Source organism: Salmonella sp. SAL04214 (assembly GCF_046550615.1).
Classification (GTDB): Bacteria; Pseudomonadota; Gammaproteobacteria; order Enterobacterales; family Enterobacteriaceae; genus Salmonella; species Salmonella enterica.
The window spans coordinates 171,169-227,448 of sequence record NZ_JBGDXT010000001.1; the positions used below are offsets into that span (position 1 = coordinate 171,169).

General features: G+C 53.1%; 53 protein-coding genes, 1 tRNA gene, 2 pseudogenes and 1 riboswitch (2 of these 57 cut by a window edge). Of the genes and pseudogenes, 23 read left to right on the plus strand and 33 right to left on the minus strand.

Going from position 1 to position 56,280, the window contains the following annotated elements:
• The 5 genes from sstT to ACLJQD_RS00875 form a co-directional block, all read right to left on the minus strand.
• A protein-coding gene (sstT, locus tag ACLJQD_RS00855) for a serine/threonine transporter SstT (RefSeq protein ID WP_000235363.1) crosses the window boundary here: on the minus strand, positions 1–38 show its 5' end (the start). 1,207 nt of this gene lie to the left of the window's left edge; 38 of the gene's 1,245 nt are visible here — the first part of the coding sequence; it begins with the start codon at positions 36–38; its stop codon lies off the left edge, out of view.
• 254 nt (positions 39–292) lie between these two features.
• Positions 293–1,261, minus strand: coding sequence for a TerC family protein (locus tag ACLJQD_RS00860; protein WP_001098833.1), 969 nt, complete (start codon positions 1,259–1,261; stop codon positions 293–295).
• Between the two features lie 270 nt (positions 1,262–1,531).
• A complete protein-coding gene (locus tag ACLJQD_RS00865; protein WP_000617682.1) occupies positions 1,532–2,530 on the minus strand; it encodes a Gfo/Idh/MocA family protein in 999 nt (332 codons plus the stop codon).
• 87 nt (positions 2,531–2,617) lie between these two features.
• The gene (locus ACLJQD_RS00870; protein ID WP_017441488.1) at positions 2,618–3,310 is read right to left on the minus strand and encodes a vancomycin high temperature exclusion protein; all 693 of its coding nucleotides are present in this window, start codon (positions 3,308–3,310) and stop codon (positions 2,618–2,620) included.
• A 151-nt stretch (positions 3,311–3,461) separates the two neighbouring features.
• Positions 3,462–3,959 (minus strand): M48 family metallopeptidase, encoded by a 498-nt coding sequence (locus ACLJQD_RS00875; protein ID WP_000202969.1) that lies wholly within the window; start codon positions 3,957–3,959, stop codon positions 3,462–3,464.
• 85 nt (positions 3,960–4,044) lie between these two features.
• On the opposite strand from ACLJQD_RS00875, the gene rlmG reads away from it, so the two are divergent.
• The gene (rlmG, locus tag ACLJQD_RS00880; RefSeq protein WP_017441489.1) at positions 4,045–5,181 is read left to right on the plus strand and encodes a 23S rRNA (guanine(1835)-N(2))-methyltransferase RlmG; all 1,137 of its coding nucleotides are present in this window, start codon (positions 4,045–4,047) and stop codon (positions 5,179–5,181) included.
• 80 nt (positions 5,182–5,261) lie between these two features.
• Here rlmG and ACLJQD_RS00885 read toward each other — a convergent pair whose 3' ends face one another.
• Positions 5,262–7,280 (minus strand): NADPH-dependent 2,4-dienoyl-CoA reductase, encoded by a 2,019-nt coding sequence (locus ACLJQD_RS00885; RefSeq protein WP_017441490.1) that lies wholly within the window; start codon positions 7,278–7,280, stop codon positions 5,262–5,264.
• Positions 7,281–7,450: 170 nt separating this feature from the next.
• Positions 7,451–8,830 carry a putrescine aminotransferase gene (gene ygjG, locus ACLJQD_RS00890; protein ID WP_001520281.1) on the minus strand — a complete coding sequence of 460 codons (1,380 nt, stop codon included), beginning with the start codon at positions 8,828–8,830 and terminating at the stop codon, positions 7,451–7,453.
• A gap of 429 nt (positions 8,831–9,259) precedes the next feature.
• Between ygjG and ACLJQD_RS00895 the strand changes: the two genes are divergently transcribed.
• Both ACLJQD_RS00895 and ACLJQD_RS00900 read left to right on the plus strand, forming a co-directional pair.
• Positions 9,260–10,780 carry a PAS domain-containing methyl-accepting chemotaxis protein gene (locus ACLJQD_RS00895; protein WP_000094642.1) on the plus strand — a complete coding sequence of 507 codons (1,521 nt, stop codon included), beginning with the start codon at positions 9,260–9,262 and terminating at the stop codon, positions 10,778–10,780.
• Between the two features lie 387 nt (positions 10,781–11,167).
• Positions 11,168–12,736 carry a methyl-accepting chemotaxis protein gene (locus ACLJQD_RS00900; RefSeq protein WP_017441491.1) on the plus strand — a complete coding sequence of 523 codons (1,569 nt, stop codon included), beginning with the start codon at positions 11,168–11,170 and terminating at the stop codon, positions 12,734–12,736.
• Here the strand turns inward: ACLJQD_RS00900 and ACLJQD_RS00905 are convergent.
• A complete protein-coding gene (locus ACLJQD_RS00905; protein WP_086016390.1) occupies positions 12,733–13,380 on the minus strand; it encodes a PadR family transcriptional regulator in 648 nt (215 codons plus the stop codon). The genes ACLJQD_RS00900 and ACLJQD_RS00905 overlap by 4 nt on opposite strands.
• 231 nt (positions 13,381–13,611) lie before the next feature.
• Here ACLJQD_RS00905 and ACLJQD_RS00910 point away from each other — a divergent pair, with 231 nt between their 5' ends.
• Entirely contained in the window at positions 13,612–14,379 is a 768-nt protein-coding gene (locus tag ACLJQD_RS00910; protein WP_017441493.1) for a siderophore-interacting protein, read from the plus strand.
• A 79-nt stretch (positions 14,380–14,458) separates the two neighbouring features.
• Here ACLJQD_RS00910 and ACLJQD_RS00915 read toward each other — a convergent pair.
• Positions 14,459–14,534 (minus strand) — tRNA-Ile (locus ACLJQD_RS00915).
• Between the two features lie 125 nt (positions 14,535–14,659).
• Between ACLJQD_RS00915 and mug the strand changes: the two genes are divergently transcribed.
• Entirely contained in the window at positions 14,660–15,166 is a 507-nt protein-coding gene (mug, locus tag ACLJQD_RS00920; RefSeq protein WP_000237776.1) for a G/U mismatch-specific DNA glycosylase, read from the plus strand.
• Positions 15,167–15,289: 123 nt separating this feature from the next.
• On the opposite strand, the gene rpoD is transcribed toward mug, so the two are convergent.
• From rpoD to rpsU, 3 genes are all read right to left on the minus strand, one after another.
• Positions 15,290–17,272, minus strand: a complete 1,983-nt coding sequence (rpoD, locus tag ACLJQD_RS00925; RefSeq protein ID WP_001120159.1) for an RNA polymerase sigma factor RpoD — start codon at positions 17,270–17,272, stop codon at positions 15,290–15,292.
• 14 nt (positions 17,273–17,286) lie between these two features.
• Positions 17,287–19,032, minus strand: a complete 1,746-nt coding sequence (dnaG, locus tag ACLJQD_RS00930) for a DNA primase (RefSeq protein ID WP_000918865.1) — start codon at positions 19,030–19,032, stop codon at positions 17,287–17,289.
• A gap of 235 nt (positions 19,033–19,267) precedes the next feature.
• Positions 19,268–19,483, minus strand: a complete 216-nt coding sequence (gene rpsU, locus ACLJQD_RS00935; protein ID WP_001144069.1) for a 30S ribosomal protein S21 — start codon at positions 19,481–19,483, stop codon at positions 19,268–19,270.
• Between the two features lie 227 nt (positions 19,484–19,710).
• Here rpsU and tsaD point away from each other — a divergent pair, with 227 nt between their 5' ends.
• On the plus strand, positions 19,711–20,724 hold the full coding sequence (gene tsaD, locus ACLJQD_RS00940; RefSeq protein ID WP_001264391.1) for a tRNA (adenosine(37)-N6)-threonylcarbamoyltransferase complex transferase subunit TsaD: 1,014 nt from the start codon (positions 19,711–19,713) through the stop codon (positions 20,722–20,724).
• A gap of 122 nt (positions 20,725–20,846) precedes the next feature.
• Here tsaD and ACLJQD_RS00945 read toward each other — a convergent pair.
• Both ACLJQD_RS00945 and plsY read right to left on the minus strand, forming a co-directional pair.
• A pseudogene (locus ACLJQD_RS00945) lies at positions 20,847–20,975 on the minus strand (fumarate hydratase); the annotation flags it as partial.
• 4 nt (positions 20,976–20,979) lie between these two features.
• Positions 20,980–21,591 (minus strand): glycerol-3-phosphate 1-O-acyltransferase PlsY, encoded by a 612-nt coding sequence (gene plsY / locus ACLJQD_RS00950; RefSeq protein WP_001272784.1) that lies wholly within the window; start codon positions 21,589–21,591, stop codon positions 20,980–20,982.
• Between the two features lie 106 nt (positions 21,592–21,697).
• On the opposite strand from plsY, the gene folB reads away from it, so the two are divergent.
• Both folB and bacA read left to right on the plus strand, forming a co-directional pair.
• Complete coding sequence (folB, locus tag ACLJQD_RS00955) at positions 21,698–22,057, plus strand: bifunctional dihydroneopterin aldolase/7,8-dihydroneopterin epimerase (protein WP_000355776.1); 360 nt, start codon at positions 21,698–21,700, stop codon at positions 22,055–22,057.
• Between the two features lie 97 nt (positions 22,058–22,154).
• Complete coding sequence (bacA, locus tag ACLJQD_RS00960) at positions 22,155–22,976, plus strand: undecaprenyl-diphosphate phosphatase (RefSeq protein WP_001281933.1); 822 nt, start codon at positions 22,155–22,157, stop codon at positions 22,974–22,976.
• On the opposite strand, the pseudogene ACLJQD_RS00965 reads toward bacA, so the two are convergent.
• The 3 genes and pseudogenes from ACLJQD_RS00965 to ACLJQD_RS00975 all read right to left on the minus strand — a co-directional run.
• A pseudogene (locus ACLJQD_RS00965) lies at positions 22,975–23,059 on the minus strand (hypothetical protein); the annotation flags it as partial. The gene bacA and the pseudogene ACLJQD_RS00965 sit on opposite strands and share 2 nt — an antisense overlap.
• A gap of 20 nt (positions 23,060–23,079) precedes the next feature.
• Entirely contained in the window at positions 23,080–24,321 is a 1,242-nt protein-coding gene (locus ACLJQD_RS00970; protein ID WP_000708447.1) for a multifunctional CCA addition/repair protein, read from the minus strand.
• A 62-nt stretch (positions 24,322–24,383) separates the two neighbouring features.
• Positions 24,384–24,998, minus strand: coding sequence for a TIGR04211 family SH3 domain-containing protein (locus tag ACLJQD_RS00975; protein WP_001125344.1), 615 nt, complete (start codon positions 24,996–24,998; stop codon positions 24,384–24,386).
• 241 nt (positions 24,999–25,239) lie between these two features.
• On the opposite strand from ACLJQD_RS00975, the gene ACLJQD_RS00980 reads away from it, so the two are divergent.
• The 3 genes from ACLJQD_RS00980 to hldE all read left to right on the plus strand — a co-directional run bounded on the left by ACLJQD_RS00980 (position 25,240) and on the right by hldE (position 30,983).
• Complete coding sequence (locus ACLJQD_RS00980; RefSeq protein ID WP_017441050.1) at positions 25,240–26,541, plus strand: inorganic triphosphatase; 1,302 nt, start codon at positions 25,240–25,242, stop codon at positions 26,539–26,541.
• 117 nt (positions 26,542–26,658) lie between these two features.
• Complete coding sequence (gene glnE, locus ACLJQD_RS00985; protein WP_017441051.1) at positions 26,659–29,502, plus strand: bifunctional [glutamate--ammonia ligase]-adenylyl-L-tyrosine phosphorylase/[glutamate--ammonia-ligase] adenylyltransferase; 2,844 nt, start codon at positions 26,659–26,661, stop codon at positions 29,500–29,502.
• A 47-nt stretch (positions 29,503–29,549) separates the two neighbouring features.
• Entirely contained in the window at positions 29,550–30,983 is a 1,434-nt protein-coding gene (hldE, locus tag ACLJQD_RS00990) for a bifunctional D-glycero-beta-D-manno-heptose-7-phosphate kinase/D-glycero-beta-D-manno-heptose 1-phosphate adenylyltransferase HldE (protein ID WP_000867682.1), read from the plus strand.
• A 159-nt stretch (positions 30,984–31,142) separates the two neighbouring features.
• Here hldE and ACLJQD_RS00995 read toward each other — a convergent pair whose 3' ends face one another.
• The 3 genes from ACLJQD_RS00995 to ACLJQD_RS01005 all read right to left on the minus strand — a co-directional run bounded on the left by ACLJQD_RS00995 (position 31,143) and on the right by ACLJQD_RS01005 (position 33,760).
• A complete protein-coding gene (locus ACLJQD_RS00995; RefSeq protein ID WP_001804776.1) occupies positions 31,143–31,202 on the minus strand; it encodes a type I toxin-antitoxin system Ibs family toxin in 60 nt (19 codons plus the stop codon).
• A gap of 239 nt (positions 31,203–31,441) precedes the next feature.
• Entirely contained in the window at positions 31,442–33,121 is a 1,680-nt protein-coding gene (locus tag ACLJQD_RS01000) for a flotillin family protein (protein WP_000342879.1), read from the minus strand.
• An 18-nt stretch (positions 33,122–33,139) separates the two neighbouring features.
• On the minus strand, positions 33,140–33,760 hold the full coding sequence (locus tag ACLJQD_RS01005) for an OB-fold-containig protein (RefSeq protein ID WP_000171739.1): 621 nt from the start codon (positions 33,758–33,760) through the stop codon (positions 33,140–33,142).
• A gap of 257 nt (positions 33,761–34,017) precedes the next feature.
• On the opposite strand from ACLJQD_RS01005, the gene glgS reads away from it, so the two are divergent.
• Entirely contained in the window at positions 34,018–34,227 is a 210-nt protein-coding gene (gene glgS, locus ACLJQD_RS01010; protein ID WP_000928927.1) for a cell surface composition regulator GlgS, read from the plus strand.
• Between the two features lie 74 nt (positions 34,228–34,301).
• Here the strand turns inward: glgS and ubiK are convergent, their stop codons facing one another.
• A complete protein-coding gene (gene ubiK, locus ACLJQD_RS01015) occupies positions 34,302–34,598 on the minus strand; it encodes a ubiquinone biosynthesis accessory factor UbiK (RefSeq protein ID WP_000566824.1) in 297 nt (98 codons plus the stop codon).
• Between the two features lie 132 nt (positions 34,599–34,730).
• Positions 34,731–34,929: riboswitch (FMN riboswitch) on the plus strand.
• 105 nt (positions 34,930–35,034) lie between these two features.
• On the opposite strand from ubiK, the gene ribB reads away from it, so the two are divergent.
• Positions 35,035–35,688 carry a 3,4-dihydroxy-2-butanone-4-phosphate synthase gene (gene ribB, locus ACLJQD_RS01020; protein ID WP_001076978.1) on the plus strand — a complete coding sequence of 218 codons (654 nt, stop codon included), beginning with the start codon at positions 35,035–35,037 and terminating at the stop codon, positions 35,686–35,688.
• 170 nt (positions 35,689–35,858) lie between these two features.
• Here ribB and dsbI read toward each other — a convergent pair whose 3' ends face one another.
• Genes dsbI through ACLJQD_RS01035 form a run of 3 tightly spaced genes read right to left on the minus strand, consistent with a single transcriptional unit; the run spans position 35,859 to position 39,038 of the window.
• The gene (gene dsbI, locus ACLJQD_RS01025; RefSeq protein ID WP_000345576.1) at positions 35,859–36,536 is read right to left on the minus strand and encodes a protein-disulfide oxidoreductase DsbI; all 678 of its coding nucleotides are present in this window, start codon (positions 36,534–36,536) and stop codon (positions 35,859–35,861) included.
• A 14-nt stretch (positions 36,537–36,550) separates the two neighbouring features.
• Positions 36,551–37,222, minus strand: coding sequence for a thiol:disulfide interchange protein DsbA/DsbL (locus ACLJQD_RS01030; protein ID WP_000096230.1), 672 nt, complete (start codon positions 37,220–37,222; stop codon positions 36,551–36,553).
• A 19-nt stretch (positions 37,223–37,241) separates the two neighbouring features.
• A complete protein-coding gene (locus ACLJQD_RS01035) occupies positions 37,242–39,038 on the minus strand; it encodes an aryl-sulfate sulfotransferase (protein ID WP_017441052.1) in 1,797 nt (598 codons plus the stop codon).
• 399 nt (positions 39,039–39,437) lie between these two features.
• Here ACLJQD_RS01035 and ACLJQD_RS01040 point away from each other — a divergent pair, with 399 nt between their 5' ends.
• Entirely contained in the window at positions 39,438–39,614 is a 177-nt protein-coding gene (locus tag ACLJQD_RS01040) for a hypothetical protein (RefSeq protein WP_000469259.1), read from the plus strand.
• Positions 39,615–39,680: 66 nt separating this feature from the next.
• Here ACLJQD_RS01040 and zupT read toward each other — a convergent pair whose 3' ends face one another.
• A complete protein-coding gene (zupT, locus tag ACLJQD_RS01045; RefSeq protein ID WP_017441053.1) occupies positions 39,681–40,454 on the minus strand; it encodes a zinc transporter ZupT in 774 nt (257 codons plus the stop codon).
• 140 nt (positions 40,455–40,594) lie between these two features.
• Between zupT and ygiD the strand changes: the two genes are divergently transcribed.
• Entirely contained in the window at positions 40,595–41,383 is a 789-nt protein-coding gene (gene ygiD / locus ACLJQD_RS01050) for a 4,5-DOPA dioxygenase extradiol (protein ID WP_001536714.1), read from the plus strand.
• A 61-nt stretch (positions 41,384–41,444) separates the two neighbouring features.
• On the opposite strand, the gene ACLJQD_RS01055 is transcribed toward ygiD, so the two are convergent.
• The 4 genes from ACLJQD_RS01055 to tolC all read right to left on the minus strand — a co-directional run bounded on the left by ACLJQD_RS01055 (position 41,445) and on the right by tolC (position 44,973).
• Entirely contained in the window at positions 41,445–42,608 is a 1,164-nt protein-coding gene (locus ACLJQD_RS01055; RefSeq protein WP_000442833.1) for a glutathionylspermidine synthase family protein, read from the minus strand.
• A gap of 5 nt (positions 42,609–42,613) precedes the next feature.
• Positions 42,614–43,285 (minus strand): DUF1190 family protein, encoded by a 672-nt coding sequence (locus tag ACLJQD_RS01060; protein ID WP_000831528.1) that lies wholly within the window; start codon positions 43,283–43,285, stop codon positions 42,614–42,616.
• A gap of 108 nt (positions 43,286–43,393) precedes the next feature.
• Positions 43,394–43,501: an SEC-C metal-binding domain-containing protein gene (locus ACLJQD_RS01065; RefSeq protein WP_108630541.1), complete on the minus strand. Its 108-nt coding sequence runs from the start codon at positions 43,499–43,501 to the stop codon at positions 43,394–43,396.
• On the minus strand, positions 43,498–44,973 hold the full coding sequence (gene tolC, locus ACLJQD_RS01070; RefSeq protein WP_072103477.1) for an outer membrane channel protein TolC: 1,476 nt from the start codon (positions 44,971–44,973) through the stop codon (positions 43,498–43,500). Before tolC ends, ACLJQD_RS01065 begins: the two co-directional genes overlap by 4 nt.
• A 200-nt stretch (positions 44,974–45,173) precedes the next feature.
• Between tolC and nudF the strand changes: the two genes are divergently transcribed.
• Genes nudF through parE form a run of 5 tightly spaced genes read left to right on the plus strand, consistent with a single transcriptional unit; the run spans position 45,174 to position 49,578 of the window.
• Positions 45,174–45,806, plus strand: coding sequence for an ADP-ribose diphosphatase (gene nudF / locus ACLJQD_RS01075; protein WP_001231950.1), 633 nt, complete (start codon positions 45,174–45,176; stop codon positions 45,804–45,806).
• Positions 45,803–46,225 carry a DUF1249 family protein gene (locus ACLJQD_RS01080; protein ID WP_000833404.1) on the plus strand — a complete coding sequence of 141 codons (423 nt, stop codon included), beginning with the start codon at positions 45,803–45,805 and terminating at the stop codon, positions 46,223–46,225. Before nudF ends, ACLJQD_RS01080 begins: the two co-directional genes overlap by 4 nt.
• A gap of 24 nt (positions 46,226–46,249) precedes the next feature.
• The gene (cpdA, locus tag ACLJQD_RS01085) at positions 46,250–47,077 is read left to right on the plus strand and encodes a 3',5'-cyclic-AMP phosphodiesterase (protein WP_000444734.1); all 828 of its coding nucleotides are present in this window, start codon (positions 46,250–46,252) and stop codon (positions 47,075–47,077) included.
• Positions 47,077–47,658: an esterase YqiA gene (yqiA, locus tag ACLJQD_RS01090; protein ID WP_000105725.1), complete on the plus strand. Its 582-nt coding sequence runs from the start codon at positions 47,077–47,079 to the stop codon at positions 47,656–47,658. The genes cpdA and yqiA overlap by 1 nt, the downstream gene beginning before the upstream one ends.
• Before the next feature lie 27 nt (positions 47,659–47,685).
• The gene (parE, locus tag ACLJQD_RS01095) at positions 47,686–49,578 is read left to right on the plus strand and encodes a DNA topoisomerase IV subunit B (RefSeq protein ID WP_000195318.1); all 1,893 of its coding nucleotides are present in this window, start codon (positions 47,686–47,688) and stop codon (positions 49,576–49,578) included.
• Between the two features lie 124 nt (positions 49,579–49,702).
• Here the strand turns inward: parE and ACLJQD_RS01100 are convergent, their stop codons facing one another.
• From ACLJQD_RS01100 to qseB, 4 genes are all read right to left on the minus strand, one after another.
• Positions 49,703–50,017 (minus strand): putative quinol monooxygenase, encoded by a 315-nt coding sequence (locus ACLJQD_RS01100; protein WP_000958587.1) that lies wholly within the window; start codon positions 50,015–50,017, stop codon positions 49,703–49,705.
• Positions 50,018–50,048: 31 nt separating this feature from the next.
• Positions 50,049–50,630 carry an NAD(P)H-dependent oxidoreductase gene (locus tag ACLJQD_RS01105; RefSeq protein ID WP_000065416.1) on the minus strand — a complete coding sequence of 194 codons (582 nt, stop codon included), beginning with the start codon at positions 50,628–50,630 and terminating at the stop codon, positions 50,049–50,051.
• A 106-nt stretch (positions 50,631–50,736) separates the two neighbouring features.
• Positions 50,737–52,086 carry a quorum sensing histidine kinase QseC gene (gene qseC, locus ACLJQD_RS01110; protein WP_017441055.1) on the minus strand — a complete coding sequence of 450 codons (1,350 nt, stop codon included), beginning with the start codon at positions 52,084–52,086 and terminating at the stop codon, positions 50,737–50,739.
• Positions 52,083–52,742 (minus strand): quorum sensing response regulator transcription factor QseB, encoded by a 660-nt coding sequence (gene qseB, locus ACLJQD_RS01115; protein ID WP_001221574.1) that lies wholly within the window; start codon positions 52,740–52,742, stop codon positions 52,083–52,085. The genes qseC and qseB overlap by 4 nt, the downstream gene beginning before the upstream one ends.
• Positions 52,743–52,893: 151 nt before the next feature.
• Here qseB and ACLJQD_RS01120 point away from each other — a divergent pair, with 151 nt between their 5' ends.
• From ACLJQD_RS01120 to parC, 3 genes are all read left to right on the plus strand, one after another.
• Entirely contained in the window at positions 52,894–53,286 is a 393-nt protein-coding gene (locus ACLJQD_RS01120; RefSeq protein WP_000731552.1) for a YgiW/YdeI family stress tolerance OB fold protein, read from the plus strand.
• A 71-nt stretch (positions 53,287–53,357) separates the two neighbouring features.
• Positions 53,358–54,224 carry a GyrI-like domain-containing protein gene (locus ACLJQD_RS01125; RefSeq protein ID WP_017441056.1) on the plus strand — a complete coding sequence of 289 codons (867 nt, stop codon included), beginning with the start codon at positions 53,358–53,360 and terminating at the stop codon, positions 54,222–54,224.
• A gap of 110 nt (positions 54,225–54,334) precedes the next feature.
• Positions 54,335–56,280, plus strand: the 5' portion of a protein-coding gene (gene parC / locus ACLJQD_RS01130) for a DNA topoisomerase IV subunit A (RefSeq protein ID WP_001281861.1). Its footprint extends 313 nt past the window's final position; only the first 1,946 of its 2,259 coding nucleotides appear in the window; the start codon lies at positions 54,335–54,337; its stop codon lies off the right edge, out of view.

Sequence of the window (56,280 nt, forward strand, 5' to 3'; positions counted from 1 at the left end):
AAACGCTGCAGTAGCCCTGATGCTCGTTGCGTAGCCATTTCATGTTCCTTGTATTGTGTTGCTGGTCATCCCCTGCACGCTCTTACGGCGCATCTTTCAGGATGTAACAAAGTGTTTGCCTGGTTGAGTATAAGGAAAGTTGAAGGTTCGGGAAGCGAAATATCCTGGATTTTTTGCTACGATCATGTTTTATAACTTTATATTAACAGTATTGTGACATGTTAAACAAAAACGCCCGACAGGTGTGCGCTGCCGGGCGTTTTTGACGGGGCAGGTTTACCCCGATAAAAGATTATTGCGCTCGTAGTTTCTTATCGCGCTGATGGTTAACCCAGGCGTTAATCACCAGCGTAATGGTCAGAATACCAAACACTACGCCCAGCGAAATCGCGATAGGAATATGGTAGAAGTCGACGATCAGCATCTTAATGCCGATAAAGACCAGAATGACCGCCAGACCATATTTCAGCATCGAGAAGCGTTCCGCCACGCCGGACAGCAGGAAGTACATTGCGCGCAGTCCTAAGATGGCAAACAGGTTAGAGGTCAGTACGATGAACGGGTCGGTGGTGACCGCAAAGATCGCCGGAATACTGTCAACGGCGAAGATCACATCGCTGAACTCAACCATAATCAGCACCAGCAGCAGCGGCGTGGCATACAGCAGGCCGTTTTTACGTACGAAAAAGTGCTCGTTCTCGATCGTATCAGTCATGCGCAGATGCCCGCGCAGCCAACGCACCATCGGTTTTTCGCCAATGCCGGATTCGTCTTCCTTCGCCAGCGCCATTTTTACGCCGGTAAACAGCAGGAAGGCGCCGAACACATACAGCAGCCATTCGAACTGAGTGATAAGCCAGGTACCGGCGAAAATCATGATAGTACGCAACACGATCGCGCCAAGAACCCCATACACCAGCACCCGGCGTTGCAGAGCCGGAGGGACGGAGAAATAGCTAAACAGCATCAGCCAGACAAAGACGTTATCTACGGCCAGCGACTTTTCAATCAGATAGCCGGTAAGGAACGCTAATGCCTGCGGATCAGCAACTTCACGCCCTTGCGTTTCAGCCAGATACCACCAGAAAGCGGCGTTAAACAGTAGCGAGAGCGTTACCCACAGAATTGACCATCCTGCCGCTTGTTTCATCGACATAGCATGTGCGCCACGGCGTCCCTGCAACAACAGGTCGATGGATAGCATTATCACCACAACAACCGCGAATCCACCCCATAATAATGGCGTACCAACAGTATTCATTATTTCTCCCCATGCAAAAAAAAAACGGCTAACGCCGAATGGCATTAGCCGCTGCTTTTATGCATAGACCTTGCCATTCGGCAAGGTCTCACTTACAACAATAAAGGAATACGCTGACGCATTCCTTTATGGCTGCCCGGTGACCGGATGTGGTTTTGCACACATCGTAATGACGATCGACCGGCAATGAAGTTACTCCCCTTTGCGCGTAACAAAGTATGACAGGCCACGCGTAGAGTCAATGACCTGTAACATATGATTTACATAATTTTACGCAGTAAGGGGATGGGTCAGATCGTCCGCCGGGAAGATGACCCCGGTTTGACGGCGTATTTCTGTCAGCCATTTTGCCGTGGCGCGACTTAGCGACAACCCCGGATGTTCCACGGCGTGGTTTTCAATAAGCTGGGCAAACGCCCCGGCTTCATACAGCATGGTATTAATATGCTGAGGCTGGGTCAGATCCTGCATCAGCGCGCCGCGCGGCGCAAAACACACTTTCTGGCATTCCGACAGCTTTTCAATGACCAGCGATCCCCTCTCGCCCTGAATTTCACTGGCCAGTACCGAGTCGCTGACTTTGGAATGCTGTAGCGTGACGCTAAAATCGCCGTAATCCATAACCACGACGCCGTGTGCATCTACTCCGCTTTCCAATAAATTCGCCGACGCCTGAACGCTGCGCGGCTCGCCCCATAGCGCGATCGCCGACGCCAGACAGTAATACCCGATATCCATAATCGAACCATTGGAGAAGGCCGGATTAAACGTATTCGGATTTTCACCGTTCAGATAGCGCTGATAACGTGAAGAGTACTGGCAGTAATTTAGGAATGCTTTATGCATTCTGCCTATTTTCGGCAACGATTCCCGCAGCAGCAGGAAATTGGGCAGGCAGGCGGTTTTAAAGGCTTCAAACAGTACCCGCTGATTATCGCGCGCGCAGGCGATAGCGGCATCAACCTCCGCCAGGTTAGAAGCCAGCGGCTTTTCGCACATGACATGTTTTTTATGCTGCAAAAAGCGTTGCGTCTGGGAGAAATGCAGGGAATTCGGGCTGGCGATATAAACCGCCTCAATCGCGTCGCTTTGCGCCATCGCTTCCAGCGAGGTAAACAGATGCTCGACGGGATAATCATTTGCGAAAGACTGCGCCTGTTCAAGACTACGGGAGTAAACGGCGGCGAGCCTGAATTTGCCGGTTTCATGGGCGGCGTCGACAAACTGGCGCGTGATCCAGTTAGTCCCAATTACAGCGAAACGTATCATAAACGTCAGCGGACTCCAGAAAGGGATTTTCGTCAATGTAGCACGCCTTTCCGCCCTTGCCAGTGCGCTGCGACGCACTCTGGCATTTTACTGGCGAGAAGGGCACCCGTGTGCGCTATCAGCCCCAATAGTGACGCCAGCGCCCAGATATTTAGGCTGACGATGCAAAATTTTGGCATCCAGCACTGCGCTAACCCGCGCCAGCTTTTCCCGAAGTCGTGTGTAGGTTCCGTGCCTTTTATTCAGATCCGGCGCGTTAACGCCGATAGCGTCAATGCCATATTGTTGCGCTAGCCAGATCGCCCGTTGATTATGGAATGCTTGCGAGATAATCGTAATGCGGCTTTCGCCAAACACTTTCCGGGCGCGAACTACGGAGTCCAGCGTGGAGAATCCGGCATAATCACAAAAAATGGCCGCTTCCGGCACACCTTTCGCTATCAGCGCCTGCTGCATCGCCGAAGGTTCATCGTACTCTTTTTTGCCGTTATCGCCGCTGACTAACAGCCACTTCACTTTACCGGCGTGATACAACGCGGCGGCAGTATTAATCCGCCGGGTAAAATACCGATTGCCGGGTTTAGCGCCTAACACCAGCCCGACGTTGCGGGCGGGAACGGTCTGAATGTCATTCCATGTCAGATGCTGCGAGGCGTTGACGATAAGCCAGTTGGAATAGAAAAGCGCGACGCCTGCTGCGACAAGCAGAAAGCACGCCACTGTTAACGCCAGGCGTGTAAAACAGAGGCGGCGGATAAAACGGGCACATTGTGGGAGCATGGTCGTTGCGCGGTTCCGTTGGCGGTGGATAAAAAATACCCTCTACAGATCGTCATCCTTGACGTGGCGGCAGGCAATGAGCGAAATGTGAACGCGCCGATTTTATGCCCACGCCGTTAAAAAGATACGGGGGAAAGGGCATTTTCAGAATTTATTGTGCCGACAGCGCCTGATGCGTCAGCCACAGTCGCGTATCAAACTCCAGTTGATGGTACTGCGGCTCCATATGGCAGCAGAGCTGATAAAACGCTTTGTTATGATCTTTCTCTTTCAGGTGCGCCAGCTCGTGAACCACAATCATCCGTAAGAATGGCTCCGGGGCGTTACGAAACACGGTGGCGACGCGGATCTCCGCCTTTGCCTTGAGCTTGCCGCCCTGAACGCGCGAGACAGCGGTATGCAGTCCCAGCGCATTTTTCAGCACATGGATCTTGCTGTCATACATCACTTTATTAATGGGCGGCGCATTGCGCAGAAACTGACTTTTCAGTTCCTGAGTATAGTGATATAGCGCTTTGTCAGTGGCGTAATCATGCGCGCCGGGATAACGTTTTTCCAGCACTGCTCCCAGGCGCTGCTCGGCGATTAAGGTGCGCACCTGGGCAAGGAGATGTTCCGGATACCCCTGAAGGTAAGTTAGTGAGGTCATCAAAGCTCCATGTTGCTGATAAAAAGTGTATACTCACGCACCCTTTTCAGGGATAACGCTGCAATTTTACCATTCAGGAGGCCTAATGAGCCACGTAGACGACGGTTTCCGTTCACTGACGCTGAAACGTTTTCCGCAAACGGATGATGTTAACCCGCTTCTGGCGTGGGAGGCGGCCGATGAGTATCTGCTGCAACAGTTGGATGAGACGGAAATTCGCGGCCCGGTGCTGATCCTGAATGATACGTTTGGCGCGCTAAGCTGTGCGCTGGCGGAGCATTCGCCATACAGTATTGGCGATTCGTATTTAAGCGAACTGGGTACGCGAGAGAATTTACGCCATAACGGCATCGCGGAGTCCAGCGTAACGTTTCTCGACAGTACCGCTGACTACCCGCAGGCGCCGGGCGTGGTATTGATTAAGGTACCGAAAACGCTGGCGTTGCTGGAACAGCAGTTACGCGCTTTGCGTAAGGTCGTTACGGCGCAAACGCGTATTATCGCCGGCGCGAAAGCGCGAGATATTCATACCTCTACGCTGGAACTGTTTGAAAAAGTGCTGGGCCCAACCACGACGACGCTGGCGTGGAAGAAAGCGCGCCTGATTAACTGTACCTTCAGTCATCCGCAACTGGCCGACGCGCCGCAAACGCTAAGCTGGAAACTGGAAGATACAGGCTGGACGATTCACAACCACGCGAATGTGTTTTCTCGTACCGGATTGGATATCGGCGCGCGCTTCTTTATGCAGCATTTGCCGGAAAACCTCGACGGGGAGATTGTCGATCTCGGCTGCGGCAATGGGGTGATTGGCCTGAGCTTACTGGCGAAAAATCCACAGGCGAACGTGGTATTTGTCGATGAATCGCCGATGGCGGTAGGTTCCAGCCGTTTGAATGTAGAAACGAACCTGCCGGAAGCGTTCGAACGCTGCGAATTTATGATCAACAACGCGCTCTCCGGCGTGGAGCCGTTCCGTTTTAACGCTGTGTTCTGCAACCCGCCGTTCCACCAGAAACATGCGCTGACGGATAATATCGCCTGGGAGATGTTCCATCATGCCCGCCGCTGCCTGAAAATCAACGGCGAACTGTATATTGTGGCGAACCGCCATCTGGACTATTTCCACAAGCTGAAGAAGATTTTCGGTAATTGCGCGACGATAGCAACCAACAATAAATTTGTTATTTTGAAAGCGGTGAAGCAGGGACGCCGTCGATAAGGCGCTCAAGCGTCATACCGGCCTATAAAACCGGTATGACGGCGTAAGCCCGATAAGCGCAGCGCCATCAGGCAAAGTCGTTAAATCTCCAGCGCCAGTCGGGTGCCCTGGGCAATCGCCCGTCGGGCATCCAGCTCCATCGCGACATCGCATCCGCCGATAAGATGTACCGTTTTACCTGCGGCGCGTAACGGGTCCGCCAGCTCGCGGCGAGGTTCCTGTCCGGCGCAGATCACCACATGATCCACTTCCAGCAACTGCGGTTCGCCGCCGATCAAGAGATGTAATCCGTCGTCGTCGATCTTCTGGTAACTGACCGCCGGGATCATCTTCACGCCGCGCGCCAGTAACGTCGCGCGATGGATCCAGCCGGTGGTTTTTCCTAATCCTTCGCCCGGCTTGCTGGCTTTGCGTTGCAGCATGACGATTTGCCGTGGACTACGTGCCAGGCGCGGGCCTTCCGGACGCAGACCGCCTGCCTGCTGCAGGCTGGTATCAATTCCCCATTCCGTACAAAATTCAGCAATATTTTGGCTGGTGGATTCGCCGTGCTGGCTCAGATACATGGCCGTGTCAAAACCGATCCCGCCGCAGCCGATGATCGCCACTCGTTTACCAACCGGCGCCTTATCGCGCAATACCTCCAGGTAGGTCAATGCCTTTGGATGATCGATACCGTCTATCGGCGGGCGTCGCGGTACTATTCCGCAGGCGAGGATCGCTTCGTCAAACGGCTGAAGATCCTCTGCGTTCACCCGTTGGTTCAGTTTCAGCGTAACGCCAGTAACATCGATCATTCGACGGTAGTAGCGCAGCGTTTCGTAAAACTCCTCTTTACCCGGGATCTGCCTGGCGATAGTAAACTGACCGCCAATTTCACTCTGGGCGTCAAACAGCGTGACATGATGGCCGCGCGACGCGGCGTTAATCGCGAAAGCCAGCCCCGCCGGGCCTGCGCCGACAACGGCCAGGTTCTTTTTGCGTATGACCGGCGTTATCGGCATGTGAGTTTCGTGACAGGCGCGCGGGTTCACCAGACAGGAGGTCACTTTGCCGATAAAGATCCGATCCAGACAGGCCTGATTACAGCCGATACAGGTGTTGATCTCATCTGCACGTCCGGATTGCGCTTTAGTCAGGAATTCGGCATCGGCAAGGAAGGGACGCGCCATCGACACCATATCGGCATCGCCGCGCGTCAGGATCGTCTCGGCGACCTGCGGATCGTTAATGCGATTAGTCGCGATCAGCGGAACCGACACATGACCTTTGAGTTTCCGCGTCACCCAGCTAAAAGCGCCACGCGGTACTGGCGTGGCGATGGTCGGGATTCGCGCCTCATGCCAGCCAATGCCGGTATTAATTAGGCTTGCGCCTGCGGCTTCAATGGCTTGCGCCAGTTGTACCGTTTCGTCGAACGTGCCGCCATTTTCCACCAGATCGAGCATCGACAGGCGATAGATAATAATAAAGTCGTTCCCTACCCGCTGGCGTACCGCGCGTACTACCTCAACCGCGAAGCGCATACGGCTGGTATAGTCGCCGCCCCATTCGTCATCGCGATGGTTAGTTCGCCGGGTGAGAAATTCATTAATCAGATAGCCCTCTGATCCCATCACCTCTACGCCGTCGTAGCCTGCTTCCCGCGCCAGTTGCGCGCAATGCGCGAAGTCGTCGATTAACTGCAAGATTTCATCATGCGTCAGTTCGTGCGGCATAAAGCGGTTGATTGGCGCCTGAATTGCCGACGGAGCGACCAGGTGCGGCTGATAGCTGTAACGTCCGGTGTGCAGAATTTGCAGCGCGATTTTACCGCCTTGCGCATGTACGGCATCGGTCACCACGCGGTGAGGCGTTAACTGGCTGGCATCGTTCAGCATCGCGCCGCCGGTCATCACGACCCCGGAGGGAACGGGCGCAATACCGCCGGTGACGATTAACGCTACGCCGTGTCGCGCGCGCTCGGCATAAAATGCCGCCAGGCGCTCGGCGCCATCAGGATGTTCTTCCAGACCCGTGTGCATCGATCCCATCAGCACGCGGTTTCTGAGAGTAGTAAAGCCCAGATCGAGCGGGGCGAACAGCGATGGGTAGCTCATAAGCGTATCCAGTATGTAAAATTATTGTTATGTGGTCGGATGAGTTACTACTGTAGCCGTCGCGAGGTAAAAGGGAAAAGGGGAATGTGGTGATTGTGATGGGATTCAAAAAAGAGGCCGCGACCCGGGGAAAACAGGCCGGATAAGCATAGCGCCATCCGGCATCGTTTTTAAACCTCTTCAACGCTCACCTGCATCGCCGCCAGCGCATTACGCGCTGATTTCAATACCTGTTCGCACAGTTCAATGGTTAGCGTGAGCGGTGGCTCGATACGAATTGTTTTCGCATTATTCAGCGTACCAGCGACCAGCACGCGTTGACGGAACATCTCACTGGCAAAACGGTAGCCCGTTTCGTTATCGACAAATTCAATGGCCATCAACATACCTTTGCCGCGCGCATCGTGTACCAGATTGGGATATTCACGCGCAAGTTGTCGAAAACCATCCAGGAGCGTATCGCCTTTTTGTTCCGCCTGGGCCGGGAGATTTTGCTCCAGCAGGACGTTAATGGTCGCCAGCGCGGCAGCACAAGCCAGTGGATTACCGCCAAAAGTGGTGGTATGCAGGAAGGGGTTGTCGAACAGAACCGAAAACACCTCTTCAGTCGCGATGGTGGCGCCAATCGGCATCACGCCGCCGCCCAGGGCTTTCGCCAGACACAGAATATCAGGCTGCACATTTTCGTGCTCACAGGCAAACATCTTGCCGGTACGCCCCATGCCGGTTTGTACTTCATCCAGAATCATCAGCGCGCCGAATTCGTCACAGAGCTTACGTACCTCTGTCAGGTATCCCTGCGGCGGCAGGATCACGCCGCCTTCACCCTGAATAGGCTCCAGAATCACGGCTGCTATCTCGTCGCCCGTTTTTTTGCCTTCGCTAAATGCCATGCTCATCGCGTCGATATTGCCAAACGGCACATGGCGGAAGCCCGGCAGTAAAGGCATAAAGGGTCTGCGGAAGGTGGATTTGGCCGTGGCGGAGAGCGCGCCCAATGATTTGCCATGAAATGCGCCGCTGGTGGCGATAAAGGTAAACTTGCCGCGCGGCGACTGATACGCTTTTGCCAGTTTTAGCGCCGCTTCGACGGATTCGGTGCCGCTGTTACAGAAAAAGCTGTACTTGAGTTTCCCCGGTGTCAGCGCCGCCAGCGTTTTTGCCAGCATCGCCCGCAAGGGATCAAGTAACTCCTGGCTGTGGAGAGGTTGTTTTGCGAGTTGATTCTGGACGGCGGATACCACAACAGGATTACGGTGCCCCACGTTAAAGATGCCAAACCCCCCAAGACAGTCGATAAACTCCTGCCCCTGGGTGTCGACAAGCGTATTCAAACTGCCCGCTTGCCACTCTACGGCTCCGTAATCCCCGCCGGCGGTAACAGATTTCCGGTATTCCAGAAATCCTGGATTTACATGCTCTTTAAAGTAGTCAATGACCTCTCGGTTTAGTGCTTTCATTTCCTCATGGTTTAGCGTTCGCTTCTCGATGAGATTCAGTGCGTGCGCGCTACAGGCCAAAGCCGATGCGCTGGAAGGTAACCTGTTCAAAATGAGCTCCAGAGGGCCGTGTATCACATGATACTGAATTAAGTATTGCAGGGATTAGCGGGGGTCTAAGCCCATAGTGAAAATCGGGATAAACACCAGGAATAATCACATTTACACAACATTTAATGTCACGTATTAACAATTGGATGCATTTTGAGCAGATCTTGTTTTACGGTTTACGGTGTGTTGCGTTAGCGGCGGCGTGAGAAAAAGGTGAGCCAGGGCAGATTTTAAAGAAAAAGGTTGTCTACGCTAAACAATTTCATAATGAAAATAAGGCGCAGGATGAGGTGAAAATCGTACAAATATTAAGGATTAATCGCAAATTGCGATCCAGAGCAATTTTAACAACTAAAGATAAATAGATTAGCGCCGAAATAACATCTGAGCGAAAAATTAACATCCAGATAACCTGCACAGGACGCTATCATGTCTTCTCATCCCTACGTCAGCCAGCTAAATACCCCGCTGGATGATGATACCACTCTGATGTCTACGACCGACCTGGAAAGCTATATCACTCACGCCAATGACACTTTTGTCCAGGTGAGCGGCTATCAGTTAAACGAGTTACTGGCGCAGCCACATAATCTGGTGCGTCATCCGGATATGCCGAAAGCTGCCTTCGCAGATATGTGGTACACCCTAAAACAGGGCGAACCGTGGAGCGGCATTGTGAAAAACCGGCGTAAAAACGGCGACCATTACTGGGTGCGGGCCAACGCGGTACCGATGATACGTGAAGGGCGTGTGACGGGATATATGTCGATCCGTACCCGCGCCACGGATGATGAGATTGCCGCCGTCGAGCCTTTATATCAGGCGCTAAATGAAGGGCGGTGTAGTAAACGTATTCATAAAGGCCTGGTGGTTCGTCAGGGGTTGCTGGGCAAACTGCCCGCTATGCCTGTTCGCTGGCGAGTGCGTAGTATTATGGGGCTAATGGCCGTAATGCTGGCGTTGGCGCTGTTCGGTACGGATGCCTCATGGCAGGCGTTGTTGTTGGGCGCGTTGGCGATGCTGGCAGGTACGGCGCTATTTGAATGGCAAATTGTGCGTCCCATTGAAAATGTGGCGACGCAGGCGCTGAAAGTGGCGACCGGCGAACGCAACAGCGTACAACATCTTAATCGTAGCGATGAGTTGGGGCTGATGCTGAGGGCCGTGGGGCAGCTTGGCTTGATGTGCCGCTGGCTGATCAATGACGTATCAAGTCAGGTTTCCAGCGTCAGAAACGGCAGTGAAAGGCTGGCGAAGGGTAACAATGATCTGAACGAACACACCCGTCAGACCGTGGAGAATGTTCAGGAAACGGTAACGACCATGAACCAGATGGCGGAGTCCGTGAAGCTCAATTCCGAGACGGCTTCCGCTGCGGATAAGCTTTCCATGGCGGCCAGTAGCGCGGCGACTCAGGGAGGTGAGGCGATGGATACGGTGATTAAAACGATGGATGATATCGCTCACAGTACGCAACGTATCGGGACGATCACCACGCTAATTAACGATATCGCTTTTCAGACGAATATCCTGGCGCTGAATGCGGCGGTAGAAGCGGCGAGAGCAGGCGAGCAGGGGAAAGGGTTTGCCGTGGTTGCTGGCGAGGTACGCCATCTTGCCAGCCGCAGCGCTAACGCGGCGAACGATATTCGTAAATTAATTGACGCCAGCGCAACGAAGGTGCAGTCAGGCTCCGAGCAGGTGCACGCCGCAGGCCGTACCATGGATGACATTGTAGCCCAGGTGCAAAATGTCACCCTGCTTATCGCACGGATCAGTCAGTCGACGCAGGAACAGACAGATGGGCTTTCCAGCCTGACTCGCGCCGTGGACGAGTTGAACCGCATAACCCAAAAAAATGCGGCGCTGGTGGAAGAGAGCGCACAAGTCTCCGCAATGGTAAAACACCGTGCCAGCCGGCTGGAGGATGCGGTCACGGTACTGCATTAAGTTTATTTGTAGGTAGCAACGGTAATGACATACGCCCGGTAGCAATAAGCTTACCGGGCGGATGCGCTCTGATAGAAGGCGGTGCCTGCCATCATAGAGAGTACCAGTGGCCTGTGATGTTAAAAATAATGTGATATTTATTCCTTCTCCCTTGCCTACCTATTAATAGGTATAAACTCAGTTAATAAATAAGAAATGGTTAACCTTTTAGCGTATTTCTTTCATTATTAGTGCCAATTTATGTCACTTTTGGTTCATCTTTCTGTGAACAATAAATATTACTTACTAATAATGTTCCGAAATAAAAAGCGATCAATATCATAAAGTTAGTAACATTATTGCCGATAAATCTTCCTGTATGAGGATATGCAATCCCAGGGAGAAAATATGTTTTTGCATAACATTAAAATACGTTCAAAATTATTTATGGCCTTTGGCTTATTCATTGTTCTCATGGTGGTGAGTTCCGCTCTGTCTTTGTTTAGCCTTGATCGGGCTAATACGGGTATGCAGGACATTATTACCAATGATTATCCCACCACGGTAAAAGCCAATCTGTTAATCGATAATTTTAATGATTTCATCATCGCGCAGCAGCTCATGTTACTGGATGAAGAGGGGCGCTGGAGCCAGAGCTCGCAGAAAGAACTCAGTGAGATAAGCCAGCGCATTTCGGCGCTACTGGATGAGCTTTCCAGGGAAAATAGTCACGATGCGGCTTCGCAGAAAATCATTAATGAGATCCGTGAAGCGCGCCAGCAATACCTGGAGTCCAGATTCCGTATTTTGAAAGATATTCAAAGCAATAATCGTCAGGCGGCCATTCAGGAGATGATGACCAGAACGGTGCAGGTGCAAAAAGTCTATAAGGACAAAGTCCAGGAACTTATCGCTGTTCAGGACGCGCAGATGCATGAAGCGAGCGTGCAGGTCAAAGAGGATTTTAAAAATAATCGGACGCTGTTAATCACTTTGGCGCTGATAAGCATCGCCGCCGGAGGCGTAATGGGATGGTATATTGTGCGTTCTATTACCCGGCCGCTTGATGACGCAGTACGCTTTGCCGAGGCGATTGCCGATGGCGATCTGACTCGTCATATCACCACCGACTATAAAGATGAAACAGGCGTACTACTCCAAGCATTAATGGCGATGAAAACGCGTCTGCTGGATATCGTACAGGAAGTGCAAAACGGTTCGGAGAGTATCTCCACGGCGGCGGCGCAAATTGTCGCCGGTAACCAGGATTTGGCGGCGCGTACGGAAGAGCAGGCCAGCTCGGTTGAAGAAACGGCGGCGTCGATGGAACAGATTACCGCCACGGTTAAAAACACAGCCGATCATACCAGTGAAGCGACCAAACTCTCTGCCGGCGCCGCCAGCGTAGTGAAAAACAATGGGGAGATGATGAATCAAGTGACGCAGAAAATGCGCGTCATTAACGACACGGCAAATCGTATGTCGGATATCATCAATATCATTGATTCCATTGCCTTTCAGACCAATATTCTGGCGCTGAACGCGGCGGTTGAAGCGGCGCGCGCGGGCGAACATGGGCGTGGTTTTGCCGTTGTCGCCGGAGAGGTTCGCCAGTTGGCGCAAAAGAGCGCCTCGTCAGCCAGTGAAATCCGTAATTTGATTGAAGATTCAACCAGTCAGACTCAGGAAGGGATGCACCTGGTGGAGAAAGCCAGCGCCCTGATTAATGGCATGGTGGATAACGTCGAAGAGATGGATGTGATATTACGTGAGATTGGGCAGGCCAGCCGCGAGCAAACTGACGGTATTTCGCAGATTAACAGCGCGATTGGCCTGATTGACGCCGCCACGCAACAAAACTCCTGCCTTGTGGAAGAGTCTGTTGCCGCCGCGGCGTCGCTGAACGAACAGGCGTTACATTTAAAAGAGCTGGTTAACGTGTTCCGCGTCCGCGAAGAGGACACGCAGCCCGCTTAATCTAGTTCGGCGATTTCCAGCGCCGCGCGATCAATCACGCCGATAATGCGTTTGATTTGCGCGTCGTTGATATCGCTGTGGTTTATCCGCAGATCCAGCACGGCCTTGAAGTTATCCAGCGCCCGCTTCATCTGCGGATTTTTACGTAACTCCATGCCCACACAACGGGCTTTTAGCCGCGCCTGAATATGCGTCAGGTGTTCGCAATTTTCATCAAGCCATTGCGCGCCGTTCGCGGTAATCGCGATTTTTTTCCGCCCGCCTTCTTCGTCGCTAATCGTGATAAATTGCTGATCCTGTAAAAAATCCAGCGTAGGGTAGATCACGCCAGCGCTTGGCGTATAGCCGCCCCCCGTCAGGTTTTCTATCGCTTTAATCAGTTCATAGCCGTGGCTGGCGTCCCGGGTCAGGATATCAAGAATGACCAGCCGAAGTTCCCCGTGGCCAAAAAATCGCTGACGTCGACCACCGCCCTGTCCATGACGACCACAGCCGTGTCCGTGACGGTGTTCGCCGCCGCAACTGGCGTTCTCATGCTGATGCGCGCTATGGCAGCCTTCATGCTGATGTTCTCGATCTTTACAGCAGCCGTCGTGCTTATGATCCCGGTTTTTGCAACACCCTTCATGTTGATTTTGCATCATTGCCTCCTGCTTATTTAGATATATCTAATTTATATCTAAATGATGGGTTTTAGCAAGGGTAAAAGAGATTGTTTATATAAGCTATTAATTTATAATGTTTTATTTTAAGGTTATAGTTAGCGACGTGTTGCCAGGACACTATCAAAAAACAGTTGCATTTTTACTGATTAACAATCATTATCATTTAAAACTTTAATTTAGATATATCGTATTACTTCACGAAGGCAAAAAATGACGACATCATCCGTACGCTACCCACAACGTGTTCGTAATGAACTGCGTTTTCGCGAGCTGACCGTTCTGCGGGTAGAACGTATTAGCGCAGGATTTCAGCGGATCGTACTTGGCGGCGAGGCGCTGGACGGTTTCACCTCCCTGGGCTTTGACGATCACACGAAAGTTTTTTTCCCTGAGCCAGGCTGTCGCTTTACGCTCCCGACAGTCACTGAGGAAGGCATTATCTGGGGGGAGGGCGTTCGTCCGGTCTCCAGGGATTACACGCCGCTGTATGACGAGGCGCGTCGCGAGCTGGCGCTGGATTTCTTTATCCACGATGGCGGCGTAGCCAGCCGTTGGGCAATGGAAGCCCGTGAAGGCGATACACTGACGATCGGCGGGCCGCGCGGTTCGCTGGTGGTGCCGGAAGATTATGCTTGTCAGGTTTATGTCTGCGATGAGTCCGGTATGCCTGCGCTACGTCGTCGTCTGGAATCGCTTAGCCGTCTGCCTGCGCGCCCTGCGGTAACCGCGCTGGTGAGCATTCAGGATGCGGCATACCGCGATTATCTCGCCCATTTGACGGATATTACTGTGGAATATGTTGTTGGCGGCGATGAACAGGCAATGCAAACGCGCCTGTCGCAGCTGACAATACCAGAATCAGACTATTTCATCTGGATTACTGGCGAAGGCAAAACGGTAAAACGTTTAAGTCAGTGCTTTGAAAAGGGGTTTGATCCACACCTGGTACGTGCGGCAGCCTATTGGCATCGTAAATAGCGGTATGGGGCGAGCCCTGTCAGAAACAAAAAAGCCACTCTTTAGAGTGGCTTAATTATATGATTTTAAAGCTAAAATTTGGTGGCCCCTGCTGGACTTGAACCAGCGACCAAGCGATTATGAGTCGCCTGCTCTAACCACTGAGCTAAGGGGCCGTGGCGGTGGATTATAATGTAACTTTACGCTGTAATCCAGCCGTAACCGTGCGGGTGCTGTTTTTATAAACAATGTGTTTTCAACCCGTTATACTTAAAGAACGTTGTATTGCTCAGGAGTAATAATGGTTAAGGACATACTGGCGCCAGGGCTACGGGTGGTTTTTTGCGGCATCAATCCGGGACTCTCCTCGGCGAATACCGGCTTTCCGTTTGCACATCCCGCGAATCGTTTTTGGAAAGTTATTCATTTGGCCGGTTTCACCGATCGGCAGTTGAAACCGGAAGAGGCGGAAAAATTACTGGATTTTCGCTGCGGGGTAACGAAACTCGTCGACCGACCGACGGTACAAGCGACTGAGGTGAAGTTGCATGAATTACGTAGCGGCGGACGCAACCTGATTGAAAAGATAGAGGACTATCAGCCCGCGGCGCTGGCGGTGCTTGGTAAACAGGCTTTTGAACAGGGATTCAGCCAGCGCGGTATCGCCTGGGGTAAACAAAAGATCGCCATTGGCGCGACGATGGTGTGGGTGTTGCCGAATCCCAGCGGCTTAAACCGAATTAAAACGGAAAAACTGGTCGAGGCCTATCGCGAACTGGATCAAGCGCTCATTATGCGTGGGCTATAGCAATGGGGAATGAGGGCGCGAATACTCGCGCTGTGTAGAAATTCTGCAGGCCAAATAGGGCGCTTGCGCATGGCCTGATAAAAAAACGCCGCCTTGCGGCGGCGTTTATACGTGTACGGCGAATTAATCGTCGAGGAAGCTGCGCAGCACTTCAGAACGGCTCGGGTGGCGCAGTTTACGCAGCGCCTTCGCTTCGATCTGACGGATACGTTCGCGGGTAACATCGAACTGTTTACCCACTTCTTCCAGCGTGTGGTCGGTGTTCATATCGATACCGAAACGCATACGCAGCACTTTCGCTTCACGAGCGGTCAGGCCAGCCAAAACGTCGTGAGTGGCGGCACGCAGGCTCTCGGTAGTGGCAGAGTCCAGCGGCAGCTCGAGGGTGGTATCCTCGATGAAATCACCCAGATGCGAATCTTCATCGTCGCCGATCGGCGTTTCCATGGAGATTGGCTCTTTGGCAATCTTCAGCACCTTACGAATTTTATCTTCCGGCATCAGCATCCGTTCAGCCAGCTCTTCCGGCGTTGGCTCGCGGCCCATCTCTTGCAGCATCTGGCGAGAAATACGGTTGAGCTTGTTGATGGTCTCAATCATATGCACCGGAATACGGATGGTGCGCGCCTGATCGGCGATAGAGCGGGTGATCGCCTGACGAATCCACCAGGTAGCGTAGGTGGAGAACTTGTAACCACGACGGTATTCAAATTTATCTACCGCTTTCATCAGACCGATGTTGCCTTCCTGAATCAGGTCAAGGAACTGCAAGCCACGGTTGGTGTATTTCTTAGCGATAGAAATAACCAGACGCAAGTTCGCTTCAACCATCTCTTTCTTAGCACGGCGGGCTTTCGCTTCCCCGATAGACATGCGACGGTTGATGTCTTTCACCTGTTCGATGGTCAGACCGGTCTCTTCTTCAATCTGCCGCAGTTTTTGCAGACAGCGTTGCACTTCTTCCGCGACATCGTGCAGTTTTTCCGACCACGGTTTGTTCATCGCGATAGCGGCGTTGAACCAGGTTTCGCTGGTTTCGTTACCGGTAAACAGCGTGATAAAGTTCTTCTTCGGCATTTTGCACTGCTCGACGCAGAGCTTCATGATCAGACGTTCCTGAGTACGCACGCGATCCATCATCACGCGCATACTGTTGACCAGATAGTCGAATTGCTTCGGTACCAGACGGAACTGTTTGAACACTTCAGACAGCTTCAGAATCTCTTCCTGCGCGGCAGCATGGCTGCGGCCTTTCGCTTTGATGGTGTCGCGCGTAACGACGTATTGCGCGCGCAGCTCAGCGAATTTTTCGCGTGCCAGTTCAGGGTCAATGCTGTTGTCGTCATCGGCGGCGTCATCGTCGCCGTCTTCTTCATCTTCGTCTTCGTCATCATCCAGGTCTTCCTGGGAGAGTTCAGAACCGACGTGAGTTGCGGTCGGCGCCATCTCTTCTTCCGCGTTCGGATCGACAAAGCCGGTGATAAGATCGGACAAACGAGCCTCTTCAGCCTCAACGCGATCGTACTGTTCCAGCAGATAGGTAATGGCTTCCGGGTATTCGGCAACGGAGCATTGAACCTGGTTGATCCCGTCTTCGATACGTTTAGCGATGTCGATTTCGCCTTCCCGGGTCAACAGTTCAACAGTGCCCATTTCACGCATATACATGCGTACCGGGTCAGTCGTACGACCGATTTCAGACTCAACACTGGACAGAACTTGTGCAGCAGCTTCTTCCGCATCTTCATCGGTGCTGGTGGTATTTTCAGCCAGCAGCAGATCATCGGCATCAGGCGCTTCTTCCATTACCTGAATACCCATGTCGTTGATCATTTGGATGATATCTTCAATTTGATCTGAATCGACGATATCTTCCGGCAGATGGTCATTGACCTCAGCATAGGTCAGATAGCCTTGCTCCTTACCACGGGTGACAAGAAGTTTCAGCTGTGACTGCGGGTTTTGCTCCATAAGACGGTATCCACACTTATTCGTTTGATTGGTGTCGACGGTATAGCTGTCGACATTTAAAGCGAGGGCATACTTATATTTTGGCCGCTGCCTCTCACTGCGGCTGTCGGGGGCTTCCCGATCGATATGCGGCATTTAAGCCGTTAAATTCATTTTCTGGCCAGCTCCTGGTTTAACGTCCAGAGCTCTCGGCGTTCTTCGCTGCTTAAACCATGAGTGCGATCGCGAGCGATCAGCTCTTCTTGTCGCAGTTGCAGCAGCGAATCAAACATATGGTTGAGTGAGTCGGTAAAGGTTTTTTCGGCAATCGCCTTATCTGCTATATCGTCCCACATCGATAATTTTTCAAGGGTCGCAGCATCATTTGTGCCACGGTAGAGTTCCAGAAGTTGTCCGGTAGTAAGACCTGGCTGAGCCAAACAAGTTTTGACCAATTCTTTAAATAAGCCAAGTCCAGGCAGCTTATTCTGATCCAGCGCGTCTAATGGCGGCACTAACGGCGCGAGATCTGGGTTTTGCACCAGTAATCCTATCAGTATACGCATGGTCGTGCGTTTTAGCTGCGGAGCCGGGCGGGAAACGCCGCTTTCCGCCTGTTTTGGCACTAAACGATCAAGCTGACTATCATCGAAAATGCCTAACTTCAGCCCCAACGTCTGGCGCAACTGAATACGGTGTGCGTCGCCAGGCACCTGATTAATGAGCGGCAGCGCCAGTGCGGCTAACTGCGTGCTGCCATCCGGCGAGCTTAAATCCACCTGCGGCAGGAGGCTATTAAACAGAAACGTAGAGAGCGGCTGCGCCTGCTCCATCCGCGCTTCAAAAGCCGCCTTGCCTTCTTTACGCACCAGCGTATCCGGGTCTTCGCCGTCAGGTAAAAACATAAAGCGTACCTGCCGACCGTCGGTCATATAAGGCATTGCTGTTTCCAGCGCTCTCCAGGCGGCATCACGGCCAGCCCGGTCGCCGTCGTAACAGCAAATTACGTTGTTCGTCGCCCGGAATAACATATGCATATGGTCTGCCGTGGTTGAGGTACCCAGCGAAGCGACCGCATAGTTAATGTCGTATTGCGCTAGTGCGACGACATCCATATAACCTTCGACCACAAGCAAGCGTTGCGGTTCAGCACTATATTGCTGAGCCTCATAAAGACCATATAGCTGGCGGCCTTTATGGAAAATGTCCGTTTCCGGAGAGTTAAGGTATTTCGGCGTGTCGTTCCCCAGAACTCGACCGCCAAAACCAATCACCCTGCCGCGTTTGTCCCGAATAGGGAACATGACCCGATTACGGAAACGATCGTAAGTGCTGCCCTGCTCGTTATTGACCAGCATCCCGGCATCCAGCAACAATGCCTTGTTATCGCTGTTATTACCGAAGCGCTTTAACGCGTTATCCCAACCTGGCGGCGCGAAGCCAATGGCGAAACGCTGAATAATTTCAGCGCTCAGACCGCGCTTTTGCAGATAGTCACGCGCAGGTTTTGCCGCAGGATGGGTAAGCGACTGCTGATAAAAGTCATTCAGACCATTCATCAACTGATAGAGGTTTTGCCGTTGATGGCGCTCTATCTGGCTAAGCCCGGTGCCTGCTTCATAGGGAATTTCCAGGTTATGCATGGCCGCTAATTCTTCGACGGTTTCGACAAATTCGAGCTTGTCGTAATTCATCAAAAAGTCGATCGCATTGCCATGCGCGCCGCATCCAAAGCAGTGATAAAACTGTTTTTCACCGTTTACGGTGAAAGAAGGGGTTTTCTCATTATGGAATGGACAACACGCGTGATAGTTCTTGCCCTGTTTCTTGAGTTTTACGCGCACGTCGATCAGATCGACGATATCGGTTCTCGCCAGCAGGTCATTAATGAATACGCGTGGGATTCGTCCAGCCATATGCCCCTTTTATACACGTCATTCTTCAGGCTGCCGTAGTGTTGGCTACGTTCGCTCACCCCTGTCGCTGACTTGCGTAAGCGCCGGGGACTTGCTCTCTTGCCGCCTGGACGCAGCATGAATGATTTTGTGTATATGCTAATGCATAAACGAAAACAAGCCGCGCATTCCTTTCGGAAGCACGGCCTTACAACTACAACTCGATCTGAATTGAGAGCAGCCCGCTCTCAAAAGATTAGTACAGACGAGTACGGCGTGCGTTTTCGCGAGCCAGTTTCTTCGCGTGACGTTTCACTGCAGAAGCTTTAGCGCGCTTACGTTCGGTCGTCGGTTTTTCATAGAACTCACGACGACGAACTTCCGCCAGAACACCTGCTTTTTCGCAGGAACGCTTGAAGCGACGCAGAGCTACGTCGAACGGCTCGTTTTCACGTACTTTAATTACCGGCATGTGCCTCTCACCTTTGATTAATTCGGTTTGCCGCTGGCATCAACGCCAGCTTATTTCAAAATGGTGCGGAATTTTACTGCAATTGCTGCTGCTTTGTAAAGCACCGCGGCCTTTTTTGAACGGGACTTTTATAAGGTGAGGGAGTATACACGAAGTCGGGACTGAGGGTATACATCCACCCGCATTCGACCTACACTGCGCGGTATTAGAGCGAGGTAAAACAAGTCATGCGTGTACTGGGTATTGAAACATCTTGCGATGAAACCGGCATCGCTATTTACGACGACAAAAAAGGTCTGTTAGCCAACCAATTGTATAGTCAGGTGAAATTACATGCTGACTACGGCGGCGTAGTGCCTGAACTGGCTTCCCGCGATCATGTGCGTAAAACCGTGCCGCTGATTCAGGCGGCATTAAAAGAAGCCGGTCTGACGGCGAGCGATATCGACGCGGTGGCCTATACCGCAGGCCCGGGCCTGGTCGGCGCGCTGCTGGTCGGCGCAACCGTCGGGCGTTCGCTGGCATTTGCCTGGAATGTGCCGGCCATTCCTGTACACCATATGGAAGGTCATCTGCTGGCGCCAATGCTGGAAGATAATCCCCCGGAATTCCCGTTTGTGGCGCTACTGGTCTCCGGCGGACATACGCAGCTCATTAGCGTGACCGGAATCGGTCAGTACGAACTGCTGGGAGAGTCGATTGACGATGCCGCCGGTGAAGCGTTTGATAAAACTGCCAAATTGTTGGGGCTGGATTATCCTGGCGGCCCGATGCTGTCGAAAATGGCGTCGCAGGGGACGGCGGGACGTTTTGTCTTTCCGCGCCCGATGACCGATCGCCCGGGGCTGGATTTTAGTTTTTCCGGTCTGAAAACCTTTGCCGCTAACACCATTCGTAGTAATGGCGACGACGAACAAACTCGCGCTGATATCGCGCGCGCTTTTGAAGATGCGGTCGTGGATACGCTGATGATCAAGTGCAAGCGCGCGCTGGAAAGCACCGGTTTTAAGCGTCTGGTCATGGCGGGCGGCGTCAGCGCTAACCGCACGCTGCGCGCGAAGCTTGCCGAAATGATGCAAAAACGCCGCGGCGAAGTGTTCTATGCGCGTCCGGAGTTTTGTACTGACAACGGGGCGATGATCGCCTATGCCGGAATGGTGCGGTTTAAGGCGGGTGTTACGGCGGATCTTGGCGTAACGGTACGTCCGCGCTGGCCGCTGGCCGAGCTGCCGGCGGCGTAAAAGCGGAAAAGGGGGGCGACATCATGCCGCCCCAACGGGTTTACAGCAAAACGACGGGCATCCACAACAGCCCGGTGACGATCAGCAGCACCAGGAAGATCAGGCCGAAAATCGCGCCTAACCACGCCAATGGTGGAAGAGTGACGCGCGGCGGATTCGATATGTACGCCCATCACCGAGCTATTGCCGGTTAACCCTTGTGAGCCGATCCCCAGACGGTTGAGGCCCTCTTCCAGACGCAGTTCCAGCTCAATCTCAATCTTTCTGGCGTTTCTTTTTCAGCTTCGTCCAGATTTTCGTCTCCTGGCGACGCCACAGACGCTGGATGTTGTCATGATGGCGCAGCAAAATGAGACATGACAGCATCGACACCGGGAAGGTGAACTGTGGTTTAAACCACCAGACGTAAAACGGCGCAATCAAGGCGCTGACAATCGCCCCTAACGATGAATAACCGCTTAACAGGACCGTCAGCAGCCAGGTGCCAGCCATAACGCCGGTTAAATCCCAGCCGATGGGCGCAATGGCGCCAAATGCGGTTGCTACGCCTTTCCCACCTTTAAAGCCAAAAAAGACCGGCCAGATATGCCCCAGACAGGCGGCGATAGCGATAAGCCCCAGCCAGAAAGGGGTAACGCCTAACGCATACGCGCCCCAGACGGGCAACATGCCTTTAAGGATGTCAAAAATAAGTACCGCGACAGCCGCTCCCTTGCCACCGATTCGTAATACGTTCGTCGCGCCCGGGTTGCCGGAGCCGCTTTCACGCGGATCGGGCAGCCCGGCGATGCGGCAAACCAGAATGGCACTGGAAATTGAGCCGCAGAGGTACGCGAAGAGGATCATTCCAGGCGCGATTGCACTCATAAGCTGTTCCGTATTGAAAGTGTCGTTTTATTTACTATTTCTGTGGATAATACGCACATTTCGCCGGAAGTGGTATCCGGGTTAGCCAAAAAGCAGGCAGGTCGTGATGGATATTGTATTTATAGAGCAACTTTCGGTAATCACCACTATCGGTGTTTACGACTGGGAACAGACTATCGAGCAAAAACTGGTGTTCGATATCGAAATGGCATGGGATAACCGCAAGTCGGCGAAAAGCGATGATGTCGCAGATTGTCTAAGTTATGCGGATATCGCCGACACGGTGATAAATCATGTCGAAGGCGGGCGTTTTGCTCTGGTCGAGCGCGTGGCGGAAGAGGTGGCGGATCTGCTGCTTAGCCGATTCAATTCTCCGTGGGTTCGCATCAAACTGAGCAAGCCTGGCGCCGTCGCGCGCGCGGCGAACGTAGGGGTAATTATTGAGCGTGGCAATAATCTGAAATAAAAATAAATAATTTTATATTTTTTAAACCAAACGGTTATATATGGGGTCTTAACGCGAGATCCATTTTTGCAGTGTTTTTCATTTTAGGGGTTTATTGATGAGCGATATGCACTCGCTGCTGATAGCGGCAATTTTGGGTGTGGTCGAAGGATTGACGGAGTTTTTGCCGGTATCCAGCACGGGCCATATGATTATTGTGGGTCATCTGCTGGGGTTTGAAGGCGATACGGCCAAGACATTCGAAGTGGTGATTCAACTTGGATCTATTCTGGCGGTCGTGGTGATGTTCTGGCGGCGGTTGTTTGGCCTCATCGGTATTCACTTTGGCCGCCCGCTACAGCGTGAAGGTGAAAGTAAAGGTCGATTAACGTTGATTCACATCCTGCTGGGCATGATTCCGGCGGTGGTGCTGGGGTTAGTCTTTCATGACACGATCAAGTCGCTATTTAACCCGATTAACGTGATGTACGCGCTGGTGGTAGGCGGTCTGTTGCTGATTGCCGCCGAGTGCCTGAAGCCGAAAGAACCGCGCGCGCCGGGGCTGGATGATATGACGTATCGTCAGGCGTTTATGATTGGCTGTTTCCAGTGTCTGGCGCTGTGGCCGGGCTTCTCGCGTTCCGGAGCGACCATTTCCGGTGGGATGCTGATGGGCGTCAGCCGTTACGCCGCCTCTGAGTTCTCGTTCTTACTGGCTGTGCCGATGATGATGGGCGCAACGGTTCTGGATCTCTACAAAAGTTGGTCATTCCTGACCGCAGCGGATATTCCGATGTTCGCAGTGGGCTTTGTGACGGCGTTTGTGGTGGCGCTGATCGCCATCAAGACCTTCCTGCAACTGATTAAGCGTATCTCGTTTATTCCGTTTGCGATTTACCGCTTTGTGGTGGCGGCTGCCGTTTACGTTGTTTTCTTCTGATGATTGACCTGCCGGATGGCGGCGTACCGCCTTGTCCGGCCTAACTGTTTTGTCGGTCTGATAAGCGCAGCGCCATCAGGCAATTTATCGTGCCGGATGGCGTTTAGCTGGCGGGGTTCGGGCAGCGCTTCTCTTTCCAGTTGGCGACCGCTGCAATTCGTCGCTTCGTCAGCTCCTCGCGAATCTCAATGCCCTTAAATCCGGCCTCCACCACCTCTTTCGTCGGTACCGCTTGGGCCACCTGCCAGGCTTCGCGCAGCCAGCGCCCCTGCGGGTAATCCGACGCTTCAAATCCGGTACGTCCACGGACATCGGCTTCGCTGGTCAGCGCAATCTGCTCGACGCGCTGCGGTTTACGCCATGCATCAATGGCGTCAAACAGCTTAACGATCGTTTTCGGCTGGAGTATCGGAAAGGTGTGGATCAGATCATGGTACTCGGCGACCAGTTTAGCTAAATCACGTAGGTCATTGGGGACGCGCAAACGCTGGCATAGCTGTTCGACCAGTTTCACGCCCGCCGGGCCGTGGCCATGATGGCGCGGCCAGAGGTTTTTCGGCGTTAAGCCTTTGCCCAGATCATGACAAAGCGTGGCGAAACGAACATCAAGCTGCGGACTGAGCATGGCGGCCATCGACAGCGTCATCAACGTATGAACTCCGGTATCAATTTCCGGATGCCACTTTGCCGGCGCGGGTACGCCAAACAGCGCGTCGATTTCCGGAAACAGGACGCGCAGGGCGCCGCAGTCGCGCAATACCTGGAAGTAAACCTGCGGATTGCGGGTGGTAAGCGCATTTTCCGTCTCTTTCCATACCCGTTCCGGCGTCAGATGTTCCAGCTCGCCTGCCGCGGTCATTTCGCGCATTAGCGCCAGTGTTTCATCGGCGATACGGAAACTCAGATGAGCGTAACGGGCGGCAAAACGCGCCACGCGCAATACGCGCAAGGGATCTTCGCCAAACGCGGGAGAGACATGGCGCAGTAGACGCGCCTCCAGATCCCGGCGCCCGTGGTAAGGGTCGATAATCTGGCCATCATCGTCGCGCGCCAGAGCATTAATGGTCAGATCGCGACGCTGGAGATCGGCTTCCAGGGTAACGTCCGGCGCGGCATAACAGGTGAAGCCCGTGTAGCCGGAACCGGATTTACGCTCAGTACGCGCCAGCGCGTATTCTTCGTGAGTTTGCGGATGGAGAAACACAGGAAAATCACGGCCTACCTGCTGGTAGCCCGCATCAAGCATCTCCTGCGGCGTGGCGCCGACAACGACCCAATCTTTATCTTTAACCGGTAGCCCTAACAACGCATCCCGAACCGCACCACCGACCAGATAAATCTTCACGCCACTTTCCTTTTAAAAACGATCATCCTCTAATGATAAGACAGTGCCGCAGAGAAGGCGATTTAGTTCATCCAGCGGTCTTTGCGTTTACGGCTTGGGATCATATGCGGCAGCACCAGCCCTAACAGCAAGCCAATACCCAATACGCCGCCGCCATACATAAACCACTGCATAATAATGGTGCGCTGTTTGTCATCCAGCTGCAGATTCGCGGCGCTAACTTTTTTCTGCGCGACAATCAGCTCGTTTTTCAGCTTCTGGTTCTCTTCTTTTAGCCCGTTGATGACGCTGTCGCTTTGCGCCACTTTCTGCTGCATATCGGCGGTGCGCTGATTCCACGTGGTATCAATATTGTTGAGTTTATCGGTCAACGTTTTGACCTGATTTTCCAGATCCGGCACGCGGGTACGCAGGCTTGGCGTGGTATTCAGTTCTTTTAACGGTATCCAGGCAGTACGACCAGAACTGTCTTTAATTTGACCATAGTTGGCATCGCTCTGTAAGAGCGTGACTTCCTCGCCGGCGTTGACGGTACCCACAAGGCGATAATTATCTCCTGGACCGCTGCGGACCCAGGTATTCAGTTCATCAGAAACGTAACGCGTCTCTTCTGCATGAGAGACGGCGGTGGCGCTAAGCGCAAGTAAAGTTAGTCCAATCAGGCGTAATTTTGGCATCAGGCTGTCGTTATTGTCAGAGAAAGTGGAACGATAGTAACGGCATCAGTGTCGCTACGCAAAGTAGTCGACATCAATCGGAATCATCTGTGTCGCCTTTGCCGCTACGTCAAACTTTTACGCCCGTCAAATTGCTCGTTGCATGGCAATTTGGCGCAAAATACTATCTACTGACAAAAATAATGCGGGTAAGTTCGCCAAGAATCTTCCCAGATGTGACATAACCCATAAGTACAAGGCCATGGCTCAGGAAATCGAATTAAAGTTTATCGTCAATCACGACGCCGTAGATGCGCTGCGAAATCATCTTCATACGCTCGGCGGCGAGCATCATGCGCCCAGCCAGTTGCTGAATATCTACTTCGAAACGCCTGATAACTGGCTACGCCGCCATGATATGGGGCTGCGTATTCGTGGTGAAAATGGGCGCTATGAAATGACCATGAAAATTGCCGGCCGGGTAACGGGGGGGCTGCACCAGCGACCCGAATACAATGTCGCGCTAAGCGAACCCGTGCTGGATCTGACGCAACTTCCGGCGGAGGTCTGGCCGGATGGCAACCTGCCCGCCGGCCTGGCATCAAGCGTACAGCCGCTGTTCAGTACCGATTTTTACCGGGAAAAATGGTGTCTGGACGTTGACGGCAGCAGGATTGAAATTGCGTTCGATCTCGGCGACGTAAAAGCGGGCGAGTTTGCCGAACCGATTTGTGAGCTGGAGCTTGAGTTGCTTCGCGGCGATACGCGCGCCGTGTTAAAACTGGCGAAGCAACTGCTGTCGCAAACCGGTTTGCGTCAGGGCAGTCTGAGTAAGGCGGCGCGAGGTTATCACCTGGCGCAGGGGAATGCGCCGCGAGAGAATACACCAACGACAATTCTGCGGACCGCCGCGAAAGCCACGGTAGAGCAAGGGCTGGAGGCCTCGCTGGATCTGGCGTTGTCACAGTGGCAGTACCATGAAGAGCTCTGGCTGCGCGGCGACGAGTCGGCGAAAGAACACGTGCTGGATGCTATGGGATTAGTGCGCCATGCCTTAATGCTTTTTGGTGGCATTGTTCCACGTAAAGCGAGCACTCACTTACGTGATCTACTTACCCAGGCGGAAGCGACGATAACATCCGCGGTGTCCGCCGTCACAGCCGTTTATAGTACGCAAACGGCGATGGCGAAACTGGCATTGACGGAATGGCTGGTGACGAAAGCCTGGCAGCCATTTCTGGACGCGAAGGCGCAGGCCAAAATGGCCGATTCTTTTAAGCGTTTCGCCGACATTCATCTTTCTCGTCATGCTGCTGAATTAAAAAAAGTTTTTGGACAACCGCTGGGTGATAAGTATCGCGACCAGTTGCCGCGTTTGACTCGCGATATCGACAGCGTTTTACTGCTGGCTGGGTATTATGATGCGATGATCGCGCAGGCATGGCTGGAGAACTGGCAGGGATTGCGTCACGCTATTATTACCGGGCAACGTATTGAAATTGAACATTTCCGTAATGAGGCCATTAACCAGCAGCCGTTCTGGTTGCACAGCGGAAAACGATAATCAGAACCGTAGAAAGCGCCTGATGACGCTGCGCTTATCAGGCTTACGGTATGCGGACTTGTAGGCCGGGTCAGGCGAAATGCCGCCATCCGGCATTATTTAAAGGATATCCCCTAAATGACGCCGCTCTCTTCACCCTTATCGCAGTACTGGCAGACCGTTGTTGAGCGCCTACCAGAAGGATTTACTGAGACATCGCTTAGCGTGCAGGCGAAGTCAGTACTTACATTTAGCGATTTTGCGCTGGATAGCGTGATAGCGCATCCGGAGTGGCTTGCCGAACTGGAATCCGCATCGCCGCAGGCTGATGAATGGCGACATTATGCTGGCTGGTTACAGGAGGCGTTGGCAGGTGTCTGTGACGACGCCTCGCTGATGCGTGAACTGAGGCTTTTTCGTCGTCGCATCATGGTACGCATCGCCTGGGCGCAGACGCTGTCGCTGGTGGACGATGAGACTATTTTACAACAGTTGAGCCATCTGGCGGAGACGCTCATTGTGGGGGCGCGCGACTGGCTGTATGCCGCCTGTTGCCGCGAATGGGGAAGCCCCTGTAACCCGCAGGGCGTTCCGCAGCCGCTGTTGATTTTAGGCATGGGCAAGCTGGGCGGCGGCGAACTGAATTTTTCGTCTGATATCGATCTGATTTTCGCCTGGCCGGAACATGGCGAGACCCGGGGCGGGCGTCGTGAACTCGATAACGCCCAGTTTTTTACGCGTCTCGGGCAGCGGCTGATCAAAGCGCTGGATCAGCCCACAATGGATGGTTTTGTCTATCGGGTGGACATGCGCCTGCGACCGTTTGGCGACAGCGGCCCGCTGGTACTGAGTTTTGCCGCGCTGGAGGATTACTATCAGGAGCAAGGACGCGACTGGGAACGCTACGCCATGGTGAAAGCGCGGCTAATGGGCGATAACGACGACGCCTGGTCTCGTGAATTACGCGCCATGCTGCGGCCTTTCGTTTTCCGCCGCTATATCGATTTCAGCGTCATCCAGTCGCTACGTAATATGAAAGGGATGATCGCCCGCGAAGTGCGACGCCGCGGTTTGAAGGACAACATTAAACTTGGCGCGGGCGGTATTCGGGAAATTGAGTTTATCGTGCAGGTATTCCAGCTCATCCGCGGCGGACGCGAGCCGTCGCTACAGTCGCGTTCGTTACTGCCAACGCTGGATGCTATCGCCGCGCTGCATTTGCTGCCTGAGAATGACGTGGCGCAACTGCGCGTGGCCTATCTTTTTCTACGTCGTCTGGAGAATCTGCTGCAAAGCATCAATGACGAACAGACGCAAACGTTGCCTGCCGACGATCTGAATCGGGCGCGGCTGGCCTGGGGAATGAAGGCGGAGAACTGGCCGCAGCTTGTTGGCGAACTGACGGATCATATGGCTAATGTACGCCGCGTATTCAACGAATTAATTGGCGATGATGAAGCCGATACCCCGCAGGAGGAAGAACGTTCAGAGCCGTGGCGTGAAGTATGGCAGGATGCGCTACAGGAGGATGATTCGACGCCAGTGCTGGCGCATTTAGCCGATGAGGATCGGCGACAAGTTCTGACCCTCATCGCTGACTTCCGTAAGGAACTGGATAAACGCCCTATCGGCCCGCGCGGGCGGCAAGTGCTGGACCAACTGATGCCGCACCTGCTTGCTGATGTCTGTTCTCGCGAAGACGCCGCTGTTACGCTATCGCGGATAACGCCGTTGCTGGCGGGGATTGTCACTCGCACCACCTATCTGGAGCTGCTGAGCGAATTTCCTGGCGCGCTGAAACACCTGATTATGCTCTGCGCCGCTTCGCCAATGATAGCGAGCCAACTGGCGCGTTATCCGTTGTTGCTTGATGAACTGCTCGACCCCGGCACGCTTTATCAGCCGACGGCTACCGACGCTTACCGCGACGAATTACGTCAATATTTACTGCGCGTGCCGGAAGAAGACGAAGAACAACAACTGGAGGCATTACGCCAGTTTAAACAGGCACAGCTTTTGCGGATTGCGGCGGCGGATATTGCCGGTACGCTGCCGGTGATGAAAGTGAGCGATCACCTCACATGGCTGGCGGAGGCGATGATTGATGCTGTGGTGCAGCAGGCGTGGACGCAAATGGTTGCGCGTTATGGTCAGCCAGCGCATCTGGACGAGCGCCAGGGGCGGGGGTTTGCGGTTGTCGGTTATGGCAAGTTGGGCGGATGGGAGCTGGGCTACAGTTCCGATCTGGATCTCATTTTCCTGCATGACTGTCCGATGGACGTCATGACCAACGGCGAACGCGAAATCGACGGGCGGCAGTTTTATCTGCGCCTGGCGCAGCGCATTATGCATCTGTTCAGTACGCGCACCTCCTCCGGCATTTTGTATGAGGTGGATGCGCGTCTACGCCCCTCTGGCGCGGCGGGAATGCTGGTGACTTCAGCGGACGCGTTTGCCGATTATCAGCAGCATGAAGCCTGGACCTGGGAACATCAGGCGTTGGTACGCGCTCGCGTGGTATATGGCGACCCGCAGCTTACCTCACAGTTTGATGCGGTACGCCGCACTATCATGACGACGGCGCGCGACGGCAAGACATTGCAGACTGAAGTGCGTGAAATGCGCGAGAAAATGCGGGCGCATCTCGGCAATAAGCATCGCGATCGTTTTGATATTAAAGCTGATGAAGGCGGTATTACGGATATTGAGTTTATCGCGCAATATCTGGTACTGCGCTACGCTCATGAAAAACCTAAATTAACGCGCTGGTCTGATAACGTGCGCATCCTGGAGCTTCTGGCGCAAAACGGCATTATGGATGAACACGAGGCGCAGGCGCTGACGGTAGCCTACACCACACTGCGTGATGAACTGCACCACCTGGCGTTGCAGGAGCTTCCCGGTCATGTGGCGCAGACGTGTTTTAGCAAAGAGCGCGCGCTGGTGCAGGCAAGCTGGCGGAAGTGGCTGGTAGCCGTTTGAATTATGCTATTATCGCGCGCAAATTTTGAATCTCTCAGGAGACAGGAATGAAAGTAAATCTGCCAGCGTTTGAACGTGCAGGCGTCATGGTTGTGGGTGATGTAATGCTGGATCGCTATTGGTATGGCCCCACTTGCCGTATTTCACCGGAAGCGCCGGTGCCCGTGGTTAAGGTAAATACCGTTGAGGAACGCCCGGGCGGCGCGGCGAACGTGGCGATGAACATTGCGTCTCTGGGAGCGAACGCCCGTCTGGTCGGCCTGACGGGTATTGATGACGCCGCGCGCGCGCTGAGCAAAACGCTGGCAGAGGTCAATGTGAAGTGCGACTTCGTTTCTGTGCCGACGCATCCGACGATTACCAAACTGCGCGTGCTATCACGTAATCAGCAGCTCATTCGTCTTGATTTTGAAGAAGGCTTTGAGGGGGTGGACCCGCAGCCGTTGCATGAGCGTATCAACCAGGCGCTGGGATCGATCGGCGCGCTGGTATTGTCCGATTATGCCAAAGGCGCTCTGACCAGCGTGCAGACTATGATTTCCCTGGCGCGCCAGGCGGGCGTGCCGGTGCTCATCGATCCGAAAGGAACGGATTTTGAACGTTACCGCGGCGCCACGCTGCTGACGCCAAACCTTTCTGAATTCGAGGCGGTCGCGGGGAAATGTAAAAGCGAAGACGAACTGGTTGAACGCGGCATGAAGCTCATTGCCGATTACGACCTTTCCGCGCTGTTGGTCACGCGTTCCGAACAGGGAATGACGCTGCTGCAACCGAATAAAGCGCCGCTACATATGCCGACGCAGGCGCAGGAAGTTTATGATGTTACCGGTGCGGGCGATACGGTGATCGGCGTGCTGGCGGCGACGCTGGCGGCGGGAAATACCCTGGAAGAGGCGTGTTATTTCGCCAATGCGGCGGCGGGCGTAGTGGTAGGTAAACTCGGGACGTCAACGGTTTCCCCTATTGAGCTGGAAAACGCAGTGCGCGGACGCGCGGATACCGGCTTCGGCGTTATGACCGAAGAGGAGTTGAGACAGGCCGTCGCCAGCGCGCGTAAGCGTGGCGAGAAAGTGGTCATGACCAACGGCGTTTTCGATATTCTGCACGCGGGCCATGTCTCTTATCTGGCGAACGCGCGCAAACTGGGCGACCGCCTGATTGTTGCGGTCAATAGTGACGCCTCGACTAAACGCCTGAAAGGCGAAAGCCGTCCGGTTAATCCGCTCGAACAGCGTATGATCGTGCTGGGCGCGCTGGAGTCAGTCGACTGGGTTGTCTCTTTTGAAGAGGATACGCCGCAACGACTGATTGCCGGTATTCTGCCGGATCTGCTGGTAAAAGGCGGCGACTATAAGCCGGAAGAGATCGCGGGCAGCGAAGAGGTCTGGGCCAACGGCGGCGAAGTCATGGTGCTGAACTTCGAAGATGGTTGTTCCACGACCAATATCATCAAAAAGATCCAGACCGAGAGCGAGAAGTAAAACCGCGTCATCAGGCGTTACAGACGCTGCGGGCGCTGATTTTGAAGGCGCGTCGGACATTTTGTTTCGACGCGTATCTCGCGGTTGACGCTGCTTTTTTTTCGACCTAAAGTAAAGGAATAAGGGTGAGAGGGGATCTCTCCCCCCTCTGATTGGCTGTTAGTAAGCTGCGAAACTTATCAGTAACAGAACAATCAGTATGATGACCTGGTGCATCATAACCCTTTCCTTATTAAAGCCCCTTCCTCGGGAGGGGCTTTCCCGTTTCAGCCCCTTGCTGACATCGCGATTGTTGGTGAGTGGCCTGTCTGGCGCAAGGGCTTTCTCCCGCCGATTTTGCGTTACTGGATCGCCCAAGCAAAACGGCCTGCTGGTCATAACGCTTTGTACAGACAAGGTGGAAAAAAGATAAAAAAATCCCCGGTCTTATGACCAGGGACAGGAGATATGGCGGGGGGTTATTGCTCTTTTACCGTTGCTTCGCGATTAATCTCATCCGTTGCCGATGAAACCAACGGCGTGGTCAGCGCCTTTAGCGAGCCGCCAGCGATGCCAATCTCGTTTAACAGCGAATCGATCAGCGGCGCCTGGGTACGATAGGTGAGCGCGGCAGATAACGCTTGTTCCGCCAGGTTTCCCCCGTTAGCGCCGCCAGCGGCGACGTCGCCCGCCGTCGCGCCGCGATTGAGGCCATCGACCTGAATAATCTTAATGCCGTCGATGGATTTCATCGGTTCAACAGACTTCTCAATAACAGCAGGTAACGATTGTAAGAGCGCTAGTTTAAATTTGAGGCTGGTTTGTTCGTCAGAAAGCACGTTGATAGCGTCATTCAGCGCCCGTTGCGCTTCGGCTTCCGCCAGACCTTTTTTACGCGTTGCTTCCGCCAGTTCGATGATGGCGGCGGCTTGCAATTCTGCCGCTTCTTTCTCTGCTTTTGCCCGGACGGTCAGTTCGACCGCTTTGGTTTCCGCATCCTGCGCCGCGGCGATCAGAGCGACCTGCTTGGCGCGATCCGCTTCGGCGGTCTGGCGGGTGGTTTCTACGTTTTGCTGGGCGCGAACCGCATCGGCCAGCGCGTCGTTGGCGCGCGCTTCCGCTTGTGATTGCTGCTCGGATTTGGCGGCAATGGCGATAGATTTCGTCTGGTTGGCGATTTCTGTCACCTGTTGCTGTTCGATCTCTTTAATACGTACTTCACGCTCGGCCTCAACTTTCCTGGACCGTACTGCTTGCTCACGTTCGATCTCCGTCTCCTGGATCTGCCGCTCAGCAAGAATACGCGTCTGTTCTGCTTCACGATGGCGCTCGGCCTCAAAAGCGGCAATTTTGGCGTTTTGTTCGGCGGTGCGGGTTTTAACCTGTTGCTCCTGCTCCAGAGTCATAAAGGCTTCTTGCTGCTCGATTTCCAGCTTGCGTTCAAGCGCGTCGCGGTTCTTTTCGCGCACCGCCACTTCCACATCCTGTTCCACTTCATTACGTTCACGACGGCGGCGTTCGGTTTCCTGCGTCAGTTTCGTCAGACCTTCGGCATCAAAGGCATTGTTTGGATTGAAATGCTCTTTGGACGTTTGGTTAAAGTTGGTTAAGGAGACGCTTTCCAGCTCCAGGCCGTTTTTCGACAAATCTTCCGCAACGGTGTTTTGTACGCCCTGAACGAAGTTTTCACGCGTATCCTGTAGCTCATGCATCGTCATCTGGGCTGCGGTAGCGCGTAAGGCGTCAACGAATTTATCCTCAACCAGCATACGAAGATCTTCCGGCGACAGCGTTCGCTGGCCAAGCGTTTGTGCGGCGGTAGCAATACCTTCAACAGAGGGTTTTACACGCACGAAGAAAGCAACGACCACGTCAACGCGCATACGATCTTTGGTGATCAGGCTGTCGACGGTAGCACGGCTGACTTCAAGTTTTAGGGTATTCATATTGATCGGAATAATTTCGTGAAAGATTGGCATCACAATAGCGCCGCCGCTCATCACCACTTTTTGCCCGCCAAGCCCGGTACGGACAAACGCCTGTTCCGCAGATGCGCGGCGATAAAGGCGAGCAAAAATGATCCCGATAATTAGTAAGACGATAACCGCCACGATGGCGGTAAACATCCATGATGGCAATATGCCAAAAACATCATCCATTATGTAAGTTCCTCTCAATTAAACATAGAAGGTACGCTCAGCCAAATAACGCGTTGCGGAAAGTCGGCAGACAATCAGCACCTTGTCTCCTTTTTTAAATTCTTTTCCCTTTTCGGGTTCCAGCAGTAAATAGTGAATCTGGCCGAACTTATCGGTAAATTTTCCTTCGCAAGGTGTACCGGCGACGGCGGCGTGGCCGGTAATAATCGCCATGCCGCCGATAAATTCCTCTTCCCGGAGGGCGGAGCTTTCATCTCTGGGTAGCCAGGGCGCGAGGATTTTTCCGCTGTAATGCACGGCAAAGACCGACAGGACAATGCTCAACGGGACCAGCAGCAGATTGCTGAGCGGCGCTTGCCAGAGCATGATCCCGCCATGCTGGATGAGAATGCCGAAGAGGCCGAAATAACCGGCCAATAGACAGAGGACGACTAGTGCGGGAACGCGTCCAATATTCAGATAATGAAGCGCCTGGCCCGCAGGGCCGGATGACAGGGCGTCATAATGATCGAGATGGGCGTCGAGCGCGCCTGAAAGAAAGTGGCCAAAAATCAGAGAAATCATCTCCAGCACGCCGATAAAGAAAACGAACGCGATGGCAAACAGATAGGGGCTGTTATACTCCGCAAATAAGGTCATATTTTCTATCCTTGTCGCCGCCTTCAGAAGGGGGTCCGCGTGATAATTTCCATGCTTGTTATTTCACTGCGTTACAATATCATGTGACCCATATCTCCTTAAGTCCGAAAAGCGATTTATCCGTCGTTATCTTTGGTGAATATTGTGATTTTGCGCATTAAATTTGCGCACGTTATGTATAAAACCACCGTACATATAGGGAAATACTGAAATTAGAAAAAGCATATAGCCTTAACAGAATTCAATAACTGGAGGGTATGCTGATGAACAACAATAACGTCTATTCATTAAATAATTTCGATTTTCTGGCGCGCAGTTTTGCCAGAATGCAGGCGGAGGGGCGTCCTGTTGATATTCAGGCGGTAACCGGCAATATGGACGAGGAGCACCGCGACTGGTTTTGCAAGCGTTACGCGCTTTACTGCCAGCAGGCGACTCAGGCGAAAAGGTTAGAATTAGAACACTAATGCCGGCTCCCTTATACAGGCGCAGGGCATTATTCAGATCTTATATGAGCGGGCCGTCAGGCCCGTTCACGTTTTTACTCTTGTGGATCGACTGGCGGAATGGCGGGCGCAGGTTTTACTTCTTCAGGCTTGTCGCGAGCTTCCAGTTCGCTGAGGCGTTGCTCCAGCAGTGCCAGTTTTTCCCGGGTGCGCAGCAAGACCTGAGTCTGGACATCAAACTCTTCGCGGCTCACCAGATCGAGACGCGTCAGCTGAGATTGCAGCGTTTGACGGATTTTTTTCTCGATATCTTCCCCGAACTCGCGAATGCCTTTCGGCATTGACTCATGAACCTGGCGTGCGATTTGCTCAATTTTTTTCGGGTCAATCATTGTGGTTTCCCTGAACTGGTAAGTGTTAGCTCTTATTGTAGTGCGATATGTGGACGCCATAAACCAGAATTGTGTGACGTCATACGGAGTAAAGGCGTTGATGAAGGTAATCAATAGCGTTATAGTTAACCCGCTTATTCTCAGGGCGGGGCGAAATTCCCCACCGGCGGTAAATCAGCGATGTTTAACGCATTTCTCATCACGGCGCGCCGTGACGGAACGCGGAGAGCAGGTTGAAAGCCCGCGAGCGCTTTTTGCCATAGCGAAAAGGTCAGCAGATCCGGTGTAATTCCGGGGCCGACGGTTAAAGTCCGGATGGGAGAGGGTAACGATCCAGTCGGGCATGGACCCGCTCACGTTATTTTTTTGCCGCTTGTCGGCACTCCTAAGACTGCCCTGATTCTGGTAACCATAATGTTAATGAGGTTTTTTTACCATGAATCAGACGCTACTTTCCTCTTTTGGTACGCCTTTTGAACGTGTTGAACTTGCACTGGATGCGCTGCGTGAAGGACGCGGTGTGATGGTGCTTGATGATGAAGATCGTGAAAACGAAGGCGATATGATTTTCCCCGCAGAGACGATGACCGTAGAACAGATGGCGTTAACCATTCGTCACGGTAGCGGTATTGTTTGCCTGTGTATTACTGAAGACCGTCGTAAGCAGCTCGACTTACCAATGATGGTGGAAAACAACACCAGCGCCTACGGTACCGGTTTTACCGTGACCATTGAAGCCGCAGAAGGCGTGACCACCGGCGTTTCCGCCGCTGACCGTGTCACTACGGTGCGTGCGGCAATTAAGGATGGCGCAAAACCGTCCGATCTTAACCGTCCGGGGCACGTTTTCCCACTGCGCGCTCAGGCGGGCGGCGTGCTGACGCGCGGCGGTCATACGGAGGCGACCATCGATCTGATGACGCTGGCCGGTTTTAAACCTGCAGGTGTACTGTGCGAGTTGACTAACGACGATGGGACGATGGCGCGCGCGCCGGAGTGTATCGCGTTTGCAGGCCAGCATAATATGGCGGTGGTCACGATTGAAGATCTGGTGGCTTACCGCCAGGCGCATGAGCGCAAAGCCAGCTGATCGAACGGATCATGGTTGAAAAAAGCCGATGAGATGTCATCGGCTTTTTTGTATTCCTTCGGTGCCATATCGTTCAGTTTCAAAGAACGACGAATAAGCTGAATGGTAAAATTATTGTGAGAAAAGCAGAGGCCTGAATGCAGACCTCTGCTTTGGTTTATCTATTCAGGTTATTTGCCTCTGGCCAGTTTCAATGCCCAGGCGCCGCTCATCACCAGCAGCAGAATCAGGCACAACCCAAAGGCCAACATACATGCCTGCGCCATGTTCATAAAGTGCCAGGGCGGAAGCAGATACCAGCCTTCGGACTGCTGGTAGAGATCGACAAACCACTGCTGTACGCTACTGAGCGTTACGCCATCAGGGACGATAGGCGCGTCATAACCGCAGTCTCCGGTAGGTTTAAACCACTCCGGTGCCCATTCCGCCAACGGTAAGTTGAAAGGAAAGGTCGGGTCAGTCGAACATCCTTGCACGCCAAAAAGTGAATCGGGGTCCGCATTATGTACCGCATGATGGATACCATTAAGCTTAATAGAAAACTTAATGCCCATAATGCTGCCATAAAACGCCGCGATGCAGCCAATCAGCTTCAGCACGATATTTTTGGGATTTATCGCCGCAATCACCCCGCCAATTACCATCACAAACATCGCGTAACGAATGTAAACACACTGTTCGCACGGCGCCATGTAGAGATAGATTTGGAAGAACGAGTGCGCCAGGATAATTAACCCTCCCATCGCGATGGCCATTAACAGCCACAGAAAGCGCTGTTCCTGCCATCTCACCAGCGTATCTACTGGTCTTGCGCGTAGGTCTCGCCATAATCCCTTAATAAAATCCATAATCGTTTCCCTGCTTATTTTTTAGTGGCCAGTTCCCGAACGAGTTCAGCCATAGAATCGATGGATTTGATGTTTTTGGTATAGATAAGGTACTTGCCGTTGACGACGTAAGCCGGAACACCCTGAATTTTGGCAACGTCATAGGCGGCTTTCCATTTTTCCAGAGTCTCCTGAACGGCAGGATCTTTCAGCGCCGCTTCAAAATCAGCCTGGCTCATGCCTGCGGCGTCCAGCCCGGTTTTAATAAATGCCGCCGGATCTTTCCCATCTGACCAGCGCTCTTTCTTATCATGGTAAGCCGCGTACCAGGCGAACTTCGCTTTTTTGAATTGTGATTTAGCATCAAATAACGAAATCCCGGCAGCTTTATCTTTGGCGATCAGGACTGCAAATACTTCGCTGGCCTGTTTGCCATATTCGCCTTTTGTTTCCAGGTGGAACGGAGTGAACGTAACGAGATCGGCTACTTTATCAGAAACCGGACCTGTTACGGCTTTGTCATATTTGTAGCAGAAAGGGCAGGCGTAGCTAAATACCTTAATCAGCGTTTTATCCGCATTAGGAATCGGTTTCTCCAGAACCATATAATCTGTGCCCTCGGTAAAAGCCGATGCCGCAAAAGGAGTGACCAATGCCGCGGTTAATACTACGCTTTTAAATAAAGAGGTAATCCATTTAGATGACATATTAATTCCTTCCCGTGATTTATTTAAACATTTGCGTTGGATGAACCAGTAACGCACGATAGTGCGTCTGGTTGGGCTTATCCGACAGCACATCAATTTCAACTTTCACTTCTTTCGTTTTATAGTCAATCTCATTCAGTTTGCCGACTGTGGGTTTACCAACGTCGAACAGGTTAATAGAACCGCCAAAGCCGAACATGGTGTCGCGGTCTTTTTGATATTCAACAACCGAGGTAATAGGACTATAGAAATCATATCCACGTTCTTTACCGTATTCCCAAACTTGTTGTACGGTGCCTTTCTTCTCATCGATCTTATATTCGACATAACGGGAATATTTCATGGTCGGTAGAGCCGGTTGCTCCAGGCCGCGACCATCGCCGTTATCAAAGACCGTTAACGTGCCTTTGCTGGAAAGCCATGCCGTATGTTGGGTATAGGTGAAATCGAAATCGGTGTCCTTACACTTGCCGTTTTCGTCACAGGTCAACGGCTTACCATGATCGTCTACCGGTTTCAGCAATTTACTGGCTAGCTGCTTATTCCAGCCTTTAGACGGTGCCAGTATCCATTTCACCTGCTTATCGCGACCAATTTTTACAATACCCTGATGGCGGGAAGAAAGGATGATGGAGTCGTCTTTCGCGTCATAAGCGATAGAGTTGACGTGCGCCCAGTTACGACCGGCACCAACGCCAAGCGCATCGCCATACGGCGTATCCGGTTCGAGTTTCGCCTGCTGTCCGGCATGGGCCAGATCGACGTTCACGCATACTGCGCCCGCATCCAGCGCGCCGAGCAGCGCATCACGCATAGGGTCGAGGATTTTGGTTAAATCCCAAACGTCTACTACGCGGCCAGACTTATCAACCTCAATGATTTGGTCACGAATAGTATGAACATGTATGCCGTCTTCTTTGCGGTAATCGCGTTTGCCGACGCGCAGCAGTACGGTGCCGTTCACGGTTTCGATGGATTCATGAGACGCATCCAGGAACCCGCGCGGCAGTTTATGATCGGCAAGAATTTGCCCCATCATGTCAAACTCGTACCAGTGTTGGCCCTGCACCGCGGTAAAGGTGCCGCGAGGCGTTTCACGAATACCCATCAGGTAGCCGCGTTTGTTGATATTCATATCGTGGCCGTCGTAGAAGGTATCTTGATCCAGCCACCAGCGATATTCACCCTGGGTGTCGACCACAAACGTATAAGGGGCGATATCGAAAGGCAAAGCCCCGCCCGCCGGGCCGGCATCAAGAATGCCCGCATTTTTATCTTTTTCGCCGTGCCAGTGAAATTCAGCGCCCTGCGGCGTAAAGGTATGGGTATTTACCAGATAAAGGCGATCTTCAAATCCTGGCGCGACTTTAATAACTTTCGTTTGCTGGAGATCTGAAATAGAACGGTTATCCATATAATGGTTGACGATGGCGGACGTCTGCACCACATAGTCATCCTTCATGGCTTTGCCGTTTTCTTTATATTCTACCGTGACGTTGTTGGCAAATTTCTGATAAAGGCCAAAAATAGGAATACCGTCATAGGTTTCTAAAGACTCTTTCCCAACGGTATAAGTAACGGGAACGCCTTTTTCCCCTTTGCCATGTACAGTAACTTTAACGTCTGAAATAACATGGCTATCTAATTCCACCAGTGCGGTGAGAGGGGCATTACCGTAAGGATCGACAACGACTGCGCCTAATTTCCCTGCGGGCTGCGCCGGTTGAAAACCTGCGGCAAACGTACTGGCTGCGGTGAGTCCGCATGTCAGTGCGACGGCGCCGGCAAGTATTGTTTTCCGGTATTGGTCAAACATGGATATATCTCCTTATATACAACTTCTAAATATAATACTTCTGAATATACTATGTTTTTATGAATAATAAATGAGGTAAATGATTGGTCTTTAAATATAAGTCATGATGCTGTTACTTATTTTAAAGTATATTCTGTATCAATATTTTTTAATTGCCTGAGTGAGTCGATAGTAGGAGTGTGATATTTTAAGAACAATATAAATTAGTACGAAGTGTGATCTTATCGACATTGTTTTCTGCTTAATACCTCTTTCATTATTGTGTTTCACCACTGATTTATATGATCAAAATCATTTATTTGTTCCACAAATATGCCAGTATATGAATACGTCAAAATAAGGGTATGTAAAATTTTAACGTTAAATGTTTAGTGATGTTAAATTTTAAGGGTAAAAAGGATGTTTATTGCCTGGTATTGGATAATATTAATCGTTCTGGTGGTAGTAGGATATATTTGCCATATGAAGCGTTATTGCAGAGCGTTTCGGCAGGACAGAGATGCATTACTTGAAGCGCGAACGAAACGTTTTCGCCAGACGAGCGAAGGCGACAGCGTGATGAATGAGCAGAAATAGCGCATATTCTTGACGGGCAGCCGGATGTTGCCTGGCTAAAGGCCTGCATCCGGCGCGACGTTTCTCTTAACCGATACCTATCGTCTGCAAAATGACGAGACTGAGCCCCATGATGGACATACCGCAAAGCACGCCATAGCTGGGGTTATTGTTAGGATCGATCTCTTTTGCCAGCGGCATCAGTTCATCGACGGAGAGCGCCACCATAATACCGGCGACTGCTGCCATGATAGCCGCCATAACGATTGGCGAAACCAGGCTGCCCAAAATCAGCCACGCCAGCACGCCGCCAAAAATTTCCGCCATGCCGGAGATACCGGCCCAAAAAATCGCGGTACGTTTTGAGCCCGTCGCGGCATAAACCGGGCCGGCAACCGCCAGACCTTCAGGAATATTGTGCAACGCCACCGCCAGTGCGATGCCGAAACCCAGTTCAAGATTGCTGCTGGCAGTGACAAAGGTGGCGATCCCTTCCGGAAAGTTATGCAGGCTAATGCCGAGCGTCAATAAAATCGCAGTGCGTTTTATCGAGCCGGGAAGCGGCTGCTGCCTTTTTTGCACCAGATCCTGCGGATGAGCGTGAGGAAGCAGGCGGTCCAGCCCGAAGTAGCCCAACAGGCCGATAATAAACATTCCGTAGCCCAGTACAGGCGACATCCCCTCGGTATCAAGCGCGGCGGGCAGCATCTCCATCAGCGAGATAAGCAGCATGATCCCTGCGGCGAAGCCCAGCGAAAAAGCCAGCACGCGGTTAGACGGTTTTTGGCCGAGAACGCCAAGAAACGCGCCAATAAAGGTGGCGGCGCCCGCCAGTAAGGTCAGAATAAGTGGTACTGACATCCATTACTCCTTATCAATTTGCCGTCCGAACCTGACCTTCAAAATAACTGATGATCTTCATCATAGTTATCTGAGTTCTTCCTCTGTGAAGAAAGCGTATGGTGATGTTAACAAAATGTCTTTCCTGTAAGGATAACATCATGTCTTTAACGTGTATGCCAGCATTGTTTTTGGGGCATGGCAGCCCGATGAACGTGCTGGACGATAACGATTATACCCGCGCCTGGCGGCGATTGGGGGAAGCCCTACCGCGACCACAGGCGATAGTGGTGGTGTCGGCGCACTGGTATACCCGTGGGACGGGCGTCACAGCGATGGAAAGGCCGCAAACTCTCCATGATTTTGGCGGTTTTCCGCAGGCGCTGTATGACACGCATTATCCGGCCCCGGGATCGCCTGCGCTGGCGCAGCGTCTGGTTGAACTGTTGGCTCCCGTTCCCGTCTCGCTCGATAAAGAAGCGTGGGGATTTGATCACGGCTCCTGGGGCGTATTGATCAAGATGTACCCGAATGCGGATATCCCGATGGTGCAGCTTAGTGTTGATAGTACCAAACCGGCGGCATGGCATTTTGAGTTGGGCCGTAAACTGGCGACGCTGCGTGACGAAGGCGTGATGCTGGTGGCCAGCGGGAATGTGGTTCATAACCTGCGGACTGTGCGTTGGCACGGTGACAATATACCGTATCCCTGGGCGGCGTCATTTAATGACTTTGTGAAAGCCAATCTGACGTGGCAGGGGCCGGTAGAACAGCATCCGCTGGTGAATTATCTGCAACATGAAGGGGGGGCCTTATCGAACCCGACGCCGGAGCACTTTTTACCTTTGCTGTATATACTTGGCGCCTGGGACGGCAAGGAACCTATCACCATCCCGGTCGACGGTATTGAGATGGGCAGTATAAGTATGTTGTCGGTGCAGGTGGGGTAGGCCGGATAAGGCGCGGAATGATTGCCCGATGGCGCTACGCGCATCGGGCTTACAGGAAAATCTATCCTTCGACAAAAATATGCGGATAGAAGCGGGAGAGATCCTGGGTGATCAGCGCCCGATCTTCACGGATACCAATTCCGGCGGGCTGATCGTTAATCAGCCAGCTACCAATCAGGGTGTAACTGTCGCCGAATTTTGGCAGCGGATAGAACTGTTGCACGATCATACCCTCTTCGCCATACGGGCCTTCCACGGATTCGATCGTTTTACCGTTTTCAATAATCGATACGTTCGCCCCTTCGCGGGAGAAGATCGGTTTCACGACATATTTATCCATTGGCGGATGTTCGTCTTCGGCGAAATACGCAGGCAACAGATTCGGATGGTCCGGGAACATCTCCCACAACAGCGGCAATAACGCTTTATTGGAGATAATGCTTTTCCAGGCCGGTTCCAGCCAGCGCACGCCGGCATCTTCCAGCTTGGTGGAAAACATCTCGCGCAGCATAAATTCCCACGGATAGAGCTTGAACAGGTTCGCAATGACCTGATCCTGCAGATCCGTAAATTGGCCTTTTTCCCCCAGACCAATATCGTCGATATAGAGAAATTCGGTGGCGATTTCCGCTTCGGCCGCGCAGTCCTGTAAATACTGAATGGTGCCGCGATCCTCAACCGTATCGCGACAGCAGGTGAGATGCAGCAACTGAAAACCGTACTGCTCGCGAAGTTCAGCAAAGCGTTCGATCAGCTTTTCCTGCAGGCTATTAAACTGATCGCTGCCTTCCGGCAGATTGCCCGCGTTGATCTGATCTTCCAGCCAAATCCACTGAAAAAACGCCGCTTCATACAGCGATGTTGGCGTGTCGGCATTATTTTCGAGCAGCTTAGGCTCGCCGATGCCGTCCCAGGCCAAATCGAGGCGGGAATAGAGCGACGGTTGTTGCGTTTGCCAGGACTGGCGAACAAAACCCCAGGTATGTTTTGGAATACGAAACTTCGTCATCAGCTCATCGCTGGCGATGACGCGTTCTACTACCTTGAGGCACATCTGGTGCAGCTCGGCGGTAACGTCTTCCAGTTTTTCCACCTGGGCGAGCGTTAACTTGTAATAAGCGTCTTCACACCAGTACGGTTCACCATACATAGTGTGAAAATTAAACCCGTATTCAGTCGCTTTATCGCGCCAGTCCGGGCGCTCGGTAATACTGACTCTTTCCATGCGTATCAGCCGCCCATCGAACGTGTTGAAGTACCGGCAGCGCTACGCTGCATGGTGCTCTGTTTGGCGACGGATTCGCCAAAACCGCCGCGGGTAACGGTTGTTGTGGTGGCCGGTTTTGGCGCCATAGCGGTTTTCGGTACGGTCATTGTCCGGCCCGGTTGCGCCGCGCCGTAGTTTTTACCTGCCGCATCGGTATATTTGCCGTATGCAGGGCTGGCCGGGTTTTTCGAGCTAAACAGCGGCTGTTGCGCAAAGCCTGCGCCGCCGCCCATCAGACGCCCCATCATGTAACCTGCCATAAGCGGCATCCAGAAACTGCCGCTGGATTGTTGGGCCTGCGCCTGATTTTCCGGCGCCATGCCAGCCTGTGCAGGCGCTTGCTGGCACTGACCTTCGCCAAACTCAGCGACGCAATCTTCGCGTGTAGCGTACTTAGGCGCAGTACGTTCGGCCTCTTTCAGCGCATTGTTATACGCGGTTGTACATTCCGCGCTTTTGCCCGGATTCGCCGCTGAACAGTCATCAGCGTTTTGATACAGCGATACGGTTTCATCGCTTTTTTCACAGCCAGCCAGCATAAAAACAGCCGTAACCGCCAGGGCGACCGGCGTTAAATGCCGCGCGCTCCAGCTTTTGCGAAATGATGCGTGATGGATGGATTTTGTCCGTTTCATATTTGTCTTCCAGGACCCAGTGGTAAATACAACATGCGTTCAGAATAGAGGATGACTGGTCGAAATTGAAGCGAGAAAAGGCGAGAATGCGGCGGAATAGCAGGATCTTTACGTTGTCTTACGTTCAGGTGCGGCTTCATGACAGGTAGCGCTGCGCTTACCAGACCTACAAGGGCACAGGTCTGATAAGCGCAGCGCCAGCGAATAACTTATCAATGCCGGAATGGATTGCCGTTATTGCTGTTGGCGCGAGCGGCGGTCGGCTGTACTGCCGGCGCGGCGCTATGAGCATTATAACCGTCTGCGGCAGCATCCTGATCTGGCGTTTCCGGCGCTACGCTTTCCGGCGACGTCGGGATAGGTTTACCCAACGTACTGTTAAGCGCGAGCAGATCCTGCTCGTTCAGCGTACCGAGCGCATATTTGATATTTAACTGATTAATCAAATAGGTATAACGCGCGTTGGCCAGTTGCTGCTTGGCATCATACAGAGTGGTGGTGGCATCCAGTACGTCAACAATGGTACGTGTACCGACCGAGTAACCGGCTTCCATTGCATCCAAAGAACTTTGCGCGGAAACGACTGCCTGTTTATACGCGTTGATGCTGCTGATGGAGGCGTTAATATTGTTAAAGGAAGAACGTACGGTCTGCACCACGCTACGGTGCGCGCTTTCCAGCTGTTCGCTTGCGCCGACGAAGTTATACTGCGCCTGTTTTACCTGCGAGTTAACCATCCCGCCTTGATACAGCGGCAGGGAGAAGTTCAGGCCGATTTTATTCTGCCCCATGTTGCTATCGTCGTACTGGGTGGAGTTGGTTTTAGAACCGCTATAAGAGGTATCAGAAATGCCGGTTGAGGCCGTTAAATTCAGCGTCGGCAGATGGCCATCCTGCGCCTGACGGATTTGCTCGCGCGCCAGATCCTGACTTAAACGTGCCTGCAACAGCGACAGGTTACGGTTTTCCGCTTCCTTCAGCAGCGCATTAACAGCTTTGGGTTTGTCGGTTTTAAAATGCTCGACGTTAAGCGATGCCAGCTCCGGGTAATAATTGCCGGTTACCTGGCGCAGCCCTTCTACCGCGTTATCCAGGTTGTTGCGGGCGGTCACTTCATTCGCCAGTACGGTATCATATTGCGCACGGGCGTTTTGCACGTCGGTAATGGCGACCAGACCCACGTTAAAACGTTGCGTCGTTTGATCTAACTGACGGTAGATAGCCTCTTTTTGTGCCTGGGTATAGGAAAGCACATCAATAGCGTTCAATACCTTAAAATACGCGTTCGCGGTATTGAGGATCAGCGTCTGCTGATCGGTCTGATAGGTGACATCCTGAATGCCTGCTGCTTTTTCTTGCAGGGTGAGCCCACGCCATTTCGACATATCAAATAGCGTCTGCGTTAATTGCAGGGAAGCGCTGGTTTCATTGGAGTTGATACCGTTCGCATCGCGATAACCGTTGCTGTAGGTGTAGTCGGCACCCAAACCCAGTTGCGGCAGTAAAGGACTACGCGCTTCGTTAATTTTTTCGAATGCAGCATCGCGATCGGCAGCGGATTTACGCAATTCCGGGTTGCTCAGGCGTGCTTGCTGATAAACTTGCATCAGGTTCTCTGCCTGGCTTAGTGTGCTGAACCCCGACAGGCTCAGGCCGATAAGGATGGGGAGCAATTTCTTCATTTGCATTCCTTGTTGTGAAGCAGTATTTAGCGCTGATCAATTTGTAAAAATAATTGCTGATTCTAGCAGAATCCGCCACTGCAAAAAGTTGGCGTTACGTGCCATACGAGCCTTAATTGGCACCAATTTACCACAAGGGTGATAAAACAGCAGTCAACCACCCTTGAAATTCATCATTTAATCATTATTGCTAGCAGGGCAGCACAATGCGTAAATCAGACAACTTGCCAGTTACTTTCACCAAAAGCGATGTAGAAATTATTGCACGGGAAACGCGCTATCGCGGTTTTTTTTCATTGGATGTGTATCGATTCCGCCATCGTTTATTCAACGGAGAAATGAGTGGCGAGGTAAAGCGCGAAATTTTTGAGCGCGGGCACGCCGCCGTCTTGCTACCCTTTGACCCTGAACGCGACGAGGTGGTGCTGGTCGAACAGATTCGTATTGCCGCGTATGACACAAGCGTTACGCCGTGGCTGCTGGAGATGGTCGCCGGCATGATAGAAGAAGGCGAAACCATTGAGGCGGTCGCCCGGCGGGAGGCGATGGAAGAAGCGGGGCTGACCGTAGGCCGCACCCGACCGGTCATCAGTTACCTGGCGAGTCCAGGAGGAACCAGCGAGCGCTCATCTATTCTGGTGGGTGAAGTGGACGCCACGACCGCGGCAGGTATTCATGGTCTGGCGGATGAAAACGAAGATATTCGGGTTCATGTGGTAAGCCGGGAACAGGCATACCAGTGGGTAGAAGAGGGGAAAATCGACAACGCAGCCGCAGTCATCGCTTTGCAATGGCTTCAGTTGCATCATCAAGAGTTAAAAAACGAGTGGAAAAAATGAAGCGTTATACACCTGACTTCCCAGAAATGATGCGTTTGTGCGAAACCAATTTTTCGCAATTGCGCCGCCTGCTGCCGCGCAATGACGCCCCCGGTGAAACGGTGAGCTATCAGGTGGGCAACGTACAATATCGGTTAACGATTGTGGAATCGACCCGATACACTACGCTTGTAACGATCGAGCAAACGGCACCAGCCATCACCTACTGGAGCCTGCCGTCGCTGACGGTGCGCCTCTACCATGATGCGATGGTGGCTGAAGTGTGTTCAAGCCAGCAGATCTTTCGCTTCAAAGCGCGGTATGATTATCCAAATAAAAAGTTGCATCAACGCGACGAAAAGCATCAAATTAATCAGTTTCTGGCCGACTGGCTACGATTCTGTTTAGCACATGGAGCGATGGCGATTCCGGTTTATTAGCGTCGTGAAACCTAAGGACACCATTTGGAAAGCCTGTTAACCCTACCTCTGGCTGGTGAGGCCCGAGTCAGGATTTTACAAATTACAGATACTCACCTGTTTGCCGAAAAGCATGAAACGCTGTTAGGCGTCAATACCTGGGAAAGTTACCAGGCCGTGCTGGAGGCTATTCGGGCGCAACAGTATGAATATGATCTGATCGTGGCCACCGGCGATCTGGCGCAGGATCAATCCGCTGCGGCTTATCAGCATTTTGCTGAGGGTATCGCAAGCTTTCGCGCGCCTTGCGTTTGGCTACCGGGCAATCATGATTTTCAGCCAGCAATGTACAGCGCGCTGCAAGAGGCGGGGATTTCCCCGGCTAAACGCGTGTTAATCGGTGAACAATGGCAGATTTTGTTGCTGGATAGCCAGGTGTTTGGCGTTCCGCATGGCGAACTGAGCGAGTTCCAACTGGAATGGCTTGAGCGTAAGCTCGCCGATGCGCCAGAGAGACAGACATTGCTCCTTTTGCACCACCATCCGTTGCCGGCAGGGTGCAGTTGGTTGGATCAGCACAGCTTGCGTAATGCCGGTGAGCTGGATAGCGTGCTGGCGAATTTCCCGCGTGTAAAATATCTGTTATGCGGACATATTCACCAGGAGCTGGATCTTGACTGGAACGGTCGCCGTCTGCTGGCGTCGCCGTCAACCTGCGTACAGTTCAAACCGCACTGCGCGAACTTTACGCTGGATACTATCGCGCCGGGCTGGCGTACGCTGGAGCTCCAGGCGAACGGCGTCCTGGAGACGGAAGTGCATCGCCTGCAGGATACCCGGTTCCGACCCGATACCGCTTCGGAAGGATACTGATGTCTACGCTTCTCTATTTGCACGGATTCAACAGTTCCCCTCGCTCGGCAAAAGCGTGCCAGCTAAAAAACTGGCTGGCGGAGCGCCATCCGCATGTTGAGATGATCGTCCCTCAGCTGCCGCCGTATCCTGCCGATGCGGCGGAGTTGCTGGAATCTCTCGTGCTTGAGCATGGCGGTGCGCCATTAGGGCTGGTAGGATCGTCGCTGGGTGGTTATTACGCCACCTGGCTGTCGCAATGTTTTATGCTGCCGGCTGTGGTGGTGAATCCCGCCGTGCGGCCCTTTGAATTACTGACCGACTATCTCGGTCAGAACGAGAACCCCTACACCGGGCAGCAATATGTGCTAGAGTCTCGCCATATTTATGATCTTAAAGTCATGCAGATTGACCCGCTGGAAGCGCCGGACCTGATCTGGCTACTGCAACAGACGGGCGATGAAGTGCTGGATTACCGCCAGGCGGTGGCATATTACGCCTCCTGCCGTCAGACAGTGACCGAGGGTGGTAATCACGCATTCACGGGCTTCGAAGATTATTTCAACCAGATTGTCGATTTTCTTGGACTGCACAGTTGCTGACAATCAATTCGAATTGCTAATTAAACCATGACGCAAACTTATAACGCTGATGCCATTGAGGTACTCACTGGGCTTGAGCCGGTACGCCGCCGCCCGGGGATGTACACCGATACGACCCGCCCCAACCATTTGGGTCAGGAAGTGATTGATAATAGTGTGGATGAAGCACTGGCAGGTCACGCCAAACGCGTGGATGTCATTTTACATGCCGATCAATCGCTGGAAGTGATTGACGACGGACGCGGGATGCCGGTGGATATCCATCCGGAAGAGGGGGTTCCGGCGGTAGAACTGATCCTCTGTCGACTTCATGCTGGCGGTAAATTCTCCAATAAGAACTATCAGTTCTCTGGTGGTCTGCATGGGGTGGGGATTTCGGTAGTGAATGCCCTGTCAAAGCGCGTGGAAGTGACCGTGCGCCGCGACGGTCAGGTCTATAACATCGCGTTTGAAAACGGCGAAAAAGTGCAGGATTTGCAGGTTGTCGGCACCTGCGGTAAACGTAATACTGGCACCAGCGTCCATTTCTGGCCGGACGAAAGTTTCTTCGACAGCCCGCGTTTTTCTGTCTCTCGCTTAATGCACGTTCTGAAAGCAAAAGCGGTGCTGTGTCCCGGCGTGGAAATCACTTTTAAAGATGAAGTGAATAACAGCGAGCAGCGCTGGTGCTACCAGGATGGCCTGAACGACTATCTGGGCGAAGCGGTAAACGGCCTGCCGACGCTGCCGGAAAAGCCGTTTATCGGTAATTTTAACGGTGAAACGGAAGCGGTTGACTGGGCGCTATTGTGGCTGCCGGAAGGCGGCGAATTACTGACGGAAAGCTACGTCAACCTGATCCCGACCATGCAGGGGGGGACGCACGTCAACGGTCTGCGCCAGGGCCTGCTCGACGCGATGCGCGAATTTTGCGAATACCGCAATATTCTGCCGCGCGGCGTCAAACTGTCGGCGGAAGATATCTGGGATCGCTGCGCTTATGTGCTCTCCGTGAAAATGCAGGACCCGCAATTTGCCGGGCAGACCAAAGAGCGTCTGTCGTCGCGTCAATGTGCGGCATTTGTTTCCGGCGTGGTGAAAGATGCTTTCAGCCTGTGGCTGAACCAGAACGTGCAGGCGGCGGAACAACTGGCAGAGATGGCGATTGCCAGCGCGCAGCGGCGACTGCGCGCCGCAAAAAAAGTGGTGCGCAAAAAGCTCACCAGCGGTCCGGCGTTGCCGGGGAAACTGGCGGACTGTACCGCGCAGGATCTTAATCGGACCGAGCTGTTCCTTGTGGAAGGGGATTCGGCAGGCGGTTCCGCCAAGCAGGCGCGCGATCGCGAATATCAGGCGATCATGCCGCTCAAAGGTAAGATCCTTAACACCTGGGAGGTCTCTTCCGATGAAGTGCTGGCCTCGCAAGAGGTGCATGATATTTCCGTGGCGATCGGTATCGATCCGGACAGCGACGATCTGAGTCAGCTGCGCTACGGCAAGATCTGCATCCTGGCGGATGCGGACTCCGATGGTTTGCATATCGCTACTCTGCTTTGCGCGCTGTTTGTCAGACATTTCCGCGCGCTGGTGAAGAATGGTCATGTCTACGTCGCGCTGCCGCCGCTATACCGTATCGATTTGGGTAAAGAGGTCTATTACGCGCTGACGGAAGAAGAGAAGGCGGGCGTACTGGAACAACTGAAGCGTAAGAAAGGCAAGCCGAACGTACAGCGTTTCAAAGGCCTGGGTGAAATGAACCCGATGCAGTTACGCGAAACCACGCTTGATCCAAATACTCGCCGACTGGTGCAGCTCACCATTAGCGATGAAGACGATCAGCGTACTAACGCGATGATGGATATGCTGCTGGCGAAGAAACGTTCTGAAGATCGACGCAACTGGCTACAGGAAAAAGGCGATCTCGCGGATCTCGACGTGTAACGGTTTTTGCACGCTTTATCCGGTCTGCGCGCCGCAGGCCGGATAAGCGAATCCGACATGACGCCGCAGCCTGATGGCGACACTTGCGCATCGCATCAGGGAGACGTCAGACGAGGGTAATAACTTAAACGCCGGATTCCAGAATACGAATATTCATTTCCAGCACATCGTCTTTTACCGCGTCGCTATAGGCTTTCATATGCGGGGTTTGCAGATGCGCCTCAAGGTGCGCAACGCTTTCCCACTGTTCAATCATCACGATCGAGTCAGGCGCCAGAGTCTGAAAACTCACGCCCGCGGCATGATCCACCATCGGTGCGTAACCGTGGCACCCCTCTTCTTTAAGAACGGTTGGAATAATTTTCGCAAACTGGTCGAGGACGGCCTGACGGTGATGTTGGCCCGGACGCGTGCGAATTTCGGCAATGACGGTAAGCATGGTTAACTCCTTCTAATTCCAGGATGACCAGTTAAGCAAAAATTTCGCTCAGATGCTTGCGATATTCTGCGGTATAGCGCGGAACATCCGGCATTTTAATCACGTCGTTGGCAATAAACGTTGGCAGCGCGTCCATGCCCAGGAACTGGTTGGCTTTATGGAATGGCAGATAGACGCCATCTACGCCTACGCCGTGGAAAAACTGATCTTTTTCGGTAAATGCTTCCATCGGCGCGTTCCACGTCAGTGACAGCATATATTTTTTCCCCTGCACCAGACCGCCGGAACCGTACTTTTTAGCGGCATCGGAACGCGTGCGGCCATCGCTGGCATAGAGCGTGCCGTGACCTTCGGTAAAGACATCATCCATATATTTTTTTACTGTCCATGGCGCGCCCATCCACCAGCCTGGCATCTGCCAAATCACCACGTCAGCCCAGACGAAATTCTGCACCTCTTCTTTAATGTCATAGTCGCTGTCGGCGCGGACGATCTTAACCTGATGACCCAGATCGCGCAGAAGCCCATCGGCAACTTCGGTCAGGGTGTCATTCAACTGGCCGTTGGAGTGCGCGAATTTTTTCGCCCCGTTGATAATCAGGATGTTACTCATTTTGTGTCCTCAAGAAATGCGTTTGCTGCTGATTCTACGCTGACGGGCGGTGCGGTGAAATTAGCAAAATGTGCAAAGTCTTTTGCGTTTTTGGCAAAAGTCTCTGCTACCAGCGTACTACGGCCTCAAATCCACCTTCCGCGGCGTTGCCAAACGACACCGTCATGCCGTGCAGCGTAGCGATGCGGCGGACGATTGATAATCCCAGACCGCTGCCGGTCACACTTTGGCCAGGCGGGCGGTAAAAACGCTCGCCGATATGCGTCAGAATCTCTGGCGCTACGCCGGGGCCATTATCTCTGACGGTGAAGCTGCGGGCATGTAAGGTAACGTCGACGACGCTGCCCTGCGGACTGTAGCGAATCGCATTATCCAGCAGGTTACGCACTAACAGGCTTAAGAGTAGCGGCTGGCCGGTACGTATGACGTCATGGGCGTTAAGCTGTAAACGCACGTCGATATTCGCCTGCTGCGCCGGATGATAAATATCCATTACCGCGGACTGCAGTAGCTCTTCCAGCGAAATCTCCGCTACATCCTGCAAATTATTGAGCGAGTCGAGACGCGATAACGTCAGTAGCTGATCGACCAGCCGCGTGGCGCGATCGATCCCCGCATGGAGCTGGGTCAGCGCTTTATCACGCGATAGCGGATCGTCGCCCGAGAGCTGCGCCACCTCGGTTTGTACTTTCAGCGCGGCCAGCGGGCTGCGCAATTCATGGGCGGCGTCGGAGGTAAATCGCCGTTCGCGCACCATCATGGAGTGGATGCGGCTAAAAAGCTGATTAAGCGCTTCGACCAGTGGGCGAACCTCGCTCGGTACGCCTTTGGCGTCGAGCGGCGTTTCCGATTCCGGCGACCGGAAGCGTAGCGCCTGTGCCAGTTTTTTCAACGGTCTGAGCTCGCGGTGAAGCAGGAGCAATAAAATCAGCAGCATGAAGGGAAGGGCGATCAGCCACGGCGTTAATTGCGCCGCCACGATCGCCAGCGCCATATCTTCGCGGTAATCCCACTCCTGACCGACGACGATACGATACTTACCGTCCACCGAGTTCAACCACAAAAAACGCCAGAGGTCGTTGTCATCCTTCAGATAGCCATTGTCGAAACCTTCCCGGCGATAGCGATACGGAATATCCTGGCCGTTGTCGCCATCATGCAGCAACATTTTGCCGTCAGCGGAAAAGATGGCGAATGCCAGCGCATCGTCATCGATATGCCCATGTTTTAATTTCTTTGGCGTATGCGCCATGCGCTGCGGGGCGTTGATCTCGTTAAGATCGAGGGTGCTAAGCCGTCTGGCGAACAACATCAACTGCGTGTCAAACAGCTCGTCGACATTATCCGTCGTCTTTCTCCAGGCCACAAAACTGGAGATTGCCCAGGTGATGGAGACCAGAATCAGGAAAATAAGCGTCAGCCTGACGCGCAGGCTGAGACGTTGCGTCAATTTCATGCGTCACCCAGGGTGTAGCCGATGCCGTGTACGGTGCGAATAAATTCGCTGCCGAGCTTGCGGCGTAAATGATGAACATGGACTTCCACTGCATTGCTGGACACGTCGTCATCCCAGTTATACAGCTTCTCTTCAATAAGCTTGCGCGGCAGCACGCGACCTTTGTTGCGCAGTAAGAGTTCCAGCAACGCGAACTCTTTTGGTTTTAAGGCCAGCGGTTCGCCGGCAAGCGTCGCGACGAGATTGCCTGGATTGAGCGTCACCTGGCCGTGGCGCAATTCGCTACTGGCCTGACCGCTGGCGCGGCGTACCAGCGCCTCCAGACGGGCGGCGACCTCAATGAGCGCGAAAGGTTTACATAAATAGTCATCGGCGCCCAGACGTAGCCCCTCGACGCGCTCTGCTAACGCGTCGCGCGCCGTCAGGATCAGTACCGGTTCCTGTTTACCCTTTTCGCGCCATTCGCGCAAAATATCCCGTCCGTCCATGCCTGGCAGCGTCAAATCTAAAATAACCGCATCATAAGGCGCGCTGTAAAGCGCCTCTTTGCCCGGACGTCCCTCGGTAAACCAGTCGACGCTGAAACCCATTTTACTCAGGCCCGCTTTTATGCCATCGCCAATAAGTGTGTCATCTTCTACCAGTAAAATTCGCATCTGTTCTTCCTTGCGGTAACTCGCGTTGCCGTCAGTTAACCTTGTCGCCGCAGGCGATGTACAGAAAAAAAGATTCTTTTTTTGCCTTAAGAAGTTGTTAAGGATTACCTTATTAAATGGATCTGAAACGACATGAAAGGGAAAAGTAATCATGAAAAAATTAGCTGCAATCGTTGCCGTTATGGCACTGTGTTCTACCCCGGTTCTGGCGGCTCAGCAGGGCGGTTTCTCCGGCCCGTCGGCGACGCAAACGCAAGGCGGCGGATTTGTCGGCCCGAACGGCAGCAGCACGACGGTAGAGAGCGCTAAATCGCTGCGTGACGATGCGTGGGTAACGCTGCGCGGGAATATCGTCGAGCGCATTTCCGACGACCTGTATGTGTTTAAAGATGCGACCGGTACTATCAATGTGGATATTGACCACAAGCGCTGGAACGGCCTGACCGTAACCCCGCAGGATACCGTTGAAATTCAGGGTGAAGTGGATAAAGACTGGAACTCTGTCGAAATCGACGTAAAACAGATTCGTAAAGTGAATCCGTAATCCCACATTGCGCAAGATCGGTCAGGATTCACAGCCGCCCGGTGGGCAGAATAGGCCACAAGGAGGCAGTGATGAATGACCTGATCAGCGCGGCTTATTCCGAACGTCTGCGGCGCGTTTGCGACCACATTGAGCGTCATCTGGATGAGCCTCTGTCGCTTGAGGCGTTAAGCCGGATGGCGCACAGCTCGCCGTTTCATTTTCACCGGCAGTTTACCGTCTGGAGCGGGCTTCCGCTCTATCGCTATATCCAGTGGTTGCGTTTGCGCCGCGCGTCATGGCGGCTGGCGTTTAACCCGCAGGATAAAGTTATCGATATCGCGCTGGATGCCGGGTTTCAGAATCCGGAGTCGTTCACACGTGCTTTCAAAACCGCGTTTGGTCAAAGCCCGCGCCGGTTTCGGCAATCGCCGGACTGGCTGGCCTGGCACCAACGCGTTCCTAAACTTGCGTTACAGGAGCAGCATGTCATGGACGTAAAAATCGTTGAATTTCCACCTACCCGCGTCGCGATGCTGACGCATCTGGGGCATCCGGATAAGGTCAACGCCAGCGCGGCGAAATTTATTGCATGGCGGCGCGAAACGGGCCAGTCGCCGATTGCCAGCAGTCAAACTTTTGGTATTGCCTGGCACGACCCGCAGACGACGCCGCCGGATCAATTCCGCTTTGATATCTGCGGCAGCGTCCACCAGCCGATAGCCGAAAATGACGTTGGCGTGGTGAATAGCGAGATTCCTGGCGGGCGCTGCGCGGTGGTACGCCATCAGGGAGCGCTCGACAGCCTCCCGGAGAGCGTGTGGTATTTATTCCGCGAATGGCTACCGGCCAGCGGCGAGACGCTGCGCGATTTTCCGGTCTTCTTCCAGTACCTGAATTTCGTCCATGAAGTCGCGGAACATGAGCTGCTGACGGATATCTATCTGCCGCTTCGTTAACTTCCTTGCCACCTGTCTCACGGTTTGTGACTCAGACCGTGAGATAGGGTATTATCTGCGGCAATATTGCCGTCCGAACGGTCAGCATGCAGATTGAGGATCCCCTGTTAATGAGCGATATGGCAGAGCGCCTTGCGCTACATGAATTTACGGAAAACGCCTACTTAAACTACTCCATGTACGTGATCATGGATCGTGCGTTGCCGTTTATTGGCGACGGCCTGAAGCCGGTACAGCGCCGCATCGTCTATGCGATGTCAGAGCTGGGGCTGAACGCCAGCGCTAAATTTAAAAAATCCGCCCGTACCGTCGGTGACGTACTGGGTAAGTATCATCCGCACGGCGACAGCGCCTGCTATGAAGCCATGGTGCTGATGGCGCAGCCGTTCTCTTACCGTTACCCGCTGGTCGACGGCCAGGGGAACTGGGGCGCGCCGGATGATCCGAAGTCATTCGCGGCAATGCGTTATACCGAGTCTCGCCTGTCCAAATATGCCGAGCTGCTGTTAAGCGAACTCGGCCAGGGGACGGCGGACTGGGTGCCAAACTTCGACGGCACGATGCAGGAACCGAAAATGTTACCGGCGCGTCTGCCGAACATCCTGCTGAACGGCACCACCGGTATTGCGGTGGGCATGGCAACAGATATTCCGCCGCATAACCTGCGCGAAGTCGCGAAAGCGGCGATTACGCTGATTGAGCAGCCGAAAACTACGCTGGATCAGTTGCTGGATATCGTCCAGGGGCCGGATTACCCGACCGAAGCGGAGATCATTACCCCACGTGCGGAAATTCGTAAAATTTACGAAAACGGGCGGGGCTCCGTGCGTATGCGCGCGGTATGGACCAAAGAAGACGGCGCCGTGGTGATCACCGCGCTGCCGCATCAGGTGTCTGGCGCGAAAGTGCTGGAACAGATTGCTGCGCAGATGCGTAATAAAAAACTGCCGATGGTGGACGACCTGCGCGATGAATCGGATCACGAAAACCCGACGCGTTTAGTGATTGTGCCACGCTCCAACCGTGTGGATATGGAACAGGTGATGAACCATCTGTTCGCCACCACCGATCTGGAAAAAAGCTACCGTATTAACCTGAACATGATCGGTCTGGATGGTCGTCCAGCGGTGAAAAACCTGCTGGAGATCCTCACCGAGTGGCTGGCGTTCCGCCGCGACACGGTACGTCGTCGTCTGAACTATCGTCTGGAGAAAGTGCTTAAGCGCCTGCATATCCTCGAAGGTCTGCTGGTGGCGTTTCTCAACATCGACGAAGTGATTGAGATTATCCGTAACGAGGATGAGCCGAAACCCGCGCTGATGTCGCGTTTCGGCATCAGCGAAACCCAGGCGGAAGCGATTCTCGAACTGAAACTGCGCCATCTCGCCAAACTGGAAGAGATGAAAATTCGCGGCGAGCAGGACGAGCTGGAAAAAGAGCGGGACCAGTTGCAGGGCATTCTCGCGTCTGAACGCAAAATGAATACCTTGCTGAAAAAAGAACTACAGGCAGATTCCGATGCCTATGGCGACGATCGCCGTTCTCCGCTGCGTGAGCGCGAAGAAGCTAAAGCGATGAGCGAACACGACATGCTGCCGTCCGAACCGGTGACTATCGTGCTGTCGCAGATGGGCTGGGTGCGCAGCGCCAAAGGTCATGATATTGATGCGCCGGGGCTTAACTATAAAGCGGGCGACAGCTTTAAAGCCGCGGTGAAAGGTAAGAGCAATCAACCGGTGGTGTTTATTGATACCACCGGGCGCAGCTATGCTATTGATCCCATTACGCTTCCGTCGGCGCGTGGGCAGGGCGAGCCGCTGACCGGCAAACTCACGCTGCCGCCGGGGGCGACCGTGGAGCATATGCTGATGGAAGGCGATGACCAGAAACTGCTGATGGCGTCGGATGCGGGCTACGGCTTCGTTTGTACGTTTAACGATCTGGTTGCCCGTAACCGTGCCGGTAAAGCGTTGATTACACTGCCGGAAAATGCGCACGTCATGCCGCCGCTGGTGATTGAAGACGAGCACGATATGCTGCTGGCGATTACCCAGGC

Bases quoted from the DNA above. Each gene is read 5' to 3' on its own strand.
- zupT (WP_017441053.1), bottom strand. From the start codon at position 40,454: ATGTCAGTACCACTTATTCTGACCTTACTGGCGGGCGCCGCCACCTTT.
- qseB (WP_001221574.1), bottom strand. From the start codon at position 52,742: ATGCGAATTTTACTGGTAGAAGATGACACACTTATTGGCGATGGCATA.
- ACLJQD_RS00875 (WP_000202969.1), bottom strand. From the start codon at position 3,959: ATGACCTCACTAACTTACCTTCAGGGGTATCCGGAACATCTCCTTGCC.
- parE (WP_000195318.1), top strand. From the start codon at position 47,686: ATGACGCAAACTTATAACGCTGATGCCATTGAGGTACTCACTGGGCTT.
- ACLJQD_RS00885 (WP_017441490.1), bottom strand. From the start codon at position 7,280: ATGAGCTACCCATCGCTGTTCGCCCCGCTCGATCTGGGCTTTACTACT.
- ACLJQD_RS00865 (WP_000617682.1), bottom strand. From the start codon at position 2,530: ATGATACGTTTCGCTGTAATTGGGACTAACTGGATCACGCGCCAGTTT.
- glnE (WP_017441051.1), top strand. From the start codon at position 26,659: ATGACGCCGCTCTCTTCACCCTTATCGCAGTACTGGCAGACCGTTGTT.
- ACLJQD_RS01120 (WP_000731552.1), top strand. From the start codon at position 52,894: ATGAAAAAATTAGCTGCAATCGTTGCCGTTATGGCACTGTGTTCTACC.
- folB (WP_000355776.1), top strand. From the start codon at position 21,698: ATGGATATTGTATTTATAGAGCAACTTTCGGTAATCACCACTATCGGT.
- ubiK (WP_000566824.1), bottom strand. From the start codon at position 34,598: ATGATTGACCCGAAAAAAATTGAGCAAATCGCACGCCAGGTTCATGAG.
- rpsU (WP_001144069.1), bottom strand. From the start codon at position 19,483: ATGCCGGTAATTAAAGTACGTGAAAACGAGCCGTTCGACGTAGCTCTG.
- ACLJQD_RS01005 (WP_000171739.1), bottom strand. From the start codon at position 33,760: ATGACCTTATTTGCGGAGTATAACAGCCCCTATCTGTTTGCCATCGCG.
- bacA (WP_001281933.1), top strand. From the start codon at position 22,155: ATGAGCGATATGCACTCGCTGCTGATAGCGGCAATTTTGGGTGTGGTC.
- tolC (WP_072103477.1), bottom strand. From the start codon at position 44,973: ATGCAAATGAAGAAATTGCTCCCCATCCTTATCGGCCTGAGCCTGTCG.
- ACLJQD_RS01105 (WP_000065416.1), bottom strand. From the start codon at position 50,630: ATGAGTAACATCCTGATTATCAACGGGGCGAAAAAATTCGCGCACTCC.
- ACLJQD_RS01030 (WP_000096230.1), bottom strand. From the start codon at position 37,222: ATGTCATCTAAATGGATTACCTCTTTATTTAAAAGCGTAGTATTAACC.
- ACLJQD_RS01000 (WP_000342879.1), bottom strand. From the start codon at position 33,121: ATGGATGATGTTTTTGGCATATTGCCATCATGGATGTTTACCGCCATC.
- ACLJQD_RS01035 (WP_017441052.1), bottom strand. From the start codon at position 39,038: ATGTTTGACCAATACCGGAAAACAATACTTGCCGGCGCCGTCGCACTG.
- qseC (WP_017441055.1), bottom strand. From the start codon at position 52,086: ATGAAATTGACGCAACGTCTCAGCCTGCGCGTCAGGCTGACGCTTATT.
- glgS (WP_000928927.1), top strand. From the start codon at position 34,018: ATGCTGATGAACAACAATAACGTCTATTCATTAAATAATTTCGATTTT.
- rpoD (WP_001120159.1), bottom strand. From the start codon at position 17,272: ATGCCGCATATCGATCGGGAAGCCCCCGACAGCCGCAGTGAGAGGCAG.
- ACLJQD_RS00905 (WP_086016390.1), bottom strand. From the start codon at position 13,380: ATGATGCAAAATCAACATGAAGGGTGTTGCAAAAACCGGGATCATAAG.
- ACLJQD_RS01080 (WP_000833404.1), top strand. From the start codon at position 45,803: ATGAAGCGTTATACACCTGACTTCCCAGAAATGATGCGTTTGTGCGAA.
- ACLJQD_RS01040 (WP_000469259.1), top strand. From the start codon at position 39,438: ATGTTTATTGCCTGGTATTGGATAATATTAATCGTTCTGGTGGTAGTA.
- ACLJQD_RS00910 (WP_017441493.1), top strand. From the start codon at position 13,612: ATGACGACATCATCCGTACGCTACCCACAACGTGTTCGTAATGAACTG.
- dnaG (WP_000918865.1), bottom strand. From the start codon at position 19,032: ATGGCTGGACGAATCCCACGCGTATTCATTAATGACCTGCTGGCGAGA.
- ACLJQD_RS00895 (WP_000094642.1), top strand. From the start codon at position 9,260: ATGTCTTCTCATCCCTACGTCAGCCAGCTAAATACCCCGCTGGATGAT.
- yqiA (WP_000105725.1), top strand. From the start codon at position 47,077: ATGTCTACGCTTCTCTATTTGCACGGATTCAACAGTTCCCCTCGCTCG.
- tsaD (WP_001264391.1), top strand. From the start codon at position 19,711: ATGCGTGTACTGGGTATTGAAACATCTTGCGATGAAACCGGCATCGCT.
- ACLJQD_RS01060 (WP_000831528.1), bottom strand. From the start codon at position 43,285: ATGAAACGGACAAAATCCATCCATCACGCATCATTTCGCAAAAGCTGG.
- ACLJQD_RS01100 (WP_000958587.1), bottom strand. From the start codon at position 50,017: ATGCTTACCGTCATTGCCGAAATTCGCACGCGTCCGGGCCAACATCAC.
- ribB (WP_001076978.1), top strand. From the start codon at position 35,035: ATGAATCAGACGCTACTTTCCTCTTTTGGTACGCCTTTTGAACGTGTT.
- ACLJQD_RS01125 (WP_017441056.1), top strand. From the start codon at position 53,358: ATGAATGACCTGATCAGCGCGGCTTATTCCGAACGTCTGCGGCGCGTT.
- ACLJQD_RS00900 (WP_017441491.1), top strand. From the start codon at position 11,168: ATGTTTTTGCATAACATTAAAATACGTTCAAAATTATTTATGGCCTTT.
- ACLJQD_RS01055 (WP_000442833.1), bottom strand. From the start codon at position 42,608: ATGGAAAGAGTCAGTATTACCGAGCGCCCGGACTGGCGCGATAAAGCG.
- ygiD (WP_001536714.1), top strand. From the start codon at position 40,595: ATGTCTTTAACGTGTATGCCAGCATTGTTTTTGGGGCATGGCAGCCCG.
- mug (WP_000237776.1), top strand. From the start codon at position 14,660: ATGGTTAAGGACATACTGGCGCCAGGGCTACGGGTGGTTTTTTGCGGC.
- dsbI (WP_000345576.1), bottom strand. From the start codon at position 36,536: ATGGATTTTATTAAGGGATTATGGCGAGACCTACGCGCAAGACCAGTA.
- ACLJQD_RS00870 (WP_017441488.1), bottom strand. From the start codon at position 3,310: ATGCTCCCACAATGTGCCCGTTTTATCCGCCGCCTCTGTTTTACACGC.
- ACLJQD_RS00980 (WP_017441050.1), top strand. From the start codon at position 25,240: ATGGCTCAGGAAATCGAATTAAAGTTTATCGTCAATCACGACGCCGTA.
- plsY (WP_001272784.1), bottom strand. From the start codon at position 21,591: ATGAGTGCAATCGCGCCTGGAATGATCCTCTTCGCGTACCTCTGCGGC.
- rlmG (WP_017441489.1), top strand. From the start codon at position 4,045: ATGAGCCACGTAGACGACGGTTTCCGTTCACTGACGCTGAAACGTTTT.
- ACLJQD_RS00860 (WP_001098833.1), bottom strand. From the start codon at position 1,261: ATGAATACTGTTGGTACGCCATTATTATGGGGTGGATTCGCGGTTGTT.
- nudF (WP_001231950.1), top strand. From the start codon at position 45,174: ATGCGTAAATCAGACAACTTGCCAGTTACTTTCACCAAAAGCGATGTA.
- ACLJQD_RS00975 (WP_001125344.1), bottom strand. From the start codon at position 24,998: ATGCCAAAATTACGCCTGATTGGACTAACTTTACTTGCGCTTAGCGCC.
- hldE (WP_000867682.1), top strand. From the start codon at position 29,550: ATGAAAGTAAATCTGCCAGCGTTTGAACGTGCAGGCGTCATGGTTGTG.